This is a genomic window from Dyadobacter sp. CY326, from assembly GCF_021390515.1.
GTDB lineage: Bacteria > Bacteroidota > Bacteroidia > Cytophagales > Spirosomataceae > Dyadobacter.
In genome coordinates this window covers 57,672-115,342 of record NZ_JAJUXI010000014.1, presented here as the reverse complement: position 1 = coordinate 115,342, position 57,671 = coordinate 57,672, and the positions used below count along the sequence as shown (strand labels likewise).

At 45.7% G+C, this 57,671-nt stretch carries 49 protein-coding genes (1 of these 49 only partly in view); 16 read left to right on the top strand and 33 right to left on the bottom strand.

Annotated features, from left to right (window positions below; translation table 11 throughout):
* Nucleotides 1-97: 97 nt before the first annotated feature.
* Nucleotides 98-376, top strand: coding sequence for a hypothetical protein (locus LZG73_RS24705; protein ID WP_233855414.1), 279 nt, complete (start codon nt 98-100; stop codon nt 374-376).
* Nucleotides 377-385: 9 nt separating this feature from the next.
* On the opposite strand, the gene LZG73_RS24700 is transcribed toward LZG73_RS24705, so the two are convergent.
* From LZG73_RS24700 to LZG73_RS24680, 5 genes are all read right to left on the bottom strand, one after another.
* Nucleotides 386-742 carry a hypothetical protein gene (locus LZG73_RS24700; RefSeq protein ID WP_233855412.1) on the bottom strand — a complete coding sequence of 119 codons (357 nt, stop codon included), beginning with the start codon at nt 740-742 and terminating at the stop codon, nt 386-388.
* Nucleotides 743-842: 100 nt separating this feature from the next.
* The gene (locus LZG73_RS24695) at nt 843-1,385 is read right to left on the bottom strand and encodes a pyridoxamine 5'-phosphate oxidase family protein (protein ID WP_233855410.1); all 543 of its coding nucleotides are present in this window, start codon (nt 1,383-1,385) and stop codon (nt 843-845) included.
* Between the two features lie 56 nt (nt 1,386-1,441).
* Nucleotides 1,442-3,610, bottom strand: coding sequence for a TonB-dependent receptor domain-containing protein (locus tag LZG73_RS24690; RefSeq protein WP_233855408.1), 2,169 nt, complete (start codon nt 3,608-3,610; stop codon nt 1,442-1,444).
* Nucleotides 3,611-3,654: 44 nt separating this feature from the next.
* Complete coding sequence (locus LZG73_RS24685) at nt 3,655-3,975, bottom strand: DUF6660 family protein (RefSeq protein ID WP_233855406.1); 321 nt, start codon at nt 3,973-3,975, stop codon at nt 3,655-3,657.
* Between the two features lie 18 nt (nt 3,976-3,993).
* Nucleotides 3,994-6,006, bottom strand: a complete 2,013-nt coding sequence (locus LZG73_RS24680; protein ID WP_233855404.1) for a heavy metal translocating P-type ATPase — start codon at nt 6,004-6,006, stop codon at nt 3,994-3,996.
* Nucleotides 6,007-6,313: 307 nt separating this feature from the next.
* Here LZG73_RS24680 and LZG73_RS24675 point away from each other — a divergent pair, with 307 nt between their 5' ends.
* On the top strand, nt 6,314-6,505 hold the full coding sequence (locus tag LZG73_RS24675; protein ID WP_233855402.1) for a hypothetical protein: 192 nt from the start codon (nt 6,314-6,316) through the stop codon (nt 6,503-6,505).
* Nucleotides 6,499-6,819: a type II toxin-antitoxin system PemK/MazF family toxin gene (locus LZG73_RS24670; RefSeq protein WP_233855400.1), complete on the top strand. Its 321-nt coding sequence runs from the start codon at nt 6,499-6,501 to the stop codon at nt 6,817-6,819. Before LZG73_RS24675 ends, LZG73_RS24670 begins: the two co-directional genes overlap by 7 nt.
* Before the next feature lie 3 nt (nt 6,820-6,822).
* Here the strand turns inward: LZG73_RS24670 and LZG73_RS24665 are convergent, their stop codons facing one another.
* The gene (locus LZG73_RS24665; RefSeq protein ID WP_233855399.1) at nt 6,823-8,268 is read right to left on the bottom strand and encodes a PLP-dependent aminotransferase family protein; all 1,446 of its coding nucleotides are present in this window, start codon (nt 8,266-8,268) and stop codon (nt 6,823-6,825) included.
* Nucleotides 8,269-8,453: 185 nt separating this feature from the next.
* On the opposite strand from LZG73_RS24665, the gene LZG73_RS24660 reads away from it, so the two are divergent.
* Complete coding sequence (locus LZG73_RS24660) at nt 8,454-8,918, top strand: DUF1572 family protein (RefSeq protein WP_233855398.1); 465 nt, start codon at nt 8,454-8,456, stop codon at nt 8,916-8,918.
* A 25-nt stretch (nt 8,919-8,943) separates the two neighbouring features.
* On the top strand, nt 8,944-10,353 hold the full coding sequence (locus tag LZG73_RS24655; protein ID WP_233855397.1) for a pyridoxal-dependent decarboxylase: 1,410 nt from the start codon (nt 8,944-8,946) through the stop codon (nt 10,351-10,353).
* Here the strand turns inward: LZG73_RS24655 and LZG73_RS24650 are convergent.
* Nucleotides 10,331-12,127, bottom strand: coding sequence for a metallophosphoesterase (locus tag LZG73_RS24650; RefSeq protein WP_233855396.1), 1,797 nt, complete (start codon nt 12,125-12,127; stop codon nt 10,331-10,333). The two genes, LZG73_RS24655 and LZG73_RS24650, sit on opposite strands and share 23 nt — an antisense overlap.
* Entirely contained in the window at nt 12,124-13,926 is a 1,803-nt protein-coding gene (locus tag LZG73_RS24645) for a cytochrome-c peroxidase (RefSeq protein ID WP_233855395.1), read from the bottom strand. The genes LZG73_RS24650 and LZG73_RS24645 overlap by 4 nt, the downstream gene beginning before the upstream one ends.
* A 303-nt stretch (nt 13,927-14,229) precedes the next feature.
* Here LZG73_RS24645 and LZG73_RS24640 point away from each other — a divergent pair, with 303 nt between their 5' ends.
* From LZG73_RS24640 to LZG73_RS24630, 3 genes are read left to right on the top strand one after another with little or no spacing between them, the layout of a single operon-like run.
* Nucleotides 14,230-15,471 (top strand): glycosyltransferase, encoded by a 1,242-nt coding sequence (locus LZG73_RS24640; RefSeq protein WP_233855394.1) that lies wholly within the window; start codon nt 14,230-14,232, stop codon nt 15,469-15,471.
* 3 nt (nt 15,472-15,474) lie between these two features.
* Nucleotides 15,475-16,755, top strand: a complete 1,281-nt coding sequence (locus LZG73_RS24635; protein WP_233855393.1) for an amine oxidase — start codon at nt 15,475-15,477, stop codon at nt 16,753-16,755.
* A complete protein-coding gene (locus LZG73_RS24630; protein ID WP_233855392.1) occupies nt 16,730-17,614 on the top strand; it encodes an AraC family transcriptional regulator in 885 nt (294 codons plus the stop codon). Before LZG73_RS24635 ends, LZG73_RS24630 begins: the two co-directional genes overlap by 26 nt.
* Here LZG73_RS24630 and LZG73_RS24625 read toward each other — a convergent pair.
* The 7 genes from LZG73_RS24625 to LZG73_RS24595 form a co-directional block, all read right to left on the bottom strand.
* Nucleotides 17,611-18,000, bottom strand: a complete 390-nt coding sequence (locus tag LZG73_RS24625) for a DUF983 domain-containing protein (RefSeq protein ID WP_255697419.1) — start codon at nt 17,998-18,000, stop codon at nt 17,611-17,613. The genes LZG73_RS24630 and LZG73_RS24625 overlap by 4 nt on opposite strands.
* 147 nt (nt 18,001-18,147) lie before the next feature.
* Nucleotides 18,148-18,729, bottom strand: a complete 582-nt coding sequence (locus LZG73_RS24620; protein WP_233855388.1) for a chemotaxis protein CheB — start codon at nt 18,727-18,729, stop codon at nt 18,148-18,150.
* Nucleotides 18,711-19,520: a protein-glutamate O-methyltransferase CheR gene (locus LZG73_RS24615; RefSeq protein WP_233855386.1), complete on the bottom strand. Its 810-nt coding sequence runs from the start codon at nt 19,518-19,520 to the stop codon at nt 18,711-18,713. Before LZG73_RS24615 ends, LZG73_RS24620 begins: the two co-directional genes overlap by 19 nt.
* Before the next feature lie 3 nt (nt 19,521-19,523).
* Nucleotides 19,524-19,889, bottom strand: a complete 366-nt coding sequence (locus LZG73_RS24610) for a response regulator (protein WP_233855384.1) — start codon at nt 19,887-19,889, stop codon at nt 19,524-19,526.
* 20 nt (nt 19,890-19,909) lie between these two features.
* Nucleotides 19,910-23,512, bottom strand: coding sequence for a response regulator (locus LZG73_RS24605; RefSeq protein WP_233855383.1), 3,603 nt, complete (start codon nt 23,510-23,512; stop codon nt 19,910-19,912).
* Between the two features lie 11 nt (nt 23,513-23,523).
* Nucleotides 23,524-25,119, bottom strand: a complete 1,596-nt coding sequence (locus LZG73_RS24600; protein ID WP_233855382.1) for a response regulator — start codon at nt 25,117-25,119, stop codon at nt 23,524-23,526.
* 221 nt (nt 25,120-25,340) lie between these two features.
* Nucleotides 25,341-25,592, bottom strand: coding sequence for a hypothetical protein (locus LZG73_RS24595; protein ID WP_233855381.1), 252 nt, complete (start codon nt 25,590-25,592; stop codon nt 25,341-25,343).
* A 197-nt stretch (nt 25,593-25,789) separates the two neighbouring features.
* Between LZG73_RS24595 and glgX the strand changes: the two genes are divergently transcribed.
* Nucleotides 25,790-27,970, top strand: a complete 2,181-nt coding sequence (glgX, locus tag LZG73_RS24590) for a glycogen debranching protein GlgX (protein ID WP_233855380.1) — start codon at nt 25,790-25,792, stop codon at nt 27,968-27,970.
* On the top strand, nt 27,967-29,805 hold the full coding sequence (gene treZ, locus LZG73_RS24585; protein ID WP_233855379.1) for a malto-oligosyltrehalose trehalohydrolase: 1,839 nt from the start codon (nt 27,967-27,969) through the stop codon (nt 29,803-29,805). Before glgX ends, treZ begins: the two co-directional genes overlap by 4 nt.
* On the opposite strand, the gene LZG73_RS24580 is transcribed toward treZ, so the two are convergent.
* The 5 genes from LZG73_RS24580 to LZG73_RS24560 form a co-directional block, all read right to left on the bottom strand.
* On the bottom strand, nt 29,786-30,361 hold the full coding sequence (locus LZG73_RS24580; RefSeq protein WP_233855378.1) for a hypothetical protein: 576 nt from the start codon (nt 30,359-30,361) through the stop codon (nt 29,786-29,788). The genes treZ and LZG73_RS24580 overlap by 20 nt on opposite strands.
* Before the next feature lie 92 nt (nt 30,362-30,453).
* Nucleotides 30,454-31,179 carry a DUF3891 family protein gene (locus LZG73_RS24575; RefSeq protein ID WP_233855376.1) on the bottom strand — a complete coding sequence of 242 codons (726 nt, stop codon included), beginning with the start codon at nt 31,177-31,179 and terminating at the stop codon, nt 30,454-30,456.
* Nucleotides 31,180-31,262: 83 nt separating this feature from the next.
* The gene (locus tag LZG73_RS24570) at nt 31,263-32,441 is read right to left on the bottom strand and encodes a class I SAM-dependent RNA methyltransferase (RefSeq protein WP_233855374.1); all 1,179 of its coding nucleotides are present in this window, start codon (nt 32,439-32,441) and stop codon (nt 31,263-31,265) included.
* Between the two features lie 149 nt (nt 32,442-32,590).
* A complete protein-coding gene (locus LZG73_RS24565) occupies nt 32,591-34,909 on the bottom strand; it encodes a c-type cytochrome (protein WP_233855373.1) in 2,319 nt (772 codons plus the stop codon).
* A gap of 16 nt (nt 34,910-34,925) precedes the next feature.
* The gene (locus LZG73_RS24560; protein ID WP_233855372.1) at nt 34,926-36,224 is read right to left on the bottom strand and encodes an MFS transporter; all 1,299 of its coding nucleotides are present in this window, start codon (nt 36,222-36,224) and stop codon (nt 34,926-34,928) included.
* Nucleotides 36,225-36,597: 373 nt separating this feature from the next.
* Here LZG73_RS24560 and LZG73_RS24555 point away from each other — a divergent pair, with 373 nt between their 5' ends.
* Together LZG73_RS24555 and LZG73_RS24550 are read left to right on the top strand one after the other, a co-directional pair.
* Complete coding sequence (locus tag LZG73_RS24555) at nt 36,598-37,602, top strand: NAD(P)/FAD-dependent oxidoreductase (protein ID WP_233855371.1); 1,005 nt, start codon at nt 36,598-36,600, stop codon at nt 37,600-37,602.
* A gap of 2 nt (nt 37,603-37,604) precedes the next feature.
* Nucleotides 37,605-37,928, top strand: coding sequence for a 2Fe-2S iron-sulfur cluster-binding protein (locus LZG73_RS24550; RefSeq protein ID WP_233855370.1), 324 nt, complete (start codon nt 37,605-37,607; stop codon nt 37,926-37,928).
* A gap of 77 nt (nt 37,929-38,005) precedes the next feature.
* On the opposite strand, the gene LZG73_RS24545 is transcribed toward LZG73_RS24550, so the two are convergent.
* A complete protein-coding gene (locus tag LZG73_RS24545; protein WP_233855369.1) occupies nt 38,006-38,704 on the bottom strand; it encodes an SGNH/GDSL hydrolase family protein in 699 nt (232 codons plus the stop codon).
* Between the two features lie 274 nt (nt 38,705-38,978).
* Here LZG73_RS24545 and LZG73_RS24540 point away from each other — a divergent pair, with 274 nt between their 5' ends.
* On the top strand, nt 38,979-39,698 hold the full coding sequence (locus LZG73_RS24540) for a peptidase (protein ID WP_233855368.1): 720 nt from the start codon (nt 38,979-38,981) through the stop codon (nt 39,696-39,698).
* 43 nt (nt 39,699-39,741) lie between these two features.
* Here LZG73_RS24540 and LZG73_RS24535 read toward each other — a convergent pair whose 3' ends face one another.
* The 7 genes from LZG73_RS24535 to pdxA all read right to left on the bottom strand — a co-directional run bounded on the left by LZG73_RS24535 (nt 39,742) and on the right by pdxA (nt 49,550).
* Nucleotides 39,742-41,124 carry a M28 family peptidase gene (locus LZG73_RS24535; protein WP_233855367.1) on the bottom strand — a complete coding sequence of 461 codons (1,383 nt, stop codon included), beginning with the start codon at nt 41,122-41,124 and terminating at the stop codon, nt 39,742-39,744.
* Nucleotides 41,125-41,173: 49 nt separating this feature from the next.
* Nucleotides 41,174-43,495, bottom strand: a complete 2,322-nt coding sequence (locus LZG73_RS24530; RefSeq protein ID WP_233855366.1) for an RND family transporter — start codon at nt 43,493-43,495, stop codon at nt 41,174-41,176.
* A gap of 126 nt (nt 43,496-43,621) precedes the next feature.
* Complete coding sequence (locus LZG73_RS24525) at nt 43,622-44,806, bottom strand: SAM-dependent methyltransferase (RefSeq protein ID WP_233855365.1); 1,185 nt, start codon at nt 44,804-44,806, stop codon at nt 43,622-43,624.
* A gap of 90 nt (nt 44,807-44,896) precedes the next feature.
* A complete protein-coding gene (locus LZG73_RS24520) occupies nt 44,897-46,690 on the bottom strand; it encodes a tetratricopeptide repeat-containing sensor histidine kinase (protein ID WP_233855364.1) in 1,794 nt (597 codons plus the stop codon).
* A 169-nt stretch (nt 46,691-46,859) separates the two neighbouring features.
* Nucleotides 46,860-47,483, bottom strand: coding sequence for a DNA-3-methyladenine glycosylase (locus tag LZG73_RS24515; RefSeq protein WP_233855363.1), 624 nt, complete (start codon nt 47,481-47,483; stop codon nt 46,860-46,862).
* Nucleotides 47,484-47,486: 3 nt separating this feature from the next.
* The gene (locus tag LZG73_RS24510) at nt 47,487-48,374 is read right to left on the bottom strand and encodes a YicC/YloC family endoribonuclease (protein WP_233855362.1); all 888 of its coding nucleotides are present in this window, start codon (nt 48,372-48,374) and stop codon (nt 47,487-47,489) included.
* Nucleotides 48,375-48,440: 66 nt separating this feature from the next.
* The gene (gene pdxA / locus LZG73_RS24505) at nt 48,441-49,550 is read right to left on the bottom strand and encodes a 4-hydroxythreonine-4-phosphate dehydrogenase PdxA (protein WP_233855361.1); all 1,110 of its coding nucleotides are present in this window, start codon (nt 49,548-49,550) and stop codon (nt 48,441-48,443) included.
* Between the two features lie 95 nt (nt 49,551-49,645).
* Here pdxA and LZG73_RS24500 point away from each other — a divergent pair, with 95 nt between their 5' ends.
* Complete coding sequence (locus tag LZG73_RS24500) at nt 49,646-50,572, top strand: 2-hydroxyacid dehydrogenase (RefSeq protein WP_233855358.1); 927 nt, start codon at nt 49,646-49,648, stop codon at nt 50,570-50,572.
* 60 nt (nt 50,573-50,632) lie between these two features.
* On the opposite strand, the gene LZG73_RS24495 is transcribed toward LZG73_RS24500, so the two are convergent.
* Genes LZG73_RS24495 through LZG73_RS24475 form a run of 5 tightly spaced genes read right to left on the bottom strand, consistent with a single transcriptional unit; the run spans nt 50,633 to nt 53,995 of the window.
* Entirely contained in the window at nt 50,633-51,199 is a 567-nt protein-coding gene (locus LZG73_RS24495) for a 50S ribosomal protein L25/general stress protein Ctc (protein ID WP_233855356.1), read from the bottom strand.
* 38 nt (nt 51,200-51,237) lie between these two features.
* Nucleotides 51,238-52,182, bottom strand: coding sequence for a ribose-phosphate pyrophosphokinase (locus LZG73_RS24490; protein WP_082216559.1), 945 nt, complete (start codon nt 52,180-52,182; stop codon nt 51,238-51,240).
* Between the two features lie 39 nt (nt 52,183-52,221).
* Nucleotides 52,222-52,797 (bottom strand): phosphatase PAP2 family protein, encoded by a 576-nt coding sequence (locus tag LZG73_RS24485; protein ID WP_233855354.1) that lies wholly within the window; start codon nt 52,795-52,797, stop codon nt 52,222-52,224.
* On the bottom strand, nt 52,794-53,771 hold the full coding sequence (trpS, locus tag LZG73_RS24480) for a tryptophan--tRNA ligase (protein ID WP_233855352.1): 978 nt from the start codon (nt 53,769-53,771) through the stop codon (nt 52,794-52,796). The genes LZG73_RS24485 and trpS overlap by 4 nt, the downstream gene beginning before the upstream one ends.
* Before the next feature lie 29 nt (nt 53,772-53,800).
* The gene (locus LZG73_RS24475) at nt 53,801-53,995 is read right to left on the bottom strand and encodes a hypothetical protein (protein WP_233855350.1); all 195 of its coding nucleotides are present in this window, start codon (nt 53,993-53,995) and stop codon (nt 53,801-53,803) included.
* Between the two features lie 116 nt (nt 53,996-54,111).
* Between LZG73_RS24475 and LZG73_RS24470 the strand changes: the two genes are divergently transcribed.
* Together LZG73_RS24470 and dnaE are read left to right on the top strand one after the other, a co-directional pair.
* On the top strand, nt 54,112-54,783 hold the full coding sequence (locus tag LZG73_RS24470) for a DUF2461 domain-containing protein (RefSeq protein WP_233855348.1): 672 nt from the start codon (nt 54,112-54,114) through the stop codon (nt 54,781-54,783).
* A gap of 45 nt (nt 54,784-54,828) precedes the next feature.
* Nucleotides 54,829-57,671: the 5' portion of a DNA polymerase III subunit alpha gene (gene dnaE / locus LZG73_RS24465; RefSeq protein WP_233855346.1), read on the top strand. 796 nt of this gene lie beyond the right edge of the window; 2,843 of the gene's 3,639 nt are visible here — the first part of the coding sequence; it begins with the start codon at nt 54,829-54,831; its stop codon lies off the right edge, out of view.

Below are 57,671 nucleotides of genomic sequence, written 5' to 3'. Positions count from 1 at the left end.
AATGATATAATATTATTGTACTTTTGTATATCAGTTATCGTAATGCACAAATTACAAAAAAGGCTGTAAAACTGCTCACACATTATCACAGTATCCAATGGAAAAGCTACAAACCCGAGTAAGAGAGTATGGTTGTCTGACCATCAAAGAGCGTCTGCTCATCCGATTTGTCACTTCAAGAAATGTTGTTGGTAAGAACTGGCGCGGCGTGCTTGCCGCCAAAGATCCGTTCTTCAACACAAAGCTGGGCGGAGATTATCTAACCTCCGTCGCCCAGGCTGTGTCGGATAGCAGTCGCGGAAATGTTGACCGCATTGAACGGGTTACAATAGCGCTCGAAAAAATTGCGGGGATCAAGCCGGTTTCGGTTGTATAGCCGTCGCAATTATTTTAATTCCGTTGTAATGAATTCCAGAATGCCGGTGCCGGTATTTTTCAAATCATGAATGGAGCTGCCTTGCTCAATGATATTTTGAAAAGAGGTTTGCCCTTTTTTGAATGTGAAACTTACCTGGCTACCGTCTTCCTGGTTCGAAACACCTTGGCCATCTTGTAAAACCGTCCAGAAATAATCGTAGTTATGACGGTGATAATGAATGCGTTCGCCCGGTTGGAGGCAGATGTGCCAAACCTTGACCTTGGCATTTTCAAACAGCAAAGTGTCGCCGACAGATTGGTTTTGCGTATTTTCCTCTAATTCCGCATGAAGTTCTTCCGGTGATAAGGCAGCGGTTCTGGACATATGGATCGCGGTTTAAGTTATCGTTGGATGGTTTTTATTCCAATGGTTTGGAATGTATTAAAGGACTGTCTGGCGAGAAATTACTCCATTATGCGAGGCATTAGCCGAAAATCCCCGTTTCCAGCCCGTCGAAGCTTTTTACATTTTTCTGCTGCCAATATTCCTTAATCCCCTCGTCGCCTTTCTTTTTGGCCCAATTCCTCAGTTCGTCGCGATCCCGGTTGTAGTCCATCAACGGCACAGCCATTCCACATGACATCTGCACGACATCAACTTTAACATCAAAAAGCTGCCGTGCGCCTTCAAGGTTTGGAAACAAAGTAATGTATTCTGCCCATTCCGCATCCCGCTGATAAATGGCTCGAGCGGTTCCATACAGCCGCAAAATCAGCGGCTTCCCTTCAAATGCGCAGAACATGATCGTAATGCGATCGTTTTCAAGCAAATGTGCCGCAGTTTCATTGCCGCTTCCGGTCACTTTGAGCCACATCACGCGATTGGGTCCGAGGATGCGCAGTGAGTCCATGCCTTTGGGAGATATGTTAACTGTGCCTTCGCAAGCCGCGGTGGCGACGAAAAAGAGCTTTTGCTTTTGGATAAAATCTTCCAGTTCCGGTGTGATGATCTCCAATTTTTTGCCCATAAATGTTCGTTTTATTTCATGACTAAACAGGATTCGAATTTACCATAAAATTGTGATCACAAATTAATCTTAATGCCTCCGTTGAAGACAAACCCATCCAATGGGGCATAAATATCCCTGAAAACAGGGTTTGTAATCGAGCCTGTGTAAATATTGTCGAATCGTGTCTGGCGTGCGTCCAGGAAGTTTTCGAAATTGATATAAATCGAAAACCGCTCAAAAAGCCGCTCGACCATGAAGCCCAAAATCACATATTCCTGGCCCGTTTTGCCGTCGCTTAGCTTTTGCTTGCTGAAATAATAGGCCTCCAATCCAGCCTTCCATTTGTCTTCAACTTCGTAGAAAAGCACGGAGTTAATTCTGTGTTTTGGCGTAAGATAATTCTCACGATGAACATTGTTTTCGTCAATGCGTGCATCCGTGAACGTGTAACCCAGGAAGAGTTTGAAATCGGCGTAACCGAGCTTTAAATTAGTCTCCGTCCCACGCGTATCAATGTGTCCGGCAATGTTTTGAAATTCATAGCGTCCATTGCTTACCGGTTTGAGAATGAGCGGTTTGGTGATTTTTGTGTAAAAAAACAATTGGTTAATGCTGAGACTCAACTGCTCATTAAAAATGTTCGTCTGATAATTGATGTCCCAATTGCCGCCATAACTGTGTTCCAGCTTATTTTTGTCTTTATCAATCGCCGAAACGCCTTGATATTGAATGCGTTCACTTTCTTCTGTAAAAATAGTTGGCGCTTTGTAGCCCAATCCGCCGCCAATGCGTGAGGTCAGCTTCGGCGCAACTTTAAGCAATGCTGAAATTCGGGGTAAAAATGCGAGGCCATAATCCATCACGTAATCCGCGCGAAGGCCGGTTTCAACATCCAGCCAGTTGGAAGCTTTCCACGTGTTTTGAGCAAAAGCGCCAAATGTGTTCAAATTGTAATCTCTTTCCTGGCCGTGCGAAACCATGATTTCTTTAAACTGGTCTGTCCACAAATTCGCGCCCGCGATCCATTCAAGCTTTTCGCCGTGATTGGCGTAAGAAGCCTCCGTAAAGGTTGAATATTGCGTGCCCTTAAAAGCATAACCCGGCGTCGTTAAACTGCGATTGAAATAGCTGACGCTGTTTTTAACAACGAAATGCTCATGTTTTCCAAAAATATGATCGAATAAAAATTGCGTGCTGATGCGCTCCGTTTTGTTCTTTTCAAAATAACTGTGTCCGGCTTCGCGTTCGTTTTTAATGTAATGCATGTCACCTCCGATTCGGTTTTCGAAGGAGGAATTGACGCCGAGGCTGATCGTTGTGTTTGCATTTGGATAAACAAAAAACCGCGGATTGAATGTGAAACGCTCGAACTTTGGAATCGCAGAAAGGTCAATGCCGGCGGGATCATAAGCCGCATTGCGGTTGTGCGCTGCAAAAACGGTCGCACCCGTTTTACCAAAACGTTTGGAATAAAAACCGTTGGCATCAAAACCGCCCGCAGTCGTTCCGTTCAGGTGAAATTTCAGTTCCTGAGTTTCTTTGGGCGTTTTTGAGATCAGATTGACAAGTCCTGCGATGGCGCCACCTCCGTACAATGTGGAAGCCGAGCCTTTGATCACTTCCACTTGTTTGAGATCGAGCGGAGGAATTTGCAAAAGGCCCAAACCGCTTGATGCGCCCGAATATAATGGAAATCCATCCTTCAAAATTTGGGTGTAACGCCCATCCAGACCCTGGATGCGAATGCTCGCGTTGGCGCTGGTCGCGGAAGTGGTTTGCACCTGAATGCCAGTGCTTTCGCTCAAAACCATACGAATGTCACCCGGTTTCATATTGGCCTTTTCATCAAGCTCTTCCCCTGCAATGAATTCTACACGCGTAGGAATGTCCTGAATGGTCCGCGAGCTGCGCGTTGATGAAATGACCACTTCTTCCATTTCCTCGGCCTCGCTCGTCAGGAAGATGGTCAGCGTGTCTGCGGCGGGCAGCGCAATTGTGTCCGTCCGGGGCTGATAGCCAACGAAAGTTGTGCTGATAATGGCTGATTCGCCCAAAAATCCTGGAATAGTGGCCAGACCATTTTCGTCTGATACAGAGCCATTTGCGGAACCTTTGATTTGCACCGTGGCTCCCGGAAGCGCATTTTCTGTTTGCTGATCTTTAATGAAAACGGCTAATGTATTTTGTGCCTGCGTCACACTGCCGTACAGCATGACCAGCACAAGCAAGATTGATTTTTGCATTGTGAGATTTAAATCGTCGTAAAAAATAAGTAAAGCGGATCGATTTAAACCAGCTTTGGCGGCTGCCAGATGGATTGGGGAATTATTTTAAAATAGGGGTCTGCATAGAGAGAGCGGCTGGTTACGGCTGCAAACGTTGGCTTGATGTCAAAGTGATAAGCTGTGAAAATATTCAGCATTTGTCCGCAGCAAGCGCATATGCAAAACGGCGAGCAGTTTTCTGCATGGCCATCGTGATCCGGGTGATCATTGTCATTGAAAGTTGTTTCATAGCGCTCATTGTCAATGCATTCCACTTTGTCGCCACAGGGGAGCAGCGCCAAAGTGAGCATGTAAAAGGCTAGTATGACAATCAAATATTTCAATGCAAAGTGTGTTTTGAATTAAATCTTTTTGCCCTGAATCCTGAAAGCGTTCAGAATGGCCAGCAAAGCTACGCCAACATCCGCAAAAACCGCTTCCCAAAGCGTCGCAATTCCACCGGCACCGAGGATCATCACCAAAAGTTTCACGGTCATTGCCGCCGAAATGTTCTGATAAACTACGCTTTTCGTGATTTTGCCCACCTTGATCGCCGATGCAATTTTTGATGGCTGATCGTTCTGAATTACAATGTCGGCCGTTTCGATCGCCACATCCGAGCCAAGCGCGCCCATGGCGATGCCCACATCCGCGAGGGCAATTACCGGCGCATCATTCACGCCATCGCCCGCGAAAGCAATGTGTTTTCCAGCCGCTTTTAACTCCTCAACTTTACGGACTTTGTCTTCCGGCAACAAATCTCCAAAATACTGATCAATGCGCAGCTGGCCAGCAATGTGCGAAACGACAACTTGCTTATCTCCTGACAGCATAACCGTCTCAATGCCAAGGCTTTTCAATTGTGCAATGGCCGCTGCCGCATCTTCCTTGATCTCGTCAGCAATGGTGATATAACCTGCATAAGCGCCGTTAATGGCCACAGCGACAATTGTTTCGGCAATATTGTTTAGTTCTGATGGAAACGCGATATTGAATTTGTTTAGCAGTTTAAGGTTTCCGGCAAGAAGCGAATCTGTGCCAACCTTACCTTTCAAACCGTGTCCGGAAATCTCTTCAACTTCCGTTGGCTTGATCAATGTCAATGTGCCTGCTTGTTCCACGACAGCTTTTGCCACCGGGTGCGTTGAATATTGCTCTAATGATGCAGTTTTAGTGATAAAATCATTGTTATCCAAACTGGTTTCCACTTTCTGGACCTTGAAAACGCCTTTGGTAAGCGTCCCTGTTTTGTCGGAAACCAATGTGTCGATCTTGGTGATAACGTCGAGAAAGTTAGCGCCTTTGACCAAAATCCCATTGCGCGAAGCCAGTCCGATGCCGCCAAAATAGCCCAACGGAATGGAGATTGTGAGCGCACAAGGACAAGCAATGACGAGGAAAACCATGCCGCGGTAAAGCCATTGATCAAAATTATAATTTGCGACAAAAAAGTAGGGAACGAGGATGATCAGCACAGCGAGCAGGAAAACAATTGGTGTATAAATTTTTGCTAACCTGCTTATTAACAATTGTGTAGGCGCTTTTCTGGCCGTGGCTTCCTGCACCATTTCTAGAATGCGCGAAAGCTTGGAATCCTTGAACAATGTCCCGACTTCCACCTCAACGGATTTTTCCATGTTGATCATCCCAGCCAGAACGACCTCATTTTGCACCTTTTGATCAGGAACGGATTCACCTGTCAATGCGGCCGTATTGAATGTCCCGTTCAAAGATTTGAGCTTGCCGTCCAAAGCAACTTTCTCGCCGGCTTTGACCACAATCGTTTCACCAATTTTGACTGAACCCGGCGCAACTTGCGCGTCTTTTCCGTCTCTGATTACAGTCACTTCTTCGGGTCTGATGTCCAAAAGCGCCTTAATGGAGCGTTTTGATCGGCTTACGGCCAAATCCTGAAACAGTTCGCCAAGTTCGTAAAAGATCATAACCGCAACGCCTTCGCTAAACTCACCGATGTAAAAAGCGCCGATTGTCGCGATCGTCATCAAGGTAAATTCATTGAAAAAATCGCCTCGCATCACACGCCGGAATGCCGTGGCAATGGTTTTATTGCCGGCCAAAACATAGGCAACGAGCATCAGCGCAATCTCCACCGTGCGGTTGACCTCAACCTTCAATATAAATGTTGTGAAAAGATAGCCGGCCAAGATTAACAAGCTAAGCCACAGCATCCAACGACTTTTCAGCAAACCTTCATCCGCTCCGTCGCCATGACTGTGACCGTCATGATCGTGGTCGTGTCCATCGTGCTCATCGTGTCCATGATTATGCGCTTGTTTTGTCGCCGCCGCAGTCTCCGGGGCGCAGCATTCTTTTTCGTTGTGATGAGCGTGTTCGTGGGTTTCGCTGAGCTTCATTGTGTTATGATCAAAAAGTGTTGCCGGGTTGATTTTCGGTGTAATTGAAATTCAAATGAAATATGAAAACCCTACCGCAAATGTACGCTATAACCCCGTGCAACAGGGTTTCATGTCTGAAAATCAATTCATTGCAATGTTGTTGCAGGGAAATGTTACACAATGTTTGTTGTCACAATGCATTACACACGGGTTTCGTTTTAGTGAAAATCGCCTTTGCATTGTTATAACATTATTATAACTTTGTTTGATGCTGGTAAGGGTCAGAAAGATTGGAAATTCCCAGGGAGTTATTCTTTCAAAAAACATGATGGAACAATGTAACATTCAAGACATTGTGAATGTGGAGGTTAAAGGAACTTCCATTGTGATAGAGCCTGCAAGTCAAAGTCCGAGGGCAGGCTGGGAAGAGCAGTTTCGGCAGGCGAATGTTGAGAAGGAAGAAAATCTCTTGGACGGACTTGCCAATGCCTTTGACGAATCGGAATGGACATGGTAGTCAAGCGATTCGAAATTTATTTTGTAAACCTCGACCCGACCATTGGCAGTGAAATCAAAAAGTCACGGCCCTGCGTCGTGATTTCGCCAGACGACATTAACCGCTCGCTGAATACGGTCATCATTGCACCATTGACTTCGACAATAAAGCGCTATCCAACGCGTGTTGACTGTGTTGTAAGCAACAAATCGGGGCAAATTGCAATCGACCAGCTCCGGGCGATTGACAAGGCAAGACTTTTCAAAAAGATCGGCACGCTTGACGCAACGGCGGCCGATAGCGTTTTGGAAGTGATTAAGGCGCTTTTTGCATGAATTTCAATGTAATCGTGCGGCAACCAGTGCGCCCAATTTCTTCAATGCGCCGTCAATAGCAGGGCTAAATGGAGCGCCGAAACTGATTCTGATGTAATTGACAAAGCGGGCGTCGGTGCTAAAAATCTGGCCGGGGGAAATGCTGATGTTTTCTAAAATTCCAGCCTCAAAAAGTTCGAATGCATTGATTTTCGCGTTCAATTCAATCCATAACACATAACCGCCTTGTGGCCGGCTAATTCTGGTGCCGGCCGGGAAATATTCTGTGATTGCCTGCGTGTAACGCAGACATTGCGTGTGCAGCGCTTTGCGCAAATTCCGCATATGCAGGTCATAACGGCCCGTTTCGAAAAAATAGCCGATGGCAGATTGTGTGGGCGTTGCCGACGAAACCGTATGCACGATCTTATTGCTCAGCACTTTCTCGAAAAATTTGCCCGGAATGCACCAGCCAACGCGATAACCGGGCGCAAGCGTTTTGGAAACCGATGAACAGAGCATTACAAGCCCTTTTTTATCAAAACTCTTGCAAGTCTTGGGGCGGTTTTTGCCAAAATACATTTCACCATAAATATCATCCTCGATCAACGGAATTTCCTTTTCAGCAAGCATTTGAACCAACTGCTTTTTCCGGTTATCGGGCATGCTGGCACCGGTCGGATTAGAGAAATTGGTCACAAAAAGGCACGCTTTGATGGGCACCGTTTCCAAAGATTTCTCCAGATATTCAAGGTCAGGTCCGTCATTCGGATCGCTTACGACTTCGAAAATCTGCAAGCCAAGATTTTTTACAACATTAAAAATGCCGAAATATACGGGACTCTCGATGGCCACAACATCGCCGGGCTTCGTGACTGCTTGCAGGCAAAAAGACACCGCTTCCATGCAGCCGTGTGTTGTGATTACCTCATCCTCAGTTACATTGCCATTCCAATTGAATGCATTTTTTGCAATCTGCTTTCTTAAATTCTGGTTTCCCTGAATGTCTTCGTATTGCGTGCAGCTGTGCGGACTGCGCCGGATCGCTTCCATGAGCGCCTTGTTGAGCTTGGCAACAGGCGTAAGCTCGATGGATGGCACCGCAGTCGACAGTCTGACCGTTCCTTCCTGTGTCAATGTCCGGTAAACTTGCTTGATTATTGCGTCCACATCGGGCTCTGCAAGCTTGGCAGCGGGTTTTGGCACTTCCGACTTTCCTGGCCGCTGCGCAGATTTATATCGTACAAAATAGCCCGATTTCGGCCTTGCTTCCACGTAACCCTTGTTTTCGAGCGCCACGTAAGCCTTGTATGCAGTGCTCAAACTAATGCCCTGCTCTTTGCTGAGTGCCCGTAGGGAAATCAACTTGTCGCCGCTTTTGAGCGTGTTGTTTTCAATTTGTTGCTCCAATCTTTCGGCAACCTGGCTGTAAAGGAATTCGTCCTTTTCTACGAAAATTGCATTGTTCATTTCCTTTCTGGCATTTAGCATATCTGTTATGCCCAAAAATAACAAAACTGAATCTGTTTTCCCATGATTTCGCTAGGCAACTTTGCATCGCAGTTTGATTTAGCAAATCAATTAGCACAGCCTAGCCGCACGGAAAGCTGAATTGAAACGCTAAATTGGACTGCAACTTCAAACATCTGTTAGCCATGGAAAATGAAATAATCGTCCAGCTCTTCGAGCGTGATCTCAAAAAATTGCGGGACGAAATTGAAAATTACCCTTCGGAGGATTCGTTGTGGGTCCAATTGCCGGGAACGATCAACTCGGGCGGGAATCTTTGCCAGCATCTGATTGGGAATCTGCGAACTTATGTAGGGCTTGCTTTGGGCAATGTTCCATATGTCAGGAACCGCGATGCGGAATTTGCGGCGCGTTACTTTACCCAGCCGGAACTGGTTTCCGAAGTCGAAAATTTGTCTGCCATTGTTGTAAAATCCATTCGGGATTTATCTCAGGAACAGTTGCAGGCAGCGTTTCCACGCAATGTGCTCGATATGTTCGCGGAGCAGACGACTGCATTGGTGCTCGTGCATTTGTTGACGCATCTTTCCTATCATTTGGGTCAGATCAATTACCACAGACGATGGGTTTCGGCGGCTAACCCTCAATAATTCTATTTAAATGACATTGAATCCGATGAAAAATGCCTTGAAACAAGATCTCGAAAACATTGGCGAGATTCTTGAAAATGTTAAAAACCACAGTCTGGACTTCCTGCACCAACTGCATGACTTGCCAACCTATGCAACTGACCAGCAGATTGTTCCGGCAATGCTCCAAACGGAAGGGCTGGGCGCAGAGAAATGTCTCGAATTCTTTAAAGAAACCTATCAAAAACTGATCGTAGCCAGCACAGGGCCAAGGTTTTGGGGATTTGTAACTGGCGGCGCAACGCCGGCAGCCATTGCGGGCGACTGGTTAACAGCCACTTTTGATCAAAACACCCAATCAACAAAAGGAACCGGTGACGTGTCGGCCATCATCGAGCGGGAAACCATTCGATTTTTGTGCCAATTGTTCGACTTGCCTGAGCAATTCAATGGCGGATTTGTGACAGGCGCCACAATGTCCAATTTCACCGGACTGGCTGTCGGCAGGCAATGGGCCGGGTCGAAACTCGGCATTGACATTTCGAAGTCGGGCATGTCATCGGACATTGTGGTGATGTCGGCCACGCCGCATTCTTCGGTGATCAAATCGCTTTCGATGCTTGGTTTTGGGAGCAATAACTTGTTGAAAATCGAAACATTGGATTCCAGGGAAGCAATGGATGTTGCTGATCTGGAAGTAAAACTCATTGCCCAGCATGGCAAGCCGGTGATTGTGAGTTGCAGCGCTGGAACGGTCAACACCGTCGATTTCGACGACATTGCTGCCATTGTTCGCTTGAAGGAAAAATATGATTTCTGGCTTCATATTGATGCTGCTTTTGGTGGTTTTGCGGCTTGTTCTCCTGAGCATAAGCATTTGTTGAAAGGGTGGGAGCACGCGGACAGCATCACGATAGATTGCCATAAATGGATGAATGTGCCTTACGACAGCGCTGTTATTTTGGTCAAAAATGAGCACGCTCGTCTGCAAGTGGAAACATTCCAAAACACGAATGCGCCTTATCTGGGCGACCCTTCCGAAAACTTTTCTTATCTCAATTTCCTACCCGAAAACTCCCGCCGTTTTCGCGCATTGCCAGCCTGGTTCAGCCTCATTGCTTATGGAAAATCAGGTTTCCAATCGGTTGTCGAAAACAGCATTGCGCGTGCAAACGAGTTGCGTGCATACATTGAGCAGAGTGAATCATTTGAACTGGCGGCACCAGTGAGGTTGAATGTGGTCGGTTTCAGATTGAAAGATCTGAAAGCAGATCTGGGTGCTTTCTTAACGTCCTTAAATGAAGGCGGGAAGGTTTTCATGACGCCCACAACATTGCAAGGAAAGGCATGCATCCGCGCCGCATTTGTCAATTTCCGGACGACGTCGGAAGACGTAAAGATTGCAATTCAGGCTTTGGAAGAGACAGTAATTGCTAATGAATCACCAGTTTCCTGATCAGACTCCGCCCGCCATTTTCAACCTTTAACAAATAAACTCCGGCCCTCAGATCCTGCGGCAAGAACGCCGCAGGCATTTCCGTCAAAGTCATTTTCTTCAACATTAAAATTCTCCCGGAAACGTTCATCAATGTCACATTTGCTCCGATAACCGCTTTTTCGACCAGCTTAATCTGCATTTGCAAGGCCGAAGACGGATTTGGAATAATCTCAATGTCAAAAGCCTGCGAAGCGGGATTTGCGGCAAGGATTGGTGAACCAACTTTAATGTGAAATACGTCATTAATGCAGCTTTGAGCATCTTTTACATTAAAATCGGTAGATTGATTTGGGCTTACACTGATAACCGGAGTGGTCTCACCGGTGTTCCAAATGTGTTCACCGATGAAGGACGACTTCAATTCAACACTTTCACCCGGTTTGATCTCAACCGTCGTTTCTTTATTAACGTCTTTTTCTATTGTGAACTGGTCGTGAATGACTCCATCTGTTCCGATCCATTTGGCATCCAGCCGGTTATGCTCCACTTCCAGCACCAATCCACCGGCACGTTCTGCGTCAGAATAATACATGGCTTTATGCGGGAAACCCGCCGCCGGTGACCCCAATTGCCCGGCAGAACCCGACACAACATAAACGGTTCCCTTGTTCGATTCGGTTTTTTTGAAATACGGGCAGGACTCTTGCGAGCCGTCATAACGTGCAGATGAGTTGCTAAGGTTGTGTTTGCTCGGGTCAAATGTTGCAGCCTTGTCGTAATGTCCCTGCATGAGGCGCGAGCGTTCATACACGTGGCTATGCCCGCACAGAATCAGATCGACGCCGTTTCTTTCAAGTATTTTGATAAAATTTTCCCGGATCTTGATGAGGTCAGTTTCGGTTTCGGAGTTTCGCGAACCTTGCGAATAGGGTGGGTGATGCCAATATGCAATGATCCAGTCCTTGTTTTGATTGGCGGCCAGGTCTTTTTTGATCCATTGCACCTGCCTGCCCAGCGTGTCGTAAAGTCTCGTCGCATTATCTTCTTTTCCGTAAGAATCCAGTGACAAGAAGTGCACATTGCCATAATCGTAGGAATAATAAGCCTCCGTTTCCGACGCCACGCCACCCGCTTCACCTTTTGTTGGCAAAGTAAAAATGTCATAATAGGGCACGTTGTGATCGTTTTGCCGGTCGGCATTGTCGTTGTTGTAATCGTGGTTGCCGGGTGTCGGGAATACTGGATTCTTTTTGAGGAAGGCGAATTTGTAATGATTGAAAAAATTGGATTGATATTCTGCGTCGGTTCCAAAACTGTAAGCATTGTCGCCCAGCAACAGCAATGCATTCATGTAATCTTCGCCCAAATACTTGGCAACGCTTTCACGCACGAGGCCCTGCATCGCGGAGTTTGTGCCGCAGTCGCCCAGGACGCCGAACCTGTATTTTCCCTTCGTTCCGGGAGCGGGCGCCGTTTCGAAATAATTGTTCTGATCGCCTTCCAAAAGCTGTGTCGCCGAACCGATTGAATAAAAATAGCGCGTTGCGGGCGACAGATTGGAGAGCTTGATTTCGTGCTCCATAACTGCAGCCGCGTTGTCAGCCGTCATATTCAATGCATCCAGGGAAGTCCCGTAACGAACCAAACTGGAAGCGGCCACATCCGTCCGCCAGCGAATCACCATGCTCGACGACGTCGCCGATTGCAGATAAGGTCCACGCAGCAATGTGGTTTGCGCCGGGGCAACTTTGAATTGCAACATTAAGAAGATGAGCAGCAAAATTTTCTTCATGGCTTATCGGTAAGGGCGTGCAGGAATGCGATGATTTCCTTCTTTTCTTTTTCGGTTAAATTCAGTGGCATTGGCGAAAGTGTTTGTCTGGGAACGTCCAGTCCCATTCCTGCGCCGCCGCCTTTGTCATAAAAATCAATGACTTTTTCCAGCGAGCTGAATGCGCCATTGTGCATATAAGGAGCTGTAACTGCTGCATTTCTTATTGTCGGTGTCTTGAAAGCAGCTTCGTAATAAGGCGTTGCGCGCACATTCATGCGACCATGATCATTGTCTTTTTCGGGATTAATAAAATCTTCCGTTGCAGTTGTGCCAATGATCTCAAATTCTGTTAATGCGTAAAATGGCGGGATGAGGCCATTGAAAAGTGGCGCGAAATGGCAAGTTCCACATTGCGCCTTGCCCATAAACAAGTTGAAGCCGGCAATCTGCTCGTCCGTCATTGCTGTGCGATCACCTTTCAAATAATGGTCAAATGCGGCATTGTAAGGCGCAAGCGTGCGAATGTAGGATGCCAATGCTGTGTAAAGTTGTTTTTCGTCCGCCTTGTCACTCGTTTTTGGAACAGCTTGTTTCCATAAGCGTTTGTATTTTTTGTCTTTAACCAAAATCTGAAAACTCCTGGCCGGATCACCATTCATTTCAGCCGGGTCGCGCATGACGGTTTCTATCTGTTCTTCAAGCGTTTTAGCGCGCCCGTCCCAAAACTGATTGTGTTGCAAAGCCGCGTAAATTAGGGAAGGAGCATTGCGCTTTACAGTGGTTTTTGGGTCAATGCCAACGCTTCTGGGAAGTCCGTCGGTGAAGTAATTTGCAGGGTTGTGGCATGAGGCGCAGCTTTTTGTTTTGTTACCGGATAATCGCGGTTCGAAGAAAAGTTTTTCACCAAGTAAAACCTGTTTTTTAGCAAAAGCAGCATGTGTTTTGGAATTTCCGGGCTGCAAAGCATCGCTGCTAAACAGATGCGCTGCTTCCCGATTCATCATTCCCGGCAATGTTGTGTCAAGATTCATTTCTTTGAGCATTGCATGAAAATGCGTTTGCAGCGGCAGGGCGTGATCGGTAAGGAATTTTAGTCTGTCAAACGCATCGAAATCCGGGTTCCCGTGCAGAAAATCGATTGCGCTTGTAAGATAAATGCGGACGCTGTCGTGCCTGCTTTGGTCGATATATGGTTTCAAAACAAAGCCGATCGTCTCCAATGCAACCGAAGATTCCCTGATGCCGCTTTTCAGAAGCGGCGCGTCAAAACCGCTGATGCCCAATGCAATAACCCGGATGATTTCAAGGCGCACGCTAGCCAAAATCTGCTTGTCATCGGTTTCAAATTTGTAGAGCAATGCATGTAAGTCCGAAGCTGCGTGAGTAAGTAATTGTGCCTGAGCCACTAACAGCGCTTTTGAGTCGGTGGTTATGCTGTCAAACAGCAAGGCTTCCATATATTGCATGCCCGCCGGCTCCATATATTCCAGATGAGGCTCTTCAATCTCATTTTTGGGAGGGCGGTTATAGATTCTGGACGACGTGAAGAAGAAATGTTCTAAAAAATATTCGATTCGTTTGTAAGCTAATCGGGCATCGACAAGCTTGACTTTGGCCGTTTCGATTGTTAAGCTGTCGTCCGCCCGAATGTTGTGAAAGGCGGTTTCAAGCTTACCAAGCTGTGTTGCATAAGCTTTTGCATCTTCCCGAAAAAGCTTAACGGCACCTTCAACGCCGATGGAATCCGCAGATTTTGGTGCAGAAAAGGCGAAGACAAAAAGTGATGCAAGCAGCAGAAGCGTAAAGTTTTTGCGCATAGGCAAAGTCGGGTTTACCAACATAATATTACGGAAAAATCTGAATTTTCGATAAACAGAGGCATTTTGCGTTTATTGGTAAGCGTTCAATTTGCTGATCCGGCGTTCACAACGACCTGTTGAGCAAACGACTCTACAACGTCACGAAAATCCGAAGCCTTAAAAAGCCTTAAACCGGCTAAAAACGCTAGCAGATGGGTCTGGCATAGTAATTTATTAACGCTAGCAAACATATCCGTTTTGACATGTGTGAGTTTTCCAGGGTGGAGGGCGGATAATTATTCATCAACATTCATTAACATAATGGTCGATACTCCAATTAGCAAGGATTTTTCTAAAAATCATCTGCAACATTTAGCACCAACCCCGGTTAAGGATCAGGAAACGCTTCCGAGAAACCTGCTTTGTTTTTCACATCTCAGGTGGGACTTCGTTTACCAGCGGCCTCAGCATCTTTTAACGCGTTTTTCGGATGTGACGGCTGTTTATTTCCTCGAAGAACCAATTTTTGGAAATACGGACGTGCCTTATCTGACATTCTCGCAACGGTTGCCGGAACTTTGGGTTTGCGTGCCGCATTTAGCCCACGGTTTGAGCAAGGATGAAGTGAATAAGCAGTTGAAAGAGCTTATTAAAGTGTTTTTTGTAAACAAGAACCTGGATGATTTCATCTTCTGGTATTACACGCCGATGGCACTGGAATTCTCCGATCACATTACGCCGGGACTAACGGTTTATGATTGTATGGATGAACTTTCTGCGTTCAAGTTTGCGCCGGATTCCATCAAACGTCTTGAACACAATTTGCTCAACAAGGCTGATGTCGTTTTCACGGGTGGAAATTCTCTTTTCGAGTCAAAACGGAATTTGCATCGCAACATTCATCCGTTCCCCAGCAGCATTGATAAAAAACACTTTGGTAAAGCAAGAAAGCAGAATAGCGAACCGGCTGATCAAGCTGCGATCAAGGGGCCGAAAGTTGGTTTTTACGGTGTGATTGACGAACGGTTTGATATTAACCTGATCGAAGACATTGCCAATGCGCGTCCCGATTTGAACATTATGCTTATTGGACCAGTGGTAAAAATTGATCCGGAATTATTGCCAACAAACAAAAACATTCACTATTTGGGAGCGCGTTCTTACGATCAGCTTCCGGGATATCTTTCCGGATGGGATGTGGCGCTCGTTCCTTTTCTGTTAAATGAATCGACGCGTTTTATCAGCCCGACCAAAACGCCTGAATATTTGTGCGCAGGCAAGCCCGTTGTTTCATCGGCCATCCGGGACGTGGTTAACCCTTATGGCAAGAACAAGCTGGTTTCCATTGCCAAAAACAGTGAAGAATTCATCAAAGCCATCGGCGATTGGCTGGACCTGAAAGACAAAACGGAATGGCTGAATAATGTCGACAAGTTTCTATTGACCATTTCATGGGATCTGACTTGTGCGGGCATGACCGATAATATGGCTACAACTTATAAAAGTAAAAAAATCGTTTCGTTGCCAAGTATGAGTTCTTCCAAAAAACAGAACCAGCGGTAAGCAATGACAGAAATCGAAAATCCATTTAAGTCTTTCTGGATGGGAGGGTTTGAATGTGCAGACCAGCTCAATGTGCATGGTAACCGGGTGGACCTGTTGAAGGACACCGGTCACCTGGACATTATTGACCAGGATTATGAAATGATCAGTCAGTTCGACATTCGCACCGTTCGTGAAGGAATCCGTTGGAGCCAGGTGGAATATAAGCCTTACCAATATGATTTCAGCTCGGTAAAGCAAATGATCTTGGCTGGGCAACGGAATGGCACACAGCAAATCTGGGACATTTGTCATTTCGGATTTCCGGATGATCTTACGCCCTTGCATCCGCATTTCACGCCGCGTTTTGTAGCATTATGCAAAGCATTTGCATTCTTTTACAACCATATGGCACCCGAGTCGCCGCTGGTTGTGACGCCGATCAATGAAGTTGGATTTATTTCGTGGCTGGGCGGCGATGCGGCTGGAACGGCTCCATATTGCCGGAACAATGGGTGGGAAATGAAGTATGCGCTCATGCGGGCTTATATCGCAGGCGTTAAGGCGCTGAAAGAATATGATCCGCGCATCCGCATTCTTACGACCGAGCCGCTGATTAATGTGGTGCCGGAAGTTGGTGCCGATGAGACTGAAATAAAAAGTGCTCAGGCAGACCATGATCTTCAATATCAGGCGGTTGACATCCTTTGTGGCAAAATCTGTCCCGAACTCGGCGGCAAGCCTGAATATCTGGACATGCTGGGTTTTAATTACTATTATAACAACCAATGGGTTGCTGGCACGCATCAATACATGGGCTGGAATGATCCGGTGATGGATACGAGATGGCGCAGTTTGTCAGATCTGTTGCGTGAAGCGCACTTGCGTTATGACGTGCCCGTTGTGCTGACCGAAACCAGTCACCCAAAGGAAGACAGGCCAATCTGGATCAGCATGGTAGCTGAGGAAAGCTGCAAGTTGGTTGCTGAAGGCATTCCTTTATGGGGCGTATGTTATTATCCGATTATCGACCGGCCCGACTGGGATCAAGTTGATTACTGGCATAATTCGGGGATCTGGGACACTGACCCAATGGTGCTGGGAAGCAGCCGTGTGCTGCATATGCCGTCAGCACAAGCGTTGGTGGCCGGTCAGGCGGATCTGAGAAATGTGCAAATCAGTGCCAAAAATCAGCGGACTTATAAAAAGAAAGAAAAGTCCTCATTTGCAGAGTATATTATTAAATTGCCGGGGAAAATCATCAAAGATTTTGTTTCCCATGCAGACGACATTACCGCGACTTGACATTGGACCGCTCTCCGAATACAGGGAGGACGATGTAATGATCAGTCGTTTTTCAGTGTATCTGGAAGAGCATCAAAACCTTGTTTTTCCCCACCGCCACAGCTTTTTTCATCTTGTGCTTTTTACAGAAGGAACTGGTTCTTACACGATTGACTTCAACCGATTCTTCGTTAAGCCGTTTCAAATTTATTTCATGATTCCAGGCCAGGTGCATTCCTGGGATTTCGAGGGAGCGATGGAAGGTTATGTTGTTAATTTTTCAGACCTGTTTTTCAGGTCTTTTTTATTGCGCCCGGATTATCTCGACTCGTTTTCATTTTTTGACGGAGACAGCAGCAATAATGTGATCGACATTGTGCCTGACATCCAACACGATATTGTTTCCGTTTTCGAGGAATTGTTGCTGCAAACGTCGAAGGGCGCTTTCAGAGAAGATATCATTCGCGTGCTGTTGCTGAAAATATTTTTGTTGCTGGAACAAAGTAGGAGCAGAGCGGGCCAACACATTTCCTCCGTTCAAAAAAATCCGCTGATCAAAAATTTTCAAAAGCTCATTGAAAAAAACTTCGTTGCACTGAGGCAGCCGGGCGAATATGCTGATTTGCTGCACATTACGCCCAACCATTTGAATGCAGTTTGCAAAGAACATCTCGGTTTACAGGCAGGCGCGGTTATTCGTAACCGGGTTGTTTTGGAAGCCAAGAGGTTGCTCATTAACCTCGAACTGTCCGTTTCAGAAATTGCTTACAAGCTCAATTTCAATGACAACTCTTATTTCACGCGGTTTTTCAAAAAGGAAACGGGCATGACGCCGGAGACATTCCGATCCAAATCCGCCAATCAGCCCGTCAGACGTTAATGCTTAAACGTTGTGGTTTCGCTTGAAGCCGGTTTGATAAACAATGCCAGCCACGCACGTCGCGCGAGGCGATAAAAATAAGGCGTCAGGATGATCAGAATAGGGATAATGCTGATCAGGAAATAGTCAAGATATTGCTCGAAAAAGTTGACGAAAATCAGGAAATAGATCACCATAAACGCCACGTAAAACGAATAGCTCATATACAAAGCACCCTGATAAAATCCAGGTTCAGGCACCAAGTTTTCGCCACAATGCGGGCAATGCTTATTCATTTTATCAAAGTTTTTCAGGCTGTATGCATTTTTGGAGATGAAAAAATCACCTACGCCACATCTGGGACATTTGTTAAAAAAGACGCTATATAATTTGCTGGGCTTTGCCATGTGATGTAATATTTGATTGATACAAATTTGGCCACAAATCACATGATAAAGAAAGACGGATGCTAGCTTTTGTGGCACTAATCAACGATTGCTTATGAAAACTATGCCAGTGGTGAAAGCAAAACAGCGGTCTGGCGAAGACGAATGTTAGTTAAGGTTATTTATGAACCGTGCCATTTGCGGAATGTCGAAAACGTGGTCGATGTCGGTGTGCGTGAGCGCGTAATGCGGCATGTAGGGCATTTGGGCAGTTTCCGGATTTTGAACAATTGTAATGCCGCCATTTTGCTTGACGGCCGCCAATCCCCTTGTCCCATCTTCATTTGCACCGGACAGGAGCATTGCCGCAAGCGACGCGCCATAAGCCTCTGCCGCCGATTCGAAGGTCACATCAATGCTCGGTCTGCTGAAATTGATTTTCTCGGAATAATCTAATGCAAACGAATGGCTTTTTTCAATCAGTAAATGATAATCTGCGGGAGCGAGGTAAATGTGTCCGGATTTAATGATGTCCTTATCTTCCACCTCATGCGTTGGGGCAAACGCTTTTGTAGCCAAGAGCTCATGCAGCGAGGAATCAACCGAATTACGGCGATGCAGCACAAGAATGATAGCAACTTGCAGATTCTCTTTCAATAACGGAAGCAGGCTGAAAAGCACTTGCAGACTGCCCGCCGAACCACCGATTACGAGCGCTTTGATTGCTTTGCCTAAACGATCTTCTTCCATATTTTCTCCCGGTTAAGCTGCTTGAAATTGTGCTGGATCACGGAAAACTTCAATGTCTCTTTGGTCCCCAATGCGAGATAACCGAGGGAACCCAAGCTGGCGTCAAATAATTTGAGAACCCTGTCTTGCAGATCTTTTTCAAAATAGATCAGCACATTTCTGCAAAAAATCAGGTCAAACTCATTGAATGAGCTGTCTGAAACGAGGTTATGCGTGGAAATGATAATCTTCTCGGACAACTCCCGATCAAATTTTGCCTGTCCGTAATTGGCTGTATAATATTGCGAGAAATCATTCACGCCACCGGATGCAATGTAACTTTCAGAATATTGTTTCATCTGCTGCAAAGGAAAAATCCCCTTGCGGACCTTTTCCAGAACGCTCGGATTGAGGTCCGTTGCATATAGAAGCGATTTTTTGAGCAGATTCGCTTCTTTCAGCAAGATAGCCATTGAAAAAACTTCTTCCCCCGTTGAACAGCCCGCGTGCCACACGCGGATGAATGGCTTTGTCCCCAGCACCGGCAATATTTCTTCCCGCACCGATTTATAAAATGACGGGTCGCGAAACATTTCAGTTACATTAACCGTGATTTCCTCAACAAATCGCTTTAAATAACCTTCATCTGTCTTGACGCGGTAACGGAATTCGGCGAAGCTTGGGAATTTGTCAAGCGAATATAGCCTGATAATGCGTCGTTTGAGCGAAGCCTTGGAATAGCTGGTAAAATCGTAGCCATAAATGTCCAGCAAGTCATTCAGTAAAAGTTCAATGTCCTCATCCTCAATCATTTCCTATATGTCTTTTAAAAGCTGCAACAATTTATCGACGTCGATCGGCTTCGAAATGTAATCGTCCGCACCGGCTTGGAGGCACTTTTCACGATCACCGACCATTGCTTGCGCAGTAACCGCAAACACGGGCGTCTGCCGTCTGCTTTCTATCTTTTTGATCAATGGAATCGCGTCATAACCATCCATTTCGGGCATCATCATATCCATCAGGATCGCGTCAACAGGCTCATTGGTGCGTAACAAATCTAGCGCCTCGTGGGCCCCCAAACATGAAATACAATCAAACGATTTGGCTTTCAAAGTCGCTTTTAACGCAAATATGTTCCTGGCGTCATCGTCGATTATCAACACTTTTTTCTTATGCATAGGGGGTTGTTTCAAACAAATCAGAATTTTTCGTAAAGCCACACACGCAACAGCGATATAAGCTGGTCAATGTCAACGGGCTTGGTAATGTAGTCGGATGCGCCTGCATTGATGCATTTTTCGCGGTCGCCAGTCATCGCCTTGGCGGTGACGGCAATTACGGGCAGGTTGCGCCACTGGTAATTTTCTCGAATGCGGCGGGCTGTTTCATAGCCGTCCATTTGCGGCATCATCATATCCAGCAGCACCACATCAACGTCTGGGTTTTCTTCCAATCGCTGCAATGCCTCTTTGCCATCCAATGCGGTCAGGACGTTCATTTTATAAGTTTCCAGTGATTTGGAAAGCGAAAAAATGTTCCGGACATCGTCATCAGCAATGAGCACTGTTTTGCCCTGCAAAATCTCGCTGAGTCCACCGAGATTCGGTCGGTCGCCCGATTTCAGCGCGCCTTTTTTATTTTCTTCAACAACGTGCAGAAAGAGCGAAACCTCGTCGAGCATGCGCTGATAGGAGTGTGCCGTTTTTACAATAATGGAATCCGCATATTGCTTGATGCGCAATTCCTCGGTCATCGAAAGGCTTTTGCCTGTAAAAACAATGATGGGAATGTGTTCAAAGCCCGGACTTCTTTTGGCCAGTTCCAACATTTCGTAAGCCTGTTTATCAGGAATTCCCATATCCAGGATCACGCAATCCACTTCATTATTTTGCAATGCCTCAACGCCTTCGTTAATGTCACTTTTCAGTTTTGAATTGATATTAAATGAGGAGAGGAAATAAGCCAAAGCCTTGGCGTGCATCGGGTTATCTTCTACAATAAGCACTTTTTTGCTTTGCTTACTGACTACAAATTCAATCTTTTTAAAGATCTCGTCCATTTTCTCAAACGCGACTGGCTTGTCGATAAAATCAACCGCGCCTTTGAGCAGACTTTCGTTTTTCATCCGGTGCGAAGACATGATATGCACCGGGATGTGGCGTGTAGCAGGATTGGCCTTTAACTGATCCATTACAGCCCAACCGCTGATCACCGGCAGTTCAATGTCCAGCAAAATGCCCATCGGTTTGAAAGTCTGTGCAAGTTCGAGACCTTCATCGCCGCGCACCGCGACAATGCATTTGTAACCCTGCTTGCGCGTGTAGTCGAGCAGTGATTTTGCGAACAATGTGTCGTCCTCAACGATGAGAATCGTCTTGTCGGTTGGCTCAATGCTTCCACGGTCGTCGGCAATGCTTTCAGGAACAACGGTGCTGATAAAACGCGTTTGATTATCAGTGGGAGCCGTTTTCAGGTGTTCTTCGCTGTGGTTGAGGAAGTAACTTTGCGGCTCAGGCGCTGGCGCTCCGTAAATTTTCGCAATGGGAACTGTCAATGTAAACACGCTGCCCTCGTTCACCACGCTGCTCAATGTTATTTCTCCGCCAAGTAATTTTACAAGTTCCCTGCTGATCGACAGGCCTAAACCGGTTCCGCCATATTTGCGTTTGGTTGAGCCGTCGGCTTGTTGGAATGCTTCGAAAATGTGCAATTGTTTTTCGGGAGCAACGCCGATTCCCGTGTCGCTGACAGCAAAATGAAGCATGTGGTCATTGCCTTGCTTTGTGCTGACATCTATTTTGACAGACCCTTGCGAAGTGAATTTCAATGCATTGGAGATCAGGTTTTTCAAGATTTGTTCCAAGCGCATTTTATCCGTTTCTATCACGGGCGGAACGTTACTATGCACATTAATCGCAAATTCAAGCCCTTTTTCTTTTGCCACAGGCGCAAACAAGCCCTTCAAATCATCCGTGATTTCTTTGACCGAAACCGTCATGAATTCAAGCTCCATCTTGCCTGCCTCGATTTTGGACAAATCAAGAATCTCGTCAATTAATCCCAGCAGGCCGTTCCCGGAAGATTGAATGACTGTGGCATATTCAATTTGTTCGTCAGACAAGTTCTTTTCATCATTCTCTGCAAGAAGGCGGCTTAGGAGCAATATGGAGTTCAAAGGCGTGCGCAGCTCGTGCGACATATTTGCCAGAAACTCTGATTTATAGCGCGTTGTAAGTTCCAGTTCCTCGGCTTTTTTTAGAATTTCAATGTTCTTTTCTTCCAGTAAACCGCTTCTTTCTTCCAGTTCCTCATTTGTTTGCTGCAACTCTTCCTGCTGTACACGCAGCTCTTCCTCGGACGCCTGCAACTTCTGAGATTGCGCTTCCAGCTCCGCATTCAGGTTTTCAAGCTCGTTATGCTGCGTTTGTAATTCCTCCGATTGCGCCTGCGTTTCTTCCAGGAAATTTTGAAGTTTCAGGTAATCCAATGCCGAGTTAATGCCCGTCGCGATGGCTTCCAGGTTATCCTGCAAAAACTGCAATTCAAATTTTTGCGGTGTTTTCAAAAAGCCAAGCTCAATGACGCCGATGCATTCGTAAGCATAAATAAGTGGCAAAATGGCCAGTGTAGCTGGTTTTGCTTCGCCAAGTGAAGAAGTCACGCGTAAATAATTGTCGGGAACTTCATGAATAATCAAGGGCTTTTTGCTTGCTATAACCTGACCGGCAAGTCCTGTTCCCGCGGTAATGTAATCCGGCGCATTGTCGGCGGCGTGACTGCTTGCAAGTCTGAAATTCCAGTCATTATCCAGAATGTAAATCGTGCCCAGCTGCGCTCCCGCATAATTTGTAATCGTGTTGATCAGGTTATGCGCCAGTTTTTTCAAAATCCGTTCACCCCGAATGGCGTCGCTGATGTTTACGGCGCCCGTTTGCAGCCAGTTTTTGTTATTAAGGTCAGTGAATGTCTGTTCCAATGATGCCGTCATCCTGTTCAGCGCCAGGGATATGCGGCCAAGTTCGTCCTCGCGATCGTCAGAGCTTCTGACGGTGTAGTCGCCTTCTGAAACCCGTTTGGTAATCTGTTCAATGTGATTGATCCGCCGTTCCGTTTCGGCATATTTCTTCATTTCAAGCTCCTGAGCTACAATGCGTTTGTCCATATCATTCTTAATCCGCATGTAGGCAAAAACGGTGATCATAATCGAAATCAACGCGGCAATGACCAAGAGGATAGGCGTGTATTTGACGTAGATCTGCTGCTGTTCCAGGCGACTTTCCAGGATCAGGTTTTCGGCAGTTTTAATGCGTTCCACCACAAGCCGCAGATCGTCCATGATCTTTTTGCCCTTGACCATTTCCCGAAGCCTTGCTCCCTGATCGTCTGAAAAGCTTGGATCTTTCCTCGTCTGATCGATAATGTATTGCATCTGACCAAATTTGGCCTCGTACAACGCTTTTACTTCGCGAAGATTTTTTTGCTGAATGGGGCTGTCAGCCGTGGTTTCGGTGAGATTGTTGTAACTGTTGGTCGTTTTCTGGTAAGCATTCTCATAAGGTTGCAAAAAAGACGGCTCAGACGTGATCAGGTAACCCCGCTGGCCTGTTTCCGCATCTTTCACGTAAGAAATAATGCTTTCCGCTTCAATAAGGACCTGATTGGTGTGGTTGACGAGCTCTGAATTATTGATCAGTTTTTGGGTACTGTAATAGGACGCCAACAAACTGAAAATCAGTAGGAGAATGGAAAAAGAAAAAACAATTTGTAATTGCTGAATGATCGAGTTAGAGGTTTTTCGCATAGATGCTGATGCTAGTTTTCAGTATTTATTTCGGTTGGTGTCTGTTCATGAACAAGGGGCAGGACAAGGATAAATTGCGCTCCGTGGTTTTCCGCACTTCTGGCAGAGATAATGCCGTTGTGTTTGTCCATAATTTTTTTGGCAATTGCCAGTCCGATCCCCGTTCCTTCATAACTGCCCATGTTGTTGAGTCGCTGGAAAATCACGAATATTCTGTCGAGGAACTTCTCGTCGAAGCCAATGCCGTTGTCTTCAATGACAATGCGGCAGAAATTGCCGTCCGGCGAGGGCTGTCCATCAATGTCTTTTGTGTCAATGATGGAGGAAGTGATATGAATTTCGGGCGGCGTGCCTTCTTTGCAAAATTTGAGTGCATTGCTGATCAGGTTTTGAAACACTTGCCTGATCTGACTTGGAATGGTGTCAATAATGGGCAGCTTATCCAGGCGAATGATCGCTTTTTCATTTGAAATGATCTCGTCAAAATCAGATAAAAGCTCTTCCAGCAACGCATTGAGGTCGGTTGGTTGAAAACGCGCTTTAACAGACAGTCGCGAATAATCAAGCAAATCGCTGATGAGGCGCGACATTCTTGCCGACGAGCTGATGGATCGGTTGAGATAGGAGACGGCCTCCGCATTTTCATTTAAATATTTGTCTTTAATCAAATGATTGAAAGTCTGGATCTTACGCAGCGGTTCTTTCAAATCATGCGACACGACCCATGCAAACTGCTGCAATTCGTGGTTGGTCGTTTCGAGTTCTGAGTTTTTATCCAAAAGCTCCCGGGTCCTCAATTCCACTTTGTGTTCCAGCAATTCCGTGGCTATTTTTTGCTGGTGAATGTCCGTAAATGTGCCTACCCAGCGCACAATGCTGCCATTTTGAAGGATAGGGATTATTTTGAGTAAGAAATATTTTTCCTCTTCTGTTTCGAGATGTCTGAGTCGGGTTTCACTTGTAAACTCCTGTCCATCTTTAAGGTGCGTTTTCCAACGCTCGCATATGGCATCCTCGGGCGGCGTTTCCGGGAAAGTAGAGGCGTCTTTTGTGTATTGAAACCAATGCTCGTTTACGAACTCGATTTTCCCGTCGGTGCTGACGGTAAAGGCAATCTGCGGGAGCGATTCCAGTATGAAACGGAGCTCCTGCATTCTGCCGGCCAATTCTTCCTGCGCCTTTTTGCGGATTTCGATTTCGTGCTGCAATGAATGCTGAATGGCTTTCAGTTCCTGCTGCTGCTCGTAAAGCTTGTAAAAAGTTTTCACTTTCAGCAGGAGAATGTCAGGATCGACGGGCTTGGTCAGATAATCAAATCCTCCCGAAGAATATCCTCTGGTGATAAACTTTTTCTCTTTATTCACCGCAGAAAGAAAAATGATGGGCGTGTCCTTGGCCTTACTAAATCCGGAAATAGCTTCCGCAACTTCAAAACCGTCCATGCCAGGCATTTGCACGTCCATGATGATCACGGAATAGCTGTTTTTCAAGACTTTTTTCAAAGCCTCTTCACCAGATTCCGCACTATCCGTTTGAAAGTGATGCAGTTCGAGGATTTTTTTCAAAGGAAGGATATTTTCCGGCCTGTCGTCGACAATCAGAATCATAATATGGGCAAAATATTATCCATGGCAGTTCCTGCTTTGTGTCAGCGGTGATGTGAATTTGAAGAGAATATCTTAACCTGCGGGTGTATACGCTGGATTTCAAACACTTATCACACTGCAATTGCAGGCGTTAATTTTAGGTTTACGTCAATACAGGATATTCCGTTTAAGAATACAAAAATCATTCCAAAATTAGGGCAAATTTGCGCTTTTCCATGTTGTCAGGACGTTTTTTCGTCAATTTTCTGCTGTACGATCAGCTTCAATTCTTCCACCCATTTTTGGATGGTGATCATCGGATGAATGAATGGTTTGTTAAAATCCGCCGTTATGGAAGTATGACCTTGCTCATTGACCAGTGCAATGATCGCATCGACCAAATATTGATCATCGTCGCTATATGCCGTATCCTCGTTCATTTCGCCCACTCTTTCAAGGAATGCTGCCATTTTGGGCAATAAGTTGCTATCCATAATGTGACCAATTATTTGCGTTTGTTAACTTAATGATAATCTAGTTTGAGGACAACAACCGTGCCTTCTGGCATAATTTTATAGCAACTCTGGTTCTCAAACAAAAGTGCCAGCAATTTTTAAGCTTGTCAATGATGTAATGCGGACTCGCAAATGCGTTTGCCGCCGGGATATGTGTTGAACGAAAATTATTCAAAATGAAAGCATTATCTAACAACCAAGTAGTAAGCAGGTCGGAAAACAGTAAAGTAGTTGTTTACCCCGGAGAACCGTTTCCGTTGGGAGCGACCTGGGACGGTGAGGGAGTTAACTTCGCCTTATATTCAGAAAATGCAACAGGCGTTGAACTCTGTTTATTTGAAAGCATTGAAAGTGAAGCCGAACACGTAAAGATCGAAATCAAAGAGGTTTCTCACCACGTTTGGCACGTTTATGTGCCGGGGCTCGAACCCGGACAATTGTATGGATATCGCGTTCACGGCCCGTACGAGCCGACATATGGGCTGCGTTTCAACCCGAACAAACTCTTGATTGATCCTTACGCGAAATCCATTTCCGGGACCATTCAATGGCACGATGCGCTGTTTGGTTACGTAATTGGAGATGAAAACGAGGATTTGAGTTACAGCGAATTAGACAGTGCACCATACATTCCGAAATCGGTTGTGGTTGATCCTAGTTTCGACTGGGAGAATGTTCCTGCGCCCGAAATTCCTTACCACGACACGATTATATATGAAACCCATGTAAAAGGTTTTACATATCTCCATCCTGACATTCCGGAAGATATTAGGGGAACATATGCAGGATTGGCGCATCCGGCTTCAATTGAATATCTAAAAAAATTAGGAGTCAATGCTGTGGAATTAATGCCTGTGCATCACTTCATTTCGGACCGCCACCTGAAAGAGCGTCAGTTGACTAATTATTGGGGTTATAATTCCATTGGTTTTTTTGCGCCCGACGTTCGTTACAGCAGCGCCGGAACGCAGGGAGAGCAGGTGAAGGAATTCAAAAACATGGTCAAGGAACTGCACAAAGCAGGAATTGAGGTCATTCTCGACGTGGTTTACAATCACACCGGCGAAGGAAATCAAATGGGCCCGACATTGTCTTTCCGCGGAATCGACAACATGTCTTATTACAGGCTCATGGATGGTCGCTATTATATGGATTACACCGGAACAGGTAACACATTGAATGCCAGACTTCCTAGTGTGCTGCGATTAATCATGGACAGCCTTCGTTACTGGATCACGGAAATGCATGTGGATGGTTTCCGTTTTGACCTTGCATCCACGCTCGCCAGAGAATTGCATGCTGTGGACAGGCTAAGCGCGTTTTTTGATATTATCCACCAAGATCCGATCATTTCGCAGGTGAAGCTTATTGCAGAACCCTGGGATATCGGTCAGGATGGTTATCAGGTTGGTAAATTTCCAATTGGCTGGGCTGAATGGAATGGTCAATATCGCGATTGTATGCGCGATTACTGGCGCGGTGCAGACAGTATGCTTGCGGAATTTGCGGAGCGCTTCACTGGAAGTTCGGATTTGTATAAAGGTGAATATCGGAGACCGACGGCAAGCATTAACTTCATCACCGCGCATGACGGTTTCACATTGAACGATCTGGTGTCGTATAATGACAAACGTAACTTCGCCAATGGTGAGGACAATAATGATGGAGATGACCACAACCGCTCCTGGAACAGCGGCGATGAAGGCCCGAGCGAAAATCCGGAGGTGATCGAGCTGCGGAATAAGCAAAAACGTAATTTCCTGACGACACTCTTCTTATCACAAGGCGTTCCTATGCTGGTTGCAGGCGATGAATGGGGCAGGACGCAGGGAGGAAATAACAATGCATATTGTCAGGACAATGAAATCTCGTGGTTAAATTGGGATAAAGCCGATCAGGAGTTGCTTGGTTTTACGCAAAAATTAATTGCATTCAGTAAAGCGCACCGCACATTCCGCAGAAGAGACTGGTTCCGTGGCCTGCCAATCAAGGGCATTGGTCTGGAAGACATTGCCTGGTTCTTGCCCAATGGTGAGGAAATGCCGGAAGAAAACTGGGGACACGATTATGCCAAATCCCTTGCAGTTTATTTGAATGGAAAAGGAATTCGCCATGTCAACAAGAAAGGCGAGCCAATTTATGACGACAGTTTTTATATCGTTTTTAATGCCCATTACGAGCCCGTCGATTACACATTGCCTCCTGCAAAATATGGAACGGTGTGGCACAAAGTGATTGACACCAGTGCGAATCTTGTGTCTGAGGATGGAGAAGTTTTCGGGCCGGATGCGTCGGTGACGGTCGATAGCAGATCCATTGTTGTGTTTAAACATGCATTAGAAGAACAAAAAATATGATTATTGAAGATCAAATGCCGGTTCCCGGCGTACGTTTTAATGAATCCGGTCGGGCAAGTGTGGCAGTGTGGGCTCCGGAAGCGGAGCAGGTGAAGTTGGTTTTGCAAAAAGATCAATCGCGTATCCCGCTCGAAAAGGGCAATCTTGGCTTCTGGACTTTGCAGACGGATGCATTGAAGCCGGGGGATTTATACGAATTCACAGTAAAGGAAGAGCTGCTTCCTGACCCGGCAACATTGTCACAGCCGCAAGGCGTGCACGGCCCGTCTTGCGCTTACAATCTCAATCAGTTTGCGTGGACAGACAACAGTTGGGCTAACCATTCTCTTAAAGATTACATCATTTACGAGCTGCACACGGGTACATTCACAGCAGACGGCACATTTGCTTCAATGGAAGAAAAGCTTGACTATCTGGTGGACCTTGGTGTCAATGCCATCGAAATCATGCCCGTTTCACAATTCGCGGGGCCTGGAAACTGGGGTTATGACGGCGTGTTTCCTTATTGTGTGCAAGATTCGTATGGCGGGCCAAAAGCTTTGCAGCAACTGGTTAATGCTTGTCACGAAAAAGGACTTGCGGTTATTCTGGATGTGGTTTACAATCACATTGGGCCCGAGGGCAATGTTTTGTCACAATACGGTCCATACTTTACTGAAAAATACAACACGCCCTGGGGAAATGCGATCAACTTCGATGATGCCTGGTGTGATGGCGTGCGTCAGTATTTTTCAGAAAACGTGCTAATGTGGTTCCGCGATTTTCACATTGATGCATTGCGGATGGATGCAGTTCATGCCATTAAGGACATGAGCCCGGTTCATATCTTGCAGGAAATGCGTATGAAAGTGGATGCATTGCTTGCAGAAACAGGCAAGAAACATTTCCTGATTGTGGAAATGGACTTGAATGATACGCGCTTTATCAAACCGCTCACCGAAGGCGGTTATGGAATGGACGGACAATGGATCGATGAGTTTCACCATGCATTGCGCGTTTCATCCGGACAAGAAAAAAGCGGTTACTATTCTGACTTTGAGCCGATTACATCATTGGCCAAATCATACAAGGATGCTTACGTATTCGACGGATTGTATTCAGATCATAGGAAACGGAAGTTTGGCGTAAAAGCGGATGGCCGTCCGGGTGAGCAGTTTGTGGTTTTTTCCCAAAATCATGACCATGTAGGAAACAGAATGCTGGGAGAAAGAACGAGTCAACTCGTGTCATTTGAGATGCAAAAGTTGCTCGCAGGCGCTGTTTTCGTCAGTCCTTATTTGCCAATGCTTTTTATGGGTGAAGAATACAGCGAGCCCAATCCGTTCATGTATTTCGTTAGCCACACAGATCCGGAACTTGCGGAAGCCGTTAGAAAAGGCAGGAAGCGCGAGTTTGCTGCATTCCATTTGGAAGGAGAAGCGCCGGACCCGATGTCGGAAGAAACGTTCGGTAATTCCAAATTGCAATGGGAGCTGGTTGACCTGGGCCCGCACCAGGTTATGCTGCAATACTACAAAAAGCTGATTGCGCTTAGAAAGCAGGAGTCGACATTGCATAATGCGGATCGTGAAGCCATTGCCGTGGAAGCGGATGAAGCAAACGAAACGATTGTGGTCAGACGCTGGTCTAACAAGCAGGAAGTTGTGGCGATCCTCAATTTTGCAAAATCAGATCGTGAGTTCACATTGCCGGAAGGACAAAACGCGTGGCGCAAGCTGATTGCTTCTTCGGATGCGCTGTGGAATGGCGCGGGCAATGTGCCGGATTCGGTTGCAAACAATGCAATTAGCGTTCCCGCTGAGTCATTTGCCTTGTTTACAAATTCCGGATCTTAATCTTCATTTCATGCGGCGCAACTTCGTCTCCGCCAAAGTAAGGAAGCAATTTATATGCAATGCCCACGCCACCTGTACAGTGGCGGGGCATTTTTGTTTCAACGCCGTGATAAGTGAAAATGTAGGCATTATCTTCCAGCGCGATCTTGAAGCTGTTGGTCTCGTTGAGTTCCGCAGTCCCTAACTCCTTCTCCTGACGCACGCCGTTCACATATATGTAAGCGTAGATTCGGATCGCGCCCTCACGCCAGTTCCAGCCAAAGCGCGCGCTGTTTGTCTGGTGCAATGAACTGCAATCCGAAAAGCCGTAAAGCTTATTAATGTCATTCTGATTTTCGGCAACGAGCGTTTTGTAAACACACGAGCTGTCAAAAACTGCCTGAAAACGAAGCGAGGTCGCTGCAAAGGGTGCATTGCTGTTTTTATCAACTTCGTGATCACCGGCTTTGATCGTGTAAGTGATAAAATCGTCGCCAAAACTTGGTGTGTTCCCCACCCAGTCACAAGAAGAAAATGTTACCAGAATTACAAGGGCAGCAAAAAAGATGATTTTCATGGGAATGTGCATTGCGAACGCTAACTTATAACAAACGGTCAGCATATGAACGAAACACACCGGTAAAAATTGAACAAACGCTGCATTAGCCTTTAAGCCTTGGCAATTGTGTATTCGTTTAACGTCACAGGCGCATCTTTCAGCTTTTCCCTGAATTCTTCGACACTGCCGAAAGTGAGCTGCGACAATGTTTTTGATTCAAAACTGATCGTGAATGTGTCCACATCAAAAGGCCATGGCGTTACGGTTAGGCGGTTTTCTTCGGTTGACATCAGCTCATAATTTTGATCGTCCGGGCCTTTGCTGATCTCAATTTTCCGGTTTTCAGGCGGGACAAGATTTTGGCAGATTAGCAACGAAAATGCGTCGCACCATTCCAGAATAGCGTAAGCCATTTCAATTTGTTTGGGGGCAATGCCTGTTTCCTTAAACCACTTTTTGTCGTATGATTGCAGTTTTGCGCAATAGCGAACGATGGATTTGTCTGTTTCTTTGCCAAACAAAAACTGAATGTGACGAGACGTCAGCAACGCAATGTAGCGGCTTTTCGAAAGCGCAAATTGCAGCAAGACCTCACATTTGTCTTCATCAAACTGCCGCATTTTGAAGTTCACCGGACCGCCATTTTCATTGAGCAGCCGATCATCATTGAGAAACTCGTTGAATGCGTCATCGTGCTCGGTCGTTGCGATAATCGTTTCCAGCCAGCGCTCGGGCCGCAGTTCCTGTTTCCAGTGAAAGCACACCTGGCCCGACAGCAATCCGTGAGCGCGTTGAGAGATAATTTGCCAGCCGTTGTCTTTGTAATTAACGATCATTTCAGAAAATTCAAATTGTTTATGGTGCAAAAAAGGCCAGGAAAACTTCCTGGCCGGTTGCTGCTCATAACATTGTGCCAGCATTAATTTGCCGGCGTAAATTCACGTCTCGTCCCTTCATATAGTTCGTATTCCAGCAAGCGGCAGTCGATTGTGCTGGTGTAAAACTCTATTCTGCGCTTGGCTTTCAGCCCGATCTTCTTGGCAAGATCCAGGTTTCCTGTAAAAACATAACCAAAATAGCCTCCACACTTTTGTTTCATAAAATCGCCAATGCGGGCATAGGTTTCTTCAAGCGCTGCGACTTCGCCAAGCCGGTCGCCATATTCTGGATTGATGAAAAACACGCCTTTGTTTTCCTTCGGCACTTCCGTGTCTGCAAAATCGCAACATTCAAATTCAATCATATCGGCAACGCCAGCGGCGATTGCATTCTTTTTGGCGTTGGCAATGGCCACATTGCTATAATCCGTTGCGAGAATGCGTAAGTCCGGCACTTCGATGATCTGCTGTTCGAGCTGGTTTTGCTCAGCAAGATAAATCGATTCATCATATCCCAGAATATGCATGAATGCATAGTTGTCGCGAAAAAGGCCGGGGCGGCTGTTTGTGGCTATTAATGCAGCTTCAATTGCCAATGTTCCCGAACCGCACATGGGATTGATGAATGCGGATTTTCGGTCCCAGCGGCTTGCCAGAATCGTTGCAGAGGCCAATGCTTCGAGCATAGGCGCACGGCCCGGAATCTTTCTGTAACTGTGGCGCGCCAGTGAGTCCCCGGATGTGTCTATAAAAATTTCGGCTGAGTCGTTTTTCCAAAACAGATGGATCACCGCGCCGATCAAATCCGATCCGGTCGTTGGCCTGGTGCCTTTTTTGTCTCTGAACCGGTCTACAATGGCATCCTTCACGCGCAAGTTTGCAAACATGCTGTTGTTGATCGTTGGGTTTTGCACATTGCTCGTCACCGAAAAATAGCCTTCGTTTGGAATAATATCCTCCCAGGGCATGGTGACCAAAAACCGGTAAACATCATCGGGATGGTGCGCTGTGAAAGAGCCGAGGCTGTATAAAACCTGACTTGCGCAATACAAGTTTAGATTCAGCTTAATGCATTCATTGATAGAAGCTTTCACCCGTATGCCGGTGACAAACGCTTCCTCGATTTCCACCCCAAGCTCTTTCACTTCCTGTTCCAGATAAGGAGCAAGTCGCTTGTGGCAAGTGATAATGACGCGGGATGGAGTGGTAAAGTATGACATAATTGATGTTCAGCTGCGGCGGTCAGCTCTATTTGTTTGAAAGGACAAACTTAGCAGTTTCCGCTCGAAATCAGGATGCGGATTTGGTTTAAACAAAAAAATGGATCGCCCGAAAGCGATCCATCAATAGTATTAGCGACCAATGTTTCTTAGTTCAAACTTGCGTTCAGCTCAACCTCGGTGAATGCTTTTTCGCGCCCGGTGAGTTTTTGGCGGACTTTTTCGACTTCCTCGGTTGTGATTTTGTCGGCATCATTGCGCCAGGATTTTCTGATAAAGCTCAGCAACTGACCAATGTCCTCGCTGGGCATGTCTTTGTCATAACCAATCCCCGGCATATCACCGCTCACTTCCGGCGTTTGATAAACATGACCATTGACCTTCACCGGCCCGGTAAGCCCGAAAAGCACGATGGAAATCAGCTTGTCCTTGTTGCCCGTCACCCATTCGGACTGGTTCAGTGGCGGAGCGAGTGATTTCACGCCCCCACCGTCTGCGCCGTGGCAGGTTTGGCAAATGGACGTAAACAACATCTCGCCCTTTGGAAAGTCTTTTTTCAGCGTTTCCGGATTTCTGTTTCCGCGTGCGCTGCGTAAATTGGTTACAACGCGCTGCAATTGTTTGTTGAATGTGAAGTCAGGATTTGTTAAAGAGGCAGAAATTTCGGTTTGAAAAGCCTCTTCCTGATCCTGCAAATTGCTGATAACCGCATCTGACACAAAGCGGTTATTCGGATATTTTGTTGCCAGCTTCGTAAGGAGGCCGCGCGAAACCGAGGAGTCGAAGCGCTCGATGGTTCTTGAAATCAATGCAATGTAAGGCGCTGATAATGTGTCATTTTCGTCAATCATGGTGTTGAAAACCGACGCAAATTGCTGGTAAGACGACGGCGTCATCAAAGCAGGTGACACGGCTAATCCTTGCATGCGATAAGTCCATGTAGATTGTTTCAACCACTCCATCACTTCCTCCGTTTTAAGCGAATTTAAGCCTTCCAATGTCCACAGTGCATGGATTGCAAGCAATGGATTAGCAGTTTGCTTAACAGCTTCGCGCAGCGCAGGGACCGTTTGGTTATATTTTCCATCGATCAGCTTCTGCTGCGCGCGGTCCCTAACCCAGCCATTCGGATGCCCCAAAAGCTTTACAAGATCGGCAGCATTGGATGAAATCGTAACGGGTTTCGTTTTTGCATTTTTAGGAACGACCTTGTAAATCCTTCCGCTTGACAATGGTTGCGTAAGATCTCTTTTACCAATCTGATCTTTCAAATATGGCGTCAAATACGTTTTGTGCTGGATAATTCCGCGATACATGTCCAAAATATACATGGCGCCATCAGGGCCATTGTAAAGGCTCACCGGACGAAAACGCTCATCCGTGCTGGCCAGAAATTCTTTTCCTTTGTAAGCTTGCTCGCCTTTGACAACATAACCTTGCTCCGCCAAAATATTGCGTTTTATGAGGTTAGCAGAAGGTTCCGGCACAAATGCATTCCACGCATAAGCTTGTCCGAAAAGATCACCACGGTAAACCACAGGCCCGGCCGCCGCCGTGAAATCATTCAAGCGCAGGCTGTCATCAAGGATCTTGGCCATGTAACCGCGATTGACGCCAGGGGTCGGATGCAGCGGGTAAACTTTGTTGTTGGCAACAGCCTTTTCATTGTAGCCGGCCACGTTTTTCTGGTTTTTATTGGACGCGCCAAGACCAGCCGGAAAATAGTCGCCGAGCAGGTTTTGCGAATTGTTGTTGTAATAAAGACGCCCATAATCGTCCTGGCAAATGCCCCATTGACCGCGGAAATGCGTGTGCTCAATTTCCCATTTGTTACCTCGTTTGCGATATCGCTTGTCCGATTTTGCGTTGTAAATCCAGTTGTCCATGGCCCGCAGCAAACCATTTGGCTGGTGCTCCACGTTTCCGCCTTCTGTATATTTGGGATCAACAAGTGTCTTTTTTACGACCTTATCATTCTTCAATTCAAAAAACCACAAATTTGTTGGCTCAGCCACAAGTATGCCGTTTTCGATCAGGCAGATGGCTCTTGGCAGGACGAGCGAGTCGATGACGATGGTGCGGCCATCATAAACGCCATCATTGTTTTTGTCGTCCAGAATCACAATGTTCCCGTTCGGAATATCCTCGCCGGTTCCGATAGTGTCCGGCATGTAACCCGTCATTTCCACAACCCACATTCTCGCCTTATCGTCAAACTGCATGGCGACGGGCGAACTCACGAGCGGTTCGGACGCGATGAGCTTCACCTCAAAGCCATCCTCAATCTGCATTTTTTCAATCGTTTTCTCGGGAGCAATGAACGGCGATTTCCCGGCCACCGGAGCTGGTGCTTCCTTTTCTGTTTTTGTGGTAATAACCTGATTTGCCACAGTCTGCTTATTGGACTTACAATAAAGCATTGTCGCAGAAATGGTCAGGAAAAGGAAGTAGGCGCTTAATTTTTTCATTTCAATGTGTTCAAAGTTAGTCTCTTAACGATTCTTCGACGGATTTCATATTTGTGGTCAGGAAATGAATGATCAGCCATGCTATAATATAAGCCAGTCCGCATATGACAAACAAAATGTTATAACCTGCCCCGATGTTGCCCGCGGCTTTGTAATAATCCAGCAAAGATCCAACCAGCAGCGGAAACAATGTTGAACCGATAGAGCCCGCCATGCCGCCAATGCCAACCACCGAACTTACCGCACGTTTCGGGAAAATATCAGAAACGACTGTGAAAATATTCGCGCTCCAAGCCTGGTGCGCTGCGGCCGCAATGCTGATAATTCCGACTGCCACCCAAATATCCGTCGCGTATTTGGCTAGAATGATCGGCAACACGGCAAATGCGACAATTAATAATGTCGTTTTTCGTGCTCTCAATGGTGCCCAACCTTGCTTGATCAGGTAAGAAGAAAGATATCCGCCGCCAATGCTGCCGAATGTAGTCGCTGTGTAAACGATGGCTAAATGTAGACTTGGCTTCTTCAAATCGAGCGAAAAAGTGGTTGCAAAATAGGAGGGAAGCCAGAAAAGGAAAAACCACCAGATAGGGTCGGTAAGTAATTTACCACTGATAAAAACCCATGTTTGACGCAACCCGAGCAGTTTTCCCCAGCTGATCGGCTTTTCATCACCGGGAGCAGAAACTTCGTTATCGCTGTGAATGTATTCAAACTCTGCTGGTGCGACTTTCTTGTGACGCGACGGGATCTCATAAAACAACCACCAGAAAATCAACCAGATAAACCCAAGTCCACCCGTGATGATAAACGCCTCTTGCCAGCCGTAAGAACCCAATAACCAGGGAACCATGATCGGCGCAGCGACTGCTCCAATGCTCGTTCCTGAATTGAAAATTCCCGTTGCCAAAGCGCGCTCGCGTTTGGGAAACCATTCGGCCGTCGCTTTTACAGCTGCCGGAAAGTTACCCGCTTCGCCCAATCCTAAAACGGCCCGCACTGCACCAAAACCCAATGTGCTTTTTACAAATGCATGCGCGATTGCTGCAATGCTCCAGATAATGATGGAGATTGAATAACCCAGTTTGGAGCCGATCCTGTCAATGAAATTTCCGAAAATGATGTAACCCAATGCATAGCAACCTGCAAAAACCATTACAATGTTGGCATAATCGGATTCGGTCCAGTTGAATTCAACTTCAAGCGTGGGTTTGAGCAACCCGAGAATTTGCCTGTCGATGTAGTTGATTGTGGTTGCAAAGAATAATAATGCACAAATGACCCAACGGTAATTGCCAATTTTGGATTGTTCCATAGTAAGAGGTAAAGGTTTCTGCGGATTCAGGAATTAAAAAGGATCTGTCAGAAAAGAAGACTGTTTTTTGGTCATTCTACCCCTTAATGCATTTTGAAACGACTCAATAAAAAAGCATTTCCTGTCTAACGAGCTGACTTATAGCGGCAGAATTCCTCTCGCAGCGAACTTATCTTACCTAAAAGCTTGCTGTGCCGGCTGTCTCTGGAACGTTTTTTATAATCCACAACCGCTTTGAACGTCATTGCTGTTCGAATGGACGGACTAATAACTTTTGGTTATGGCAGATAAGCAATTGTGATTGGCATAGGGAGGGTTAGGGCAGTATTTTTGGACATTCAATTATTCCGAAATTCAGAAAAAGATAACAATCATGATTACCACAGATATTTGCATTATCGGCGCCGGACCTGTCGGCTTGTTCGCAGTTTTTGAAGCCGGTTTACTTAAAATGCGTTGCCACCTGATTGATGCACTTCCCGTTGTAGGCGGTCAGCTCGCTGAAATTTATCCGCAGAAACCGATTTATGACATTCCCGGCGCGCCCGGGATCATAGCTGAGGATCTTGTTAAAAATCTCCTTATTCAGATTGAAGAGTTTAAACCCGGTTTCACATTGGGCGAACGCGTTGAGTCGCTGGACAAGCAGGACGATGGAAGTTACATTGTACGCACCAACGAAGGCACGGTTGTACATTGCCAGGTTGTTGTCATCGCGGCAGGTTTGGGGAGTTTCGAACCGCGCAAGCCAGCCGTTGACAAGCTGGAATATTTTGAAGGAAAAGGCGTGCATTATATGGTTAAAAAACCTGAGCAATTCCGTAATCAAAATGTGGTTTTGGCAGGAGGCGGCGATTCCGCATTGGACTGGACGATTTTCCTGGCCGATATTGCTTCCCGCGTAACATTGGTGCACCGTGGCGACACATTCCGCGGAGCACCGGATTCTGCTGAGAAGGTTTTTGAACTGGCCGGAAAGGGTAAGATTGACCTGATTCTGCAATCGCAGGTGAGCAGTCTGGGCGGCAATGGGGTGTTGAAAGAAATCTCGATTGTAGGCAATGATAAAAGCGTCACCACCATTCCAACGGATCATTTCATTCCGCTTTTTGGACTAAGCCCTAAACTTGGCCCAATTGCTAACTGGAATCTGGGCGTAGAAAAATCGGCAATCATCGTGGACACGGTTGACTATTCAACCAATGTCGAGCGCATTTACGCGATTGGGGACATTAACACCTATCCGGGCAAGTTAAAATTGATCCTTTGCGGTTTCCATGAGGCAGCCATTATGATGCAAAGTGCGTTCAAATATGTTTATCCGGATCAAAAACTCAGTTTCAAATACACAACGGTTAACGGTGTTAACGCATTCTAATCATGGTCAATATACAAGTTGAAGATAACAATGGCGATCGCCGGGAGCTCGAAGTGATCGTGGATATGGGGCTGAACTTAATGGAAATGTTGAAGGCCTATGAATATGATATTCAGGCAACTTGCGGAGGAATGGGCCTTTGCGCAACTTGCCACATCAGCGTGCTGGAAGGAGGCGAAGGTTTGCCTGCACAGAATGATAATGAACTAGACACATTGGACGCTTTGCCGGATGCTGAACCAAACAGCCGGCTTGCGTGTCAGCTGCGCTGTAATGATGATTTGAACGGCATGGTCATTCGTTTGAAAGCATTGCAAGAAGCGTAATAAGGTTTTAGAATTTTGGAATATAGTGCATAAACCTCCGCCTTTGTAATGCGGAGGTTTTTAGTGCGCGCCGTGTTTCAAATTTTGGATTTGATCAGCGGGATGATTTCATCGACCCAAAGCTGATGCATCTTGCCGGAAAAGTGAAGATTATCTTTTGCGATCAAGGTCGGATTGTCCAATGCCTTCCGCGAAATGGGCGTGATGTCAATGAACAAAACTTTTGCTTTGTCACATTCAGCTTTGGCAACCAGATTAAAAGCGTCAATTTCCTTCGCAATCTCGGCACGATTCGAAGCGCCGTAAGGCGTAACGCCCCAGTCCGGAATCGATAGCACAAAGACGTGCTTTGCCTCGCCGCCGGCAAACGCAATGCTTTTGGTGAGTAATGAGCTGAATTCTGTTCGATATTCTTCGATGCTTTTGCCCTGAAACTGATTGTTAACCCCGATCATGAGTGAAACCAGATCGTAATTGGTGTCCGGTTTGGCGTTATCCACGGAAAAGATTAGGTCACGCGTCGTCCAACCCGTTGTGGCAATGATGTCCGGAGCGCGGAACTGAACGTTGTTGTTTCTAAGGCTTTTGACGAGCAAAACGGGCCAGCGCTCTTCCGCCGTCACGCTTTGTCCGATGGTGTAGGAATCGCCAAGCGCTAAAAATTTGGCTCCGGGTTCGCTGCTGCCCGGATTGTAAGTGTTCGTGCCGGGGTCGTCCGTGTTGCTGCAACCCGTAAGCAGCGCAATGCATATGCAGAGTAATTGTAAAAGCTTCATTTGAATCTGGAATTGGCCGTGTAATGGCATTGATTAATCATTTCCTTGTCTTCATATACTCGAAATTTTTCCAATTAGATCGATCCAAACTGAGCTAATTTTGGCTTGGTATCGTCGCATGAAACAGGCGCAGTTTTAAAATATTCGTGATTAAAAAGATGTTTTTTATGATCGACATTGGTCATTTTGGTACTTTTGGGCATAATTAATGTAGTGATCGTCCCAGAACACAAAAACTGACACTCCTTTTGGACGGCATAATTGACACAGGAAAATGACTTATTGTTTAGGAATAAAAGTAAAAGAAGGGCTGGTTGCATTGGCAGACACCCGCATTACAGCAGGCACGAATACGACTGTAAAAAAGAAAATGTATGTGACGCAAAAGGACAATTACTCCCTTTTTATCATGACCAGCGGACTGCGATCCGTGCGCGATAAAGCAGTACATTATTTTGAAGAATTGCTCAGCGAGGGCGTCGTTTATAACAAGCTTTACAAAGCGGTAAACACATTCGGTGAGCAAATTAAGCGGGTTGCAGAGGAAGACAGGGCAGCTTTGGAACGGGCTGGCTTAAAGTTCAATCTTAACACAATCGTAGGCGGGCAGTTGAAAGACGATGCGGACCATAAGCTATTTTTACTTTATTCAGAAGGCAATTGGGTCGAACTGGACGAAGGTTCTCCTTATGTGATCATTGGAAATTCAGGGCAGGGAAAAGCGATCCTGAACCGGGTGCTCAATGGCGAATCGACCATGAAGCAGGCTTTGAAAGCAGGTTTTTTATCCTTCGATTCAACGCGTGTCAGCAACAATGATGTTGATTTTCCGATTGATGTCGTGCTTTATAAAAGAGACAGTTTCAAAATCGTTGAACACCGTTACGAGAAAAAAGATTTGGAACAAATTTCGGACATTTGGGCCGAAAAGCTCAAACAGGCGCTCGATGACATTCCGGAGGAATGGATGGACCAGAGCTTTGAAAAAATATAATGTGTGAGAATGGCTGCTTCAATTGAGGCAGCCATTCTCATTTTTATTCGACGCCGTATTTATCAATTAAATAAATCATTGCCGCCATGGCTGCGGCGCCCAGGTCAAGCTCGCGCTTGCTTACGGCTTCAAACTTGTCATTGGACGCGTGATGATAATCGAAATAGCGTTGTGAGTCGGGGATAAGTCCGAGTAACACGGTTCCCTGCTGCGCGAGCGGGCCAATGTCCGCACCGCCACCGCCCGGACCGATCTCATGAATGCCGTATGCGGCAAAAAGCTTCGACCACTGCGCAATCCTGGCTTTTTGCGCAGGTGTTCCCACCACACCAAAGCCAAGCGGCGTAAACCCGCCCCGATCTGACTCAATGGCTGCAATGTGCGTTTCTTTTTTTGATTTGGCCGAATCCGCGTAAGCAATGCCGCCTTTCAGACCGTTTTCCTCATTCATAAACATGACGGCCCTGAGTGTATTGTTTGGCTGGTAACCCAGTGCTTTCAAAATCCGAACTGCCTCGATAGACTGCACACAACCCGAACCATCATCATGCGCACCCTGCGCGAAATCCCACGAATCGAGGTGACCGCCAACGGCAATGTATTTCGAAGGATCTTTCTTGCCCTTTAACTCACCGATCACGTTGTGCGAAGGCGCGTCAGGCAACGTTTCGCAGCTTTGTTCAAAATAAAACTCAGTCTCGGGATTGGCTTTTAATGTTTTGCTTAGCAACTCAGCTCCATTGGTTGTAATGGCCGCGGCGGGAATGATGGGCGCACCGCTCACGTAACGCATGCTGCCTGTGTGCGGCACATCGTCTAGGCGTGTGGTCATGGAACGCACGATTGCGCCAACCGCACCCAGCTTTCCAGCTTCGCTAGCCCCCATGCCGCGCTGCTCGACCGCCCCGGCGTAAGCTTCAAATGTGTTGATCTTGGTGGGGTCCATAGGCCGATTGAAAAATACAATCTTGCCTTTGACTTTCTCTGCGCCGAGGTCGCGCAACTCTTGAAAACTTTTTACTTCTATAATTTTGGCTTTAATGCCGCCTTTCGGTGTCGCAACGGAACCGCCTAATGCTGCAATGGGGACGTCGGTTTTTTGTTTACCACTAATAATCTGCGCTTTTTCTTTGGCTCCGCGCACCCAATGCGGCACCATGACATTTTGCAGAGTAACCTTATCAAACTGCTCTTGCTCCATCACGGATTTTGTGTAAATAACCGCTTTCGCAGCACCCTCGGAACCGCTCAGACGCGAGCCGATCTGTTGGGTCAAATGTCGCAGCCATTCGTATGACTTGCCTTCACGCAAGGAGGTGTTGAAGATTTTTCGGATAAAAATCGAATCCGTTTGATAATCGCTTTGGGCATTGCTTTCATTCGCCATGCAAGCGCATAGCGATAACATCACTAAAAATCTTTTCATCGTGATATAGAGTTAATGGAAAGGGAATATACGCCAAAAAGCCGTTCTATCAGCTTGGTTTGACATTTTTTCCCTGGCGCTTCGCAATCGAAAGCAGCAAAGCGGGCAGCAAAATGAGGTTTGTACACATGGCCACCAACAATGTGATGGACACCATAACGCCCATCGCAGCCGTGCCTCCAAAACTCGAAGCAGCAAAAATAGAGAATCCGCAAAAGAGGATAACCGCAGTGTAGATCATGCTCAGACCGGTTCCGAAAATGGACGCCGTGACAGCCTGTGATGGCGTCAAACCGTTTTTGTAAAGCTCTTCACGATAACGGGTTAAGAAATAAACCGTTCCGTCGGACGCGATGCCAAATGTGATGCTGAAAATCAGGATTGTTGTGGGTTTGAAGTAAATGCCAAAGTAACCCATAATGCCTGCGGTCAATGCAAGCGGAATGAGGCAAGGCAATTTTGAAAGCAAAATAATTGGAACCGATCGGAATAGAACCATTCCAACGATGGCGATCATTGCAATCGCAATCAGCAAACTTTCGTATAAATTGCTGAGCAGATAATCATTGCTTTTCAGGAACACCAAACTGTGGCCCGTAAGGCTCACTTTGTATTGTTTGGGACTGAAAATAGAATCAACTTTCGGGCGGATCTTGTCCATTAACTCCTTAATCCGCTCCGATCCAACATCCGCCATTTGAAAGCTGACGCGTGTCACACTTTTGTCTTTGTTGACGAAAGCATTCAATTGTTTGGCAGCTCCTTGCTGATCCTGCACATAATTCGTGAGCTTGTTTAACTCCAACACGCCGGGTAAGGCATAATATTTTGCATCGCCGCCGCGGTAAGCCTGATATAAAAAGCGTGACGCTTCTACAACTGAAAGTGGCTTGGAGAATTCAGGAAATTTGGCCATTTCATTCTGAAACGCTTTGATTTTATAAAGCACTTGTGCCTGATCGGCAAAAATTCCGTTCGGCTGCTTGGTGTCGATCATCACTTCAAAAGGCAAAACGCCATTAAAGTTTTTCTCAAAAAACCGCAAATCGGTATATACAACGTCCTTTTTAGGAAGGTCATCCACGACATAACCAATTGTCTTGATTTTTGTCATTCCAAAAGCTGAAATAAGGATCAGGACAACCATTGCAATGTAGATTTCCTTGCGGCGATGATGCACCAGGAAATTTACTTTTGTCAGGAAGCCGGAGGCCCATTTTCCATCCAAATGTTTCAAGTGACGCGCTTTGGGCACGCTCATGTAATGCAATGTGATTGGCAAAAGCAGCAAACAAAGCACATAAGTTGCCATCACGCTTATTGCAGCCACAACGCCAAATTCTACTAGCAAAATGCTGTTGGTAAAATAAAAAACACCGAATCCGATGGCTGTGGTCATGTTTGCCAGGAATGTTGACAAGCCGATCTGCCGAATCATTTTCTGCAACGCGTCATCTTTATTGGCATGCGACCTGAGCTCGGACTGATATTTATTGATCAGAAAGACGCAGTTGGGAACGCCGATGACAATGAGCAGGGGAGGAAGGAGACCGGTTAAGGCGGTGATTTTATAATCAAAAAGATGCAGAATGCCGACCGAGAAGATCACGCCGATCAACACCACAACGATGGATAAAAGCGTAAGGCGCAGCGAACGGAAAAATGCCCAAAGGATCAATAATGTAACAAAAACGGCCAATCCCATGAACAGCTCCATTTCGCCGGAGATCTTCTTCATATTGATGGTCCGAATGTATGGCATTCCAGAGTAATGCAGGTCGGCTTTGTATTTTGTGCCAAATTCCTCTGCCATTGCCTCAATGTCGCTCACAATGGTAAGCCGGCGCTTGGAATTCAGCTCCTTATCATTAAATGTTACGACGATCAGCGTTGCATTTGTCTTGCTGTTGAGGATAAGTCCGTCGTAAATAGGCAGGTTGGCAATGCGCTTTTTGATGCTGTCCGCCTCAATTTGTGTTTGTGGAATTCGCTTGATAACGGGTGCGACGTCAAATTTTCGCAGACTGTCATTGCGTTTGATCTCGTAGACATTGGCCAGAGAAAGCACATTTTTGATGCCTTGCGTGTCCTTGATGCGTTGTGTAAGCTTGCACCAGTCGCGGAATTTATTGATCTCAAAGAGCTGCGGATCTTGCCAGCCAATCACCATTACGCTGCCGTCCTCGCCAAAAAGTTTTCTAAAATCCTGATATTCTTTTTCGACGGGATCATTGGAAGGAAGAATCCGCGCGAAGTTATAGGAGAGCTCGATCTTGCTCGCTTCGTAAGCCATAAAAATGGTTGAGACGAGCACCAATGCAACCCACAAAAGCCGGTAGCGGATTATGTAAGTCGCTATTTTATTCCACATATTAAGTTAGTCAGTTCCACAAAAAGTTGCAAATATAGGGACAGAGAAGAGAATATGAGACTTTTCCACAGATATATAACACTTTGAATAAGCTTACAAAAGCCGATCCAAGTTGTTTAACATTGCTTACAAAGCTGCTATTTTTTCCAGATGATGATAACCAATCCCAAAATAGGCTTTGGCGTCCCGGATCTTTTGAAGGATTGCGTCGCGATCAGGCGCATTGCGCTTGTCTTTTGTGCCGACGATCATGACATTTTTCGGCGTATTGGCATCCGAAATGAATTCAAACACTTTTGTCTTGTAACCAAAATATTCTAAAATAAGCGCCCTGATGCCGTCAGTCACCATTTCGGCCTGCCTTTCCAGAAATATCCCGTATCGGGTAAGAAACTGAACATCGTTCGCGGTTTTGGTTTTTTCTATTTCGCGACGAATTTGTTTGTGGCAGCAAGGCGCCACGACAATCAGATCTGCTTCTGCTGAAATCCCTTTGAAAATTGCATCGTCCGTTGCGGTGTCGCAAGCGTGTAATGCGATGAGAATGTTGGTGTTATTGCTGTCAAATTCCGCAATGGTCCCTTCCTCAAAGTGTAGGTTCTCAAATGCCGAATGCTGCGCAATCTCGTTGCAGAGCGCAACAAGGTCCGGGCGAAATTCCACACCCGTTACGTGCGCGTCGACTTGCAACACATTTTTGAGATAATCGTAAAGGGCAAATGTCAAATAACCCTTTCCGGAACCCATATCGGCCACTTTAAGCTGCTTATCAGTGGGAATTTCCTTGATGAGCGGACTTAAAAGTTCAATGTAATGATTGATCTGCCGGAATTTATCCTGCGCTTTTTTGTAAACATTCCCTTCCGCGTCCGTGATTTTCAGTTCATGCAAATAAGGCTTTTGCTGACTGCTGATAATGCGCTTTTTTGCGTGGTCATGCTCGGGCGTGGGCACTAGTTTAGTTTCCGTGACCTTCTCTTTCAGCACAATCTTATTGTTTTTCAAAATCTCAAATTGCGATTCCGCCGAATCTGTAAACAGCGTTGCCACATGAAAATCGTTGGCGAGCAAGGATTCGAGCAATTTTGTCGTTTCCCCCAGATCGTAATTTTTTACAATGTCGCGGGTTTTGTAGCGGTAAGTAAAGCTGAATTTTTCTTCCTTTTTGATCAGCGTCCGCTTGATGTAAATGTTTTTGAGATTTTCCTCGGTTCCGTGGTAATTTCCAAGCGAAAGCTTGATAAACGCATTGTTAAGGATGCTTTCCTCAAATGCAGCGATAAATTCTGCGGCTTTTGGCAAGATGTTCATGAAATGGGTGCTTCGTTCTGCGCCGATATGGCGACGGCCTAATGAGTTAACGTCAAAAAACCGCTTACAGTTTAATTAGGCCTTAATTCGTCAAAGAATCGTCTTTGGAATTTCAATGTCAATCTTCAAGCCGCGTTGCGGTTCGCCGCTGATCTGCACTTTTCCACGCAGACTTTCCACACGATTTTTGACGTTTTTCAAACCCACGCCCTGCCGCGAAGGTTCGATAAGCCCGCTTCCGTTGTCGCTCACGCTAAGGTGAATGTTCTTGTGATTTTCAGTGAGATCAATGCTGCCCTTTGTTGCGCCGGAATGTTTGATAATGTTGTTGGTGAGTTCCAAAATGATGCTGTAAAGCTCAAATTCGGTCTTGTTATTGAGCCGGTGCGACATGCCGGAAATGTTAAATTTGAACTCAATTTTCTTATTCTCATTCATTTTGTCAATCAGCCGGTGCAGCGCCATCACTAAGCCATGCTCCTCCAATTCTTCCGGCATCAGGTTGTGGGACAAGCTTCGCACTTCGCGATAAGCGGCGCCCACCATTTGGTGCACACTTTCGTAAATCTTCTGCTCTTCGGGTGAAAGCACTTTTCTGTCAATGCCAAATAAATACCAATTAAGCGATGCCAATGTTCCGCCCAGGTTATCGTGCAGTTCAGCTGCAACACGCTTACGCTCAATGGCTTGTCCTCGCGCCATTGCTTCGCGGATCTCGGCGTTCTTGCGTCTCAATTTTTTGTTATTGAGCCATAAGAAGGCCGCAAACGCAATGATCAGACTGGAAAACACAAGTAAGAACCTCGAAATCGTCTTTTGCTCAGCAATTTCTTTTTCCTGAATTTCAAAGTCCTTGATCTGATTCTCGTAACTCAGCTGATACATCGTGTATTGGCGTTGCACATATTCTGTGTGCAGCATACGCCGGTTAAAGATCACTTTTTCCATGTGATCCAGCGCTTCCTTGAACATTTTCTTATTCTTGTAAGCCCTCGCCAAAGAGAGCAGCGCCCAGTTTGTCTGCTGCGAAGAGTGAAAAATAGTTGAGAAATCCAACGCCATCGAAGCGGTTTCAATCGCGGCGTCATTTTGATCACTCAGGCAGTAAATGTTGGCCAGATCATTCAACACATTCAGCTCGCCATAGCGATTCTGAATTTTCCGAAACAATGCAAGCGATTGCTTTAAAAGTCCCTCAGCAACTTCGCTTTCCTTTTTTACAACATGGAGATAACCCCTGTTCTGCAGCACCGTTGCCCGTCCCCAATCCGAATCCATTTTGTCAAAAATGGCATAAGCCTGGTCGTAAAGGGGAATGGCCTCGTCAAACAATCCCTTTTCACGATATGAATTTCCGAGTGCGTCGATGCAAGTTGCCGCGGCGCTGTCTTCACCTAGTTTTTGAAAAATTTCAATTGCTTGTCTGTAATTGATCCGCGCGGAATCCCATTGCCTGTATTCTGAGTAACTTTCGGCCAAAAAGCGTTTTGCGTGTGCTGTGTAAAGGGGCAGATCTTTTGACAATGTCATTGTTTCATTGGACAGCTCGCGCAACACATCATAACTGCCATCCAACAAATAGTAAGTGCTTAACAAGTTGTAAGCCAATATTTTACCTTTGCTCCACTGATGTTTTTGCGACAGTCTTAAAACATGTTTGGAATAAAACATTGCTTTTTCCGCATCCTGGAAAAGATATTCCTTTGCAAACTCATGGTATTTTAAAATTAGGACCGTGTCTTCGGCAAAGCCTTCAACAGGCATCGCAGCGACCACTTCCTGTTTTTCGGCGATTGAATTATTTTGGAAAATAGAAGTGCATTGACTTCCGCTTAACAGCGTAGCCACAATCAAAACCGAAATGATTTTCAACAAATCACCCATGGACAAGCGCGTATGGGTGAGCGATTCTGGCAGCAGATTGCCGCGAGTAGCAAACTTTCATTCAGGAGTTGAGTATGTTTTAAGCTATCAAATATAAAGAAAGGAATCGCAAAATTTGCCGATTATGTGGCTAAAATGACACTCAGATTGATAATATTCCTGAGATTAATTATAATTTACTAACAAAGCTGCTGCCTTTAACATAAAAGCGATACAACAATTCAGCTCCAACGTTGATCCCTATTCGTGTGGATGTCAATATTTCAGGAATGTCAGTAACGGGACCATTGATATACAACGGACTATCGGTCAACAGGTGATTGTTATGCAATGCGCGTTCAATGCCCATTGCCCGAACGAGCTTTCCCGGTCCTTTGCATAACTCATTCAATTTCAATTTTTTACTGCGAATTCGTTCAGCCGATTTTCCGGGGATAAGTTGTCTCCGCATTTCCATCAATTCAATGCCTTTGACAGGCTCCAATGCGCGTATGAGCACGGCTTCACCGATGCCTTCCTGGTTGCTCACGACATTGAAACATTGATACATTCCGTAGATCAGATATACATAGCTTGTTCCCGCCCTTCCGTACATCGGCTCGGTTCGCGCTGTGCGCCTGTTATAGGCGTGACAAGCCGGATCATTTTGCAAATAAGCCTCCGTTTCGACGATAATTCCGCTCGTAATGCCGTCCGGACTTTCGTGGAAAAGCTCGCAACCGATTAATTTTTCGGCCAGCGAAAGCGTGTCGTATGCATTATAAAAAGACAAGGAAAGTCTGTTTTCCTGCACAATTTAAATTATGTTCATGGTTTGTTCCTTGATCTTTTCCAGTTCATCTTTCATTTGAACAACAAGGTGTTGAATCGTTGCATCATTGGCCTTTGAACCAATCGTGTTGATTTCCCTGCCGATTTCCTGGGCGATGAAATTGAGCTTTTTACCATTGCTCTCAGGCGCTTCCAGCGTTTCTGTGAAATAGGTTAAGTGATTGGCCAGCCTGATTTTCTCCTCTGAAATGTCAAACTTTTCAACATAATAGATCAACTCCTGCTCGAAGCGGTTTGTATCAAAATTATCATCTGCCAGGAGTTCTCTAACTTGTTTTTCAAGTCTTTCCCTCACGGCTGGAATGCGCAGTTTGTCTTGTTCAGCAACTTTGTCCAAAAGCGTTTGAATCGTGTTAATGTAATCTGTAAACTTGTCGGAAGTCATCTTTCCTTCTTGTTCACGGAAAATGGAACACTTTCTGATCGCCTCTACAATGGCTAATTTGATCTGTGTCCAGTCATTCTCCTTATCTGACTCGTCAACCGTTTCATTATTATAGGCATTGGGCATTTGCAGCGCAATGCGCAAAAGCTCCGTTGTATCGGGGATAAATCCTAAATTTTCGGCGGTTGCAGAAAGGTCGTTGTAATAAGCTCCCACCAATGCGCGGTTAACAGAAGTCGAAGCGACCGTTTTGCCAACAGGCTGGACGGAAAGCGTGAATTCCACTTTTCCCCGTTCCAATGATTGTGTCAGCAAATTCCTGACCTCAATCTCTCTTTCAGAAAATTGCCTTGGAATTCGGCAATAAATATCCAAAAACTTCGAGTTAAGCGTCTTTATTTCAACCGTTACGTGGATTGATTCGGATTCGATGTTGGATACACCGTATCCGGTCATTGATTTTAGCATTGGTTTTTGATCTAGGTAAAATATTATGAAGGCAACCTTGCAGACCTCATTGTCGCGAGCCGATTGCTAGTTATTAAACCGCTGCTTTCCACCCGACTTAGCCGGATGCTGGCTTTCGGATTGCTGCGGTTTGGATATAAGGGCATGTTTATCAATATCTTCGTTCACCGTCCTGAACCTCGAAACGTCGCAAGCCAAATAAATGGCTTGGAGCAGTGATCCCGGCTCCGCCAGATTTTTTCCGGCAATGTTGTAAGCCGTTCCGTGATCTGGGGAAGTCCTCACGGCGGAAAGTCCGGCTGTGAAATTAACGCCTTCATTGAAAGCCAGCGTTTTAAAGGGAATGAGTCCCTGATCGTGATACATGGCCAAAACCGCGTCATATTGCTTGTAAGTGGAGGCCGCAAAAAAGCCATCGGCCGGAAACGGCCCCACAACCAGATGTCCTTTTTCCTTGAAATTTTTGATTACAGGCTGAATAATGTCAATTTCCTCGGAGCCTAGCAATCCATTTTCTCCCGCGTGCGGATTCAGGCCCAGCACAGCAAGTTTTGGTTTTTTTATGCCAAAATCACCTTTCAGCGATTGCAATATTTGCTCAATTTTTGCGGAAAGCCGCTCCGCAGTTACGTAGGAACTCACTTTTTCGAGCGGAATGTGGCCAGACAAAACGCCAACGCGCAGTTCGCCCGAAACCATGAACATCAACGCATCTTCTTTATTAAATGATTGCGCAAGGAACTCCGTATGTCCGGGAAATTTAAAATCTTCGCTTTGAATGTTGTCTTTATTGATCGGGCCCGTAACCAATGCGTGGATTCTTCCTTCTTTCAAATCTTCCACCGCGCGCTTCAATGAGGCTAATGAACCCTGACCTGCTTCGGCGGTTACTTTTCCAGGTTCTACTTCTGTCTGATGGTCGTGCCAGCAAGTGACAACATTGGTCAGCTTGGGATTGGCTTGTTCCACTTTTTGTATTCCGTGCAAAGTCCAATCTTTCATTTCCAAAAGATTGCGATATTGATTCAGGACGCGGAGCGAGCCGTAAATGATGGGCGTGCAAAGTTTTGCTAACTGGTTTCCTTCTAATGCTTTGAGTATTACTTCCGGGCCAATTCCGTTGTAATCACCGATTGTAATCCCTATAATGGGTTTATCACTGATTTGATCGCTCATGTAGGTAAAATGCTATTGTAACTGTTCTTCTGAGTAATTCTGTATTACTTTTGCGCAATGACTGACCGGCAAGTTACAAAAAATCCCGTGCTCCTATGAAAATCCTGATCGCAGACTCGATGCATTCCTCACTTTTTGACATGCTGCGGGATCAGGGTTGGGAATATGCTTACCATCCTGAATTTCGTCGCGAAGATATTTTACAGGCCATTCCAGCCTATGACGGGCTCGTGATACGCAGCAAAACATTTGTGGACGAAACCATGCTTTTGGCCGCTAAAAATCTGCGTTTCGTCGCCAGGGCGGGAGCGGGCCTCGACCTGATTGATCTGGATGCTGCTGAAAGGTTGCGTATCGCCGTTTTTCATGCAGGAAAAGGCAACCGAGACGCCGTGGCCGAACATGCACTAGGAATGTTGCTTGCGCTTTTTAACAACATTTTGAGAGCGGATCGGGAGGTCAGGAGTGGCGTTTGGGACCGTGAGCGGAACCGTGGCGTTGAATTGATGGGCAAAACAGTTGGCATCATTGGTTATGGCAACAATGGCTCGGCGACGGCTCAGCGACTGAGCGGGTTTGGCTGTCGTGTGCTTGCGTATGACAAGTATCGTGATCATTATGAAGATGCATTTGCGCTGGAATCTAGTTTGGAAGAGATCATGGCGGAAGCGGACATTTTGAGCTTGCACATTCCGCTTACTGAAATCACGCGTTATTTGGTCAATGAAGATTTTATTGAAAAGTTTTCGAAGCCGTTTTACCTGCTGAATCTTTCCAGAGGCGAAATTGTAAAGCTGGAAGCCGTTGTAAATGGTTTGAAATCAGGCAAAATTCTGGGTGCTTGCCTGGATGTTTTGGAAAACGAAAAGATAGCAAAATTGACGAGCGAGCAGCAAGAAGTATTTGATTATCTGCGCGCATCCGATAAAGTTGTGCTGACGCCGCACATTGCGGGTTGGACGCATGAGAGTTACTTTCGGATCAATGAAGTGCTGGTGAAGCAAATTCAGAACTGGCTGTAAACAAATATGCCGACCAATGGTCGGCACGTTTGCATCTATTAGCCATGAAAAATAAAATACTTACTTGCCAAGTGTACCTCTCAGTGCACGTGGGATCTCAACTGAAGCAATCGGATTGCTTGCGGCTGTTAATATAACAAAATTTTCAGCCTTTACTGCACCAACTTTAACAGATTTTCCTAAATCCAGCTCAGTAACGTCAACATTTACATAGTCTGGAATGTTTTCAGCCAAACCTTGTAAGCGCAATTTACGCAATTTTTGGTTCATTTTACCACCTTTCATTACACCTGTTGAAGTGCCGGTCAATTTAACGGGTACGTCAACTTTAACTTCTTTTCCATCGACAATCTGCAAAAAGTCTGCATGAATCAATGAATCGTTAACTGGGTGAAACTGTCTTTCTTGCAAGATGGCATTATATAAAGTACCCTCGATATTGAGTGTAACATTAAAAATATCCGGTGTGAAAAGCAATTCGCGGAACAACATAGCCGGTGCATAAAAATGAACCTGCTCAGCTCCACCATACAGCACAGACGGAACATAACCTTGTGAACGAAGTTCGGTTGCTTCCGTCTTGCCGAGATTCGCTCTTTTAAACCCTACAATCTCATGCGTTTTCATAAGAATATTTTAATTAGAAAGTTAAAAAAATAAAAAATTTACTGATAATTTATAAACAAAGAACTAATAGATTCATGATCACGAATGCGCCCTATGGCTTTTGCAAATAATTCTGCAACGGACAATACGCGTATTTTTTCATTTTGTTGCTTCAAAGGAATTGTATCGGTGATGATCAATTCTTCAAGAACAGAATTGGCAATGTTTTCGTGCGCTTTTCCCGACATAATTGCGTGAGTACTAATGGCGCGCACCGAATTTGCTCCTTTTTCCATGATCAATTCGGCCGCTTTACAGAGCGTTCCACCGGTGTCGATCAAGTCATCCACCAACACGACATCCATTCCTTCAACGTCCCCGATCACCTGCATGCTGGCAATTTCATTCGCCCGTTTCCGATGCTTATCGCAAAGGATCATGTCGACATTTAAAAATTTAGCAAAATTTCGTGCCCGGGCTGCCCCGCCCATATCGGGAGACGCAATAAGCAGGTTTTTTAGATTCAGGGATTTGATATAAGGAACAAAAATCGAAGTTCCTTCAAGGTGGTCAACGGGCAAATCGAAAAAGCCCTGGATCTGTCCAGCGTGCAAATCAACCGTCATCAGGCGATCCACGCCAACGGAAGTCAGCAGGTTGGCAACCACTTTCGCAGCGATGGCCACGCGCGGCTTGTCTTTCCTATCTTGCCTGGCGTAACCGAAATAAGGGATTACAACGGTCACATAATGTGCAGAAGCGCGACGGGCGGCATCCACCATTAGGAGTAATTCTAGTAAATTGTCGGCCGGAGGAAAAGTAGATTGGATCAGGAAAACATCGCAGCCTCTGATTGATTCTTCAAAGCTGGGCGAAAGCTCTCCGTCACTGAATTTTCTCAAAGTATATCCTCCGAGCTCTTTGCCATAATATCTGGCAATGTCTTTGGCCAAATACTCGGATTGACTTCCCGAAAATATTTTTACTGTATTAAATGAACCCATTGGCCAAACTAAAATTTGCGCAAAATTATATAAAATCAATCAATTAAGGTAATATCTAGCCAAAAAAGTCTGGTAAAATTTGAGACAGAGCCATCCAACAAGCAGTCCGATCGCGGTCCCAATAATAATGTCTGCAGGATAATGTACGCCTACGTAAACCCTGCTATATGAGTAAATTGCAGCCCAGACGAACAAAACCCACATATAATTGAAGCGTGTTCTCAAAAATACAAACCAGGTAATCGCCACTGCAAAACTGGTTGAAGCATGAGAGGAGGCGAACCCATATAGTCCGCCGCAACCGGTCACCTGATGCACCAATCCCTGCAACGCTGGCTCATGACACGGCCGGAATCTGAGGAAATAGGGTTTCATGAAACCCGAAGTAATCTTGTCGGCAATAATCACCGCAACCAGCACAACTGCGATTTGAATCAATCCTCTTTTCCAGTCTTTTCGCAAATGCAATGCAATCAGAGTCGCATACATGGGCGCCCAGGTGTATTTATACGTAATCCAATACATGAGCGTGTCGAGCCATGGCGTGTGATGACCATTTATCCACAGAAAAAGCTCCTGATCATAATGGATCAGCATGTCGACACCTTCTGTCATGAGCTGAATCCCAATACTTTACGGACTTTGGCAATGGTGTCCTGGGCAATCGCACGCGCCTTTTTTTCTCCGGTGGTCAATATGGATTCGAGCTCTTCCGGATTCTCCATATAATAGTTGAATTTGCGACGTGGCTCGGCGAACTTATCGAGCATGCATTCCAAAAGCGCTTGTTTAGCATGTCCGTAACCATAACCACCATTCAGATAATGCTGACGCATCGTTTCCACGTCACTTTCCGATGCGAGCAGGCTATAAAGTTTAAATGTGATATCACTTTCCGGATCTTTGGGCTCTTCCAGGGCCTTCGAATCGGAAACGATTTTTTTGATGACTTTCTTCAACTCATTTTCAGCAAGAAAAATATCAATGTAATTATGGTAAGACTTGCTCATTTTCTGTCCGTCAAGGCCAGGAATGGTCATAATGCGCTCGTCGATCTGTGGCTCGGGAAGCACCAGAATGTCTTCTCCTGCGATCTGATTGAAGCGATTGGCAATGTCCTTTGTCATTTCCAAATGCTGCTTCTGGTCTTTGCCAACGGGAATGATGTTGGCATTATAAAGTAAAATATCTGCGGCCTGCAAAACAGGATATGTGAACAATCCAGCATTCACATCGGCAAGTTTTTCTGATTTTTCCTTGAACGACGTTGCGTTCGCCAGCATTGGAAACGGCGTGAAGCAATTTAAATACCAAGCCAGTTCAGTGTGTTCCTGCACCCTCGATTGTCTCCAAAATATATTTTTTTCGAAATCAAAACCAAATGCAAGCCAGGTTGCAGCAATGGCGCGTGCATATTCGTGTCGCAATTGTCCGTCCTTGATCGATACGAGTGAATGCAGGTCTGCTATGAAAAAAAAAGATTCGTTCTCCGGGTTTTTTGACAGTTCAATCGCGGGAACAATCGCTCCCAAAATATTCCCCAAATGGGGCCTCCCGCTACTTTGAATGCCTGTTAGGATTCTGGCCATTTAAATGTTACTTGTATTATTGTATTGATTCACTTGAATAATTCTTCGATGCTAGGCTCGGCTATTTTACCTTCCTCCATCAATTTTACCTCTCTTAAACCGCTGGTAATCGAATCTTTGAATTTCTGTTTTTGCAAGTCCTTCTGCATTTTCTTCCAGACTTTAATAGGGAGCAGAACATGTGTTCTTTCACCATGCTCATCTGTCAAAAACTGCACGTTCATAGCTTTCGCCTGATTATCAGTTTTTAAGAAATTTTCCGATTTCTAATTTGGCAAAATTCGTTAAATTGAATTACAAAACGTAGTAAATTTGAATTTTATAGCCTCACCAAGATACAATGGAATCCAAAACACTTCACTTCCTTTCACAACTAGCCGAAAACAACAACAGAGATTGGTTCCTGCAAAATAGACAAGATTACGACGCTGCGAAAGGCGATTTGGAAAAACTGATTGCCTATGTCATTGAAGAAGTCGGCAAGTTTCAGGATCTGGGAAATTTGCAGGTTAAAGAGTGCATTTACAGAATCAACCGCGATATCCGGTTCTCAAAAAATAAAACACCCTACAAAAATAACCTAAGCGCCGGCATCGGTCCGGGCGGTAAAAAAGCGGGGAAGATTGATTATTATCTGCAAATCCAGCCGGGCAACAAGACGTTCTTAGGCGGCGGAATGTGGGAAACCACGCCTGAGCAGCTTGCAAGGTTTCGACAGGAAATCGATTATAATGCGGATGAATTGAAGCAAATCATTCATGACCAGGAATTTCATGCATATTTCCCGACCATTGAAGGTGAGGCCTTGAAAACGACACCAAAAGGCTACGCAAAAGACCATCCGGAAATCGAGCTGCTCAAACAAAAGCAACTTTTTTTCTCGCACAATTACACCGATAAAGAGGTGACTTCCAAAGACTTTGGGAAAATGGTCGTAAAAGGGATATCCATTCTTAAACCTTTTACGGACTATATGAATTATGTTATATATGAACAGCCTGCGGAGTCCTGATTGTCGTAAGTTCTAATCCCCGTTTCCCATTCCAAATCCTATAATATGCAATTTTCCCATTTGCACTGCCACACGCAATTTTCCCTTTTGGACGGTGCGGCTGATATAAAAAAGCTTTTCAAGAAAGCAAAAGAAGACAACATGCCTGCTGTCGCGATCACGGATCATGGCAACATGTTTGGCGTGTTCGAATTTGTTGCTGAGGGCAATAAACAAGGCATTAAGCCGATTGTAGGATGCGAATTTTATGTTGTTGAGGATCGGCATATCAGGCAGTTTACGAAGGATAAAAAGGACGTTCGGCACCATCAGCTGCTTTTGGCGAAAGATGAAATTGGCTATAAAAATCTTGTCAAAATGTGTTCGCTCGGGTTTATAGAGGGGATGTATGGCAAGTATCCGCGGATTGATAAAGAACTGATTGTCAAATATCATAAAGGCTTAATTGCGACGACTTGCTGCATTGGGGCCATCATTCCCAAAACGATCATTCGGAAAGGGGAAGAAGAGGCAGAGAAGGAATTCAAATGGTGGCTGGATCTTTTCGGGGACGACTTTTATGTGGAGTTGCAGCGCCACGAAATTCGCGATCAATACATTGTAAATGAAGTTCTTGTAAGATTTGCAAGGAAATATAATGTGAAAATCATTGCTTCCAATGATTCGCACTATGTCGATCAGGAAGACTGGAATGCGCATGATATTTTGCTGTGTATCAACACGGGAGACAAGCAAAGCACGCCATCTGCAAAGGATTTTGATGATGACAAAGGCATTCCCAAAGGCTCGCGTTTCGCGTTTTTTAATGATCAGTTTTATTTCAAAAATACAAGTGAAATGATGAAGCTGTTCAACGACTTACCCGAGTCGCTGGACAACACCAATGAGATCGTTGACAAAATAAAAGCGCTGGATCTTCGCAAGGACATTCTGCTGCCCAACTTCCCAATCCCCGAGGAATTCAAGACGCACACGCTGTCGGATATGGCTGGTAAAAAGGAACTTACGGCCGATGTGTTAAACCAGTGGGAATATTTAAAGCACATTACATTTGAAGGCGCGAAGTTTAAATACGGCACCATAACGCCCGAAATTGAAGATCGGCTTAATTTTGAATTGCAGACAATCCGGAACATGGGTTTTCCGGGTTACTTCCTTATTGTTGCCGACTTTATTGATGCCGGCCGTAAAATGGGCGTTTTCATTGGCCCAGGCCGTGGTTCTGCTGCTGGTTCTGTGGTTGCCTATTGCACCGGGATTACCAACATTGATCCCATTAAATACGATCTGCTTTTCGAACGTTTCCTGAATCCCGATCGTATTTCACTTCCTGATATTGACACGGATTTTGATGATGAAGGTCGTCAGAAGGTGATTGATTATGTTGTTAAAAAATATGGTTACAACCAGGTCGCGCAAATTGTTACTTATGGCACAATGGCCGCGAAATCGGCAATTAAGGATGTGGCCCGCGTGATGGATTTGCCTTTGATCGAGGCGAATGCGCTTGCAAAGCTGGTTCCGGACAAGCCTACCTATAATATGACGCTCAACCGCATCTTCACAGCGCCGCTGGAAGGAGAGGGGAGTTTGACCAAAAAAGAAGGAATTGCGCCCGAAGAGCTTGATAATGTGAAGAAAATGCGCGCCATAGCACAGGGTAACGACTTGCAGGCGAGTGTGTTACAAGAAGCCAGAAGGCTGGAAGGAACGGTGCGGAACACAGGCATTCACGCCGCCGGGATCATCATTGCGCCCAGTGACTTGACCGAAATTATCCCGGTAAGCACATCCAAGGACTCTGATTTTTTGATCACCCAATATCAGGGAAAGATCATTGAGGACGCCGGGGTTATTAAAATGGACTTTTTGGGTCTGCGAAACCTGACCATTATTAAGGAAGCGTTGCGGCTCATCAAGCAAAATCATAATGTCGACATTGTCATTGACGACATTCCGCTGGACGATCCAAAAGTGTTCGAATTGTTCCAAAAAGGCGAAACCAATGCGATTTTCCAGTTTGAATCCGATGGGATGAAGAAGCACATGCGCGACCTGATTCCTGATCGTTTCGAGCATTTGATCGCCATGAATGCACTTTATCGTCCGGGTCCGATCGCTTACATTCCGAACTTTATCAGAAGAAAGAATGGCCAGGAGGAAATCACTTACGATTTGCCGGAACTGGAAGAATATCTAGCTGATACTTACGGAATTACGGTTTATCAGGAGCAAGTAATGCTTTTGTCCCAAAAGCTGGGTGGCTTCACGAAAGGACAAGCCGACACATTGCGTAAAGCAATGGGTAAGAAGCAGATAGAGACGCTGAATAAAATGAAGGGCGACTTCATGAAAGGAGGCGCAGAGAAAGGATTGGACGCTAAAAAGCTCGAAAAAATCTGGACGGACTGGGAAGCATTTGCGTCTTACGCGTTTAACAAATCACACTCAACATGTTATGCTTTCGTCGCTTATCAAACGGCTTATCTGAAAGCGCATTACACGGCGGAATATATGTCAGCCGTGTTAACAAGCTCGCTGGGCAACATTGAGAAGATTACATTCTTTATGGAAGAGTGTAAAGCGCAGGGTTTGAAAGTTTTAGGGCCAGACATTAATGAGTCGGATCGGCAGTTCAATGCCAATAAAAAACATGAAATTCGTTTTGGACTGGCGGGAGTGAAAGGGAGCGGCGACGCGGCAGTGGAATCAATCATTGAGGAAAGAAATCAGAATGGTCCGTTCAAGGATATTTTTGACTTTATGACGCGGGTTAACCTTCGCACAGTCAATAAGAAAACTATTGAAAGTCTGGCCTATGCGGGTGGATTTGACTGTTTTCCTGAATATCACCGGGCGCAATATTTTGCAACGGATGCAAATGATAA

Coding starts and splice junctions, on each gene's coding strand:
- LZG73_RS24705 (WP_233855414.1), top strand. CDS start 98: ATGGAAAAGCTACAAACCCGAGTAAGAGAGTATGGTTGTCTGACCATC.
- LZG73_RS24700 (WP_233855412.1), bottom strand. CDS start 742: ATGTCCAGAACCGCTGCCTTATCACCGGAAGAACTTCATGCGGAATTA.
- LZG73_RS24695 (WP_233855410.1), bottom strand. CDS start 1,385: ATGGGCAAAAAATTGGAGATCATCACACCGGAACTGGAAGATTTTATC.
- LZG73_RS24690 (WP_233855408.1), bottom strand. CDS start 3,610: ATGCAAAAATCAATCTTGCTTGTGCTGGTCATGCTGTACGGCAGTGTG.
- LZG73_RS24680 (WP_233855404.1), bottom strand. CDS start 6,006: ATGAAGCTCAGCGAAACCCACGAACACGCTCATCACAACGAAAAAGAA.
- LZG73_RS24675 (WP_233855402.1), top strand. CDS start 6,314: ATGATGGAACAATGTAACATTCAAGACATTGTGAATGTGGAGGTTAAA.
- LZG73_RS24670 (WP_233855400.1), top strand. CDS start 6,499: ATGGTAGTCAAGCGATTCGAAATTTATTTTGTAAACCTCGACCCGACC.
- LZG73_RS24665 (WP_233855399.1), bottom strand. CDS start 8,268: ATGAACAATGCAATTTTCGTAGAAAAGGACGAATTCCTTTACAGCCAG.
- LZG73_RS24660 (WP_233855398.1), top strand. CDS start 8,454: ATGGAAAATGAAATAATCGTCCAGCTCTTCGAGCGTGATCTCAAAAAA.
- LZG73_RS24655 (WP_233855397.1), top strand. CDS start 8,944: ATGAAAAATGCCTTGAAACAAGATCTCGAAAACATTGGCGAGATTCTT.
- LZG73_RS24650 (WP_233855396.1), bottom strand. CDS start 12,127: ATGAAGAAAATTTTGCTGCTCATCTTCTTAATGTTGCAATTCAAAGTT.
- LZG73_RS24645 (WP_233855395.1), bottom strand. CDS start 13,926: ATGCGCAAAAACTTTACGCTTCTGCTGCTTGCATCACTTTTTGTCTTC.
- LZG73_RS24640 (WP_233855394.1), top strand. CDS start 14,230: ATGGTCGATACTCCAATTAGCAAGGATTTTTCTAAAAATCATCTGCAA.
- LZG73_RS24635 (WP_233855393.1), top strand. CDS start 15,475: ATGACAGAAATCGAAAATCCATTTAAGTCTTTCTGGATGGGAGGGTTT.
- LZG73_RS24630 (WP_233855392.1), top strand. CDS start 16,730: ATGCAGACGACATTACCGCGACTTGACATTGGACCGCTCTCCGAATAC.
- LZG73_RS24625 (WP_255697419.1), bottom strand. CDS start 18,000: ATGGCAAAGCCCAGCAAATTATATAGCGTCTTTTTTAACAAATGTCCC.
- LZG73_RS24620 (WP_233855388.1), bottom strand. CDS start 18,729: ATGGAAGAAGATCGTTTAGGCAAAGCAATCAAAGCGCTCGTAATCGGT.
- LZG73_RS24615 (WP_233855386.1), bottom strand. CDS start 19,520: ATGATTGAGGATGAGGACATTGAACTTTTACTGAATGACTTGCTGGAC.
- LZG73_RS24610 (WP_233855384.1), bottom strand. CDS start 19,889: ATGCATAAGAAAAAAGTGTTGATAATCGACGATGACGCCAGGAACATA.
- LZG73_RS24605 (WP_233855383.1), bottom strand. CDS start 23,512: ATGCGAAAAACCTCTAACTCGATCATTCAGCAATTACAAATTGTTTTT.
- LZG73_RS24600 (WP_233855382.1), bottom strand. CDS start 25,119: ATGATTCTGATTGTCGACGACAGGCCGGAAAATATCCTTCCTTTGAAA.
- LZG73_RS24595 (WP_233855381.1), bottom strand. CDS start 25,592: ATGGATAGCAACTTATTGCCCAAAATGGCAGCATTCCTTGAAAGAGTG.
- glgX (WP_233855380.1), top strand. CDS start 25,790: ATGAAAGCATTATCTAACAACCAAGTAGTAAGCAGGTCGGAAAACAGT.
- treZ (WP_233855379.1), top strand. CDS start 27,967: ATGATTATTGAAGATCAAATGCCGGTTCCCGGCGTACGTTTTAATGAA.
- LZG73_RS24580 (WP_233855378.1), bottom strand. CDS start 30,361: ATGAAAATCATCTTTTTTGCTGCCCTTGTAATTCTGGTAACATTTTCT.
- LZG73_RS24575 (WP_233855376.1), bottom strand. CDS start 31,179: ATGATCGTTAATTACAAAGACAACGGCTGGCAAATTATCTCTCAACGC.
- LZG73_RS24570 (WP_233855374.1), bottom strand. CDS start 32,441: ATGTCATACTTTACCACTCCATCCCGCGTCATTATCACTTGCCACAAG.
- LZG73_RS24565 (WP_233855373.1), bottom strand. CDS start 34,909: ATGAAAAAATTAAGCGCCTACTTCCTTTTCCTGACCATTTCTGCGACA.
- LZG73_RS24560 (WP_233855372.1), bottom strand. CDS start 36,224: ATGGAACAATCCAAAATTGGCAATTACCGTTGGGTCATTTGTGCATTA.
- LZG73_RS24555 (WP_233855371.1), top strand. CDS start 36,598: ATGATTACCACAGATATTTGCATTATCGGCGCCGGACCTGTCGGCTTG.
- LZG73_RS24550 (WP_233855370.1), top strand. CDS start 37,605: ATGGTCAATATACAAGTTGAAGATAACAATGGCGATCGCCGGGAGCTC.
- LZG73_RS24545 (WP_233855369.1), bottom strand. CDS start 38,704: ATGAAGCTTTTACAATTACTCTGCATATGCATTGCGCTGCTTACGGGT.
- LZG73_RS24540 (WP_233855368.1), top strand. CDS start 38,979: ATGACTTATTGTTTAGGAATAAAAGTAAAAGAAGGGCTGGTTGCATTG.
- LZG73_RS24535 (WP_233855367.1), bottom strand. CDS start 41,124: ATGAAAAGATTTTTAGTGATGTTATCGCTATGCGCTTGCATGGCGAAT.
- LZG73_RS24530 (WP_233855366.1), bottom strand. CDS start 43,495: ATGTGGAATAAAATAGCGACTTACATAATCCGCTACCGGCTTTTGTGG.
- LZG73_RS24525 (WP_233855365.1), bottom strand. CDS start 44,806: ATGAACATCTTGCCAAAAGCCGCAGAATTTATCGCTGCATTTGAGGAA.
- LZG73_RS24520 (WP_233855364.1), bottom strand. CDS start 46,690: ATGGGTGATTTGTTGAAAATCATTTCGGTTTTGATTGTGGCTACGCTG.
- LZG73_RS24510 (WP_233855362.1), bottom strand. CDS start 48,374: ATGCTAAAATCAATGACCGGATACGGTGTATCCAACATCGAATCCGAA.
- pdxA (WP_233855361.1), bottom strand. CDS start 49,550: ATGAGCGATCAAATCAGTGATAAACCCATTATAGGGATTACAATCGGT.
- LZG73_RS24500 (WP_233855358.1), top strand. CDS start 49,646: ATGAAAATCCTGATCGCAGACTCGATGCATTCCTCACTTTTTGACATG.
- LZG73_RS24495 (WP_233855356.1), bottom strand. CDS start 51,199: ATGAAAACGCATGAGATTGTAGGGTTTAAAAGAGCGAATCTCGGCAAG.
- LZG73_RS24490 (WP_082216559.1), bottom strand. CDS start 52,182: ATGGGTTCATTTAATACAGTAAAAATATTTTCGGGAAGTCAATCCGAG.
- LZG73_RS24485 (WP_233855354.1), bottom strand. CDS start 52,797: ATGACAGAAGGTGTCGACATGCTGATCCATTATGATCAGGAGCTTTTT.
- trpS (WP_233855352.1), bottom strand. CDS start 53,771: ATGGCCAGAATCCTAACAGGCATTCAAAGTAGCGGGAGGCCCCATTTG.
- LZG73_RS24475 (WP_233855350.1), bottom strand. CDS start 53,995: ATGAACGTGCAGTTTTTGACAGATGAGCATGGTGAAAGAACACATGTT.
- LZG73_RS24470 (WP_233855348.1), top strand. CDS start 54,112: ATGGAATCCAAAACACTTCACTTCCTTTCACAACTAGCCGAAAACAAC.